Below are 52,835 nucleotides of genomic sequence, written 5' to 3' on the forward strand. Positions count from 1 at the left end.
GTTCGGACGGCAAGTACCGCGTCATCGACCACGTCCGGCAGGCGAACGCGCACGGCCTGGACTGGATGGTCATCACCGACCACGGCAGCGTCACCCACGCCAAGATCGGCGTGGAGAAGGTCAACCCGGACATCGTCGCCGCCCGCGACCAGATCGAGGACACGCTGGTCTTCCAGGGCCTGGAGTGGAACATCCCGGCCGCCGAGCACGGCACCGTCTTCGTCCACCCCGGCAAGAACGAGGTCGCGGTACTGAGGGAGTTCGAGAACTCCTTCGACGGCAGCGTCAAGGGCGCCACCGCCGGTACGGCCACGAACGAGGCGCTGGCCATCGCGGGCATCGACTTCCTCGCCGAGCAGGTGCAGCGGCGCAAGGTCAAGGACGCGCTGCTCCTGGCCAACCACCCGGCCCGCAAGGGCATCGACTCCCCGCACGAGATCCGCGGCTGGCGGGACGCGCAGCCCTCGATCGCGGTCGGCATGGAGGGCGCCCCCGGCCACCAGGCCGCCGGCATCGCCGCCCCCGACGGCCCCGGTTCCGGGCGCGGTTACTACGACAACAGCCCCAGCGCCGACTCGTTCGCGGCGTACCCGCTGGAGAGCTACCGCACCTGGGGCGGCTTCGACTGGATGACCGCCACCGTCGGCGGCCTGTGGGACAGCCTGCTCGCCGAGGGCAAGCCCTGGTGGATCACCGCCAACTCCGACTCCCACAGCGTCTACGCCGACACCTCCGTCCGCGGTCCGAACAGCGACTTCGCGGGCAACGGCCGTTACAACGACCCTGTCCACGGCGGCGGGCTCAACCTCGGCGACGGCGACTACTGGCCGGGCCAGTACTCCCGCACCCATGTCGGCGCCGCGTCCTTCTCCTACCAGGCGGTCATGGACGGCATCCGGGCCGGCCGCGTCTGGGTCGACCACGGCGGCCTGATCAGCGGCCTGAACGCGCAACTGCGCTCCGCCGGCCGGGCGGTGACCCTGGGCGGGATGCTCCAGGTGCGCCGCGGCAGCGAGGTCGAGCTGGTCGTCGAGATCAGTCTCGCGAACGGCCCCAACTGGGCGCAGTTCGTGCCCACGCTGGCCCGCGTCGACGTCATCCAGGGCGATGTCACCGGGCCGGTGTCGGACAAGGACACCTTCACCACGCCGAACACCAGGGTCGTGAAGTCCTTCGAGGTGAACAAGGCCACCGGCGCGGTCCGGCTGACGTACTCGCTCGGCCCCGTGGACAAGCCGGTGTACGTGCGGCTGCGCGGCACCGACGGCAACCGCACCGCCGTCGGCCTGGGCGGCTCCTCCGTCGACCCGGCCGGCCCCGCCATGGACGTCCTCGGCGACGCGGACCCGTGGAAGGACCTGTGGTTCTACTCCAACCCGATGTGGGTCCTGCCCGCATGACCGCACCCCGCACCGTGTCCGGCGTCCGCCCCGTCATCGGGGTGGACGCCGGGACGGCGAGTCTGCGCGAGGCCGACCACCTCGTCCACCACCTGGCGGACCGGCTCGGCCTCCCGGCCGGGACGATCGCCTGCACCCATCTGATCCGCACCGACGACCGGCGGGGCACCGCCGTCTCCCTCGCCCCGCCCGACGCCGGCGCGGCCGAGGCGGCATGGCGGCGACTGGCCGCCCTGGACGTGCCGGAACTGGGCGCGGCCCTCGGGGACCGTACGCACGGACCGCTCACGGCGGCCCGCACGGCCGCACTCGCCGCCGCGGAACACACCGCCCGGCGCGGCGGCCGGGCCGTGCTCTACCCCGGAGTCGATCACCTCACCGGTACCGTCACCGCGGCCGACCTGCTCACCCTGACCGCCGTCGACCGGCTCACGGTGGTCGGCGCGCCGGCCGACGGGCCGGGGCCCGACCCGGCCACCCGCGTGCACACCCGCGACCACGTACGGCCCGAATGGCGCGACGGGCGGCTGACCCTCGCCCTGGTCCCGGCCGCCGGCGGCACCCTCGCGCCCTTCGAGGTACCCGAGCCCACACCCTGCTGCGCCGACCACTCCTGACGGCCCGCTTCTCCCGGTGCCGCCGCGACGGCGCGAGCAGCTCAGTGTGCCGTCGGCCTCGGCCTCGTCTCGCCGCCGTGTGCCGGGAGCGGGGTTACGTGATCGCCGTCGGGTCCACGGCGGGTGTAATGTCGGGCCGGCGACAACGTTTCGCCGACGGAGACCGAAGGAGGTGAGTCGATGACTGTCATGGAGACCACCGCTGTGCGCGGTGCCCGGATCATCCTCACTTCCCGGGCCACGTCCTGACCTTCGGCCGCCTTCCTCCCCGGTGGGAGCGGTACCGGCGCGCCTGCCGTCCGGCGGGGCCCCCTTTCAAGGGTCTCCACGTTGTCTCGTCAACCCACTTCACCCGCATCCGCGCTCTCTTCTCCCGCGCGCGTCCCGAATCCGGCCGGCCACGGCCGGGACGCGGAACGTGAGCGCGCCCTCACCCCGTCGCGGTCCGGCGGACCGGTCCCGGGCCGCGTGGCGCGGGCCGAGCACGGTCTGTACGGCATCGCCGCCACCGGCGAGGGCACGGACGTCCTCGCTGCCGCCCCGTCCGGCACGGCCGTCCCGCTCGCGCCCTCGGCCGAGCCCGCCCGGGACGCCGCCTCCCGCACCGACGCGCTGCCGCGCGCCGAACGGCAGCGGCCCATGAAGGACACCGCGCGCCTGCGATGCGCGGTCAACCGCTCCCCCCACCGCAAGGCATGACGGAAAGGAACCTGGTCATGGACCTTCCCCGCATCTTCACCATCCGCGAGAGCGACCACCGGATCCACAACCCGCTGACCCCGGCCAAGCTCGCCGCCCTGGGCGAAGCGCTCCGCCTCGCCCCCGGGACCCGGATGCTCGACCTGGCCAGCGGCTCGGGCGAGATGCTCTGCACCTGGGCGCGCGACCACGGGATCACGGGCACCGGAGTGGACATCAGCACGGTCTTCACCGAGCGCGCCCGGGCCCGCGCCGTCGAACTCGGCGTCGCCGACCGGGTCGAGTTCGTCCACGGTGACGCCGCCGGCCATGTCGCGGACCAGCCGGTCGATCTGGCCGCCTGTGTCGGCGCCACATGGATCGGGAACGGCGTCCCCGGGACGACCGAGCTGCTCGACCGCAGCCTCCGTCCGGGAGGCCTGATGCTGATCGGCGAGCCGTACTGGCGGCGGACCCCTCCGGACGAGGAGACCGCCGAGGCCTGCCACGCCACCGGCATCGCCGACTTCGTGCGACTCCCGGACCTGATCGAGCAGTTCCAGGATCTCGGGTACGACGTCGTGGAGATGGTGCTGGCCGACCAGGACAGCTGGGACCGGTACGCCGCGGCCCAGTGGCTCAGCCTGCGCCGCTGGCTCGACCTGAACCCGGACGACGAACTGGCCCCCGAGGTACGGGAGGAACTCACCACCGAGCCCGCCCGCTACGCGCGCTCCACGCGTGAATACCTCGGCTGGGGAGTCTTCGCCCTCATGAAGCGCTGACACTCCCGTCCCGTGCGGGGTCCGGACGCCCCACCGCTCGGACCCCGCACCGGCCGCCGTCACCCCACCGCTCGGACCCCGCACCGGCCGCCGTCACCCCACCGCTCGGACCCCGCACCGGCCGCCACCACCGCCGCACCGGCCGCCGCACCCGCCGCCGCGGCGGCGGGGCCGCTTCGGCCGGCTCGCCGCGTCAGCCGAAGCGGCCCGCCACGTAGTCCGCGGTGCGGGTGTCCTGAGGACTGGCGAAGATACGGTCCGTGGGTCCGTGCTCGACGATGCCGCCCGGGGTGCCCTGTTCGGCGAGGAAGAACGCGCACTGGCTGGAGACGCGCGCGGCCTGCTGCATGTTGTGCGTGACGATCACGATGGTCACCTCGCCGGCGAGTTCGTGGATCGTCTCCTCCACCCGGCGGGTCGAGGTGGGGTCCAGCGCCGAGCACGGTTCGTCCATGAGCAGCACCCGGGGGCGTACCGCCAGCGCGCGGGCGATGCACAGCCGCTGCTGCTGGCCGCCGGAGAGCGCGCCGCCCGGCTGACGGAGACGGTCGCGGACCTCCTTCCACAGGCCGGCCCGGGTGAGCGACTCCTCCACCAGACCGTCCTTCTCGCGGCGGTGCGCGCGGGTGCCCGTCAGCTTCAGCCCCGCCACCACGTTGTCGTAGATCGACATCGCGGGGAACGGGTTCGGCTTCTGGAAGACCATGCCGATGCGGCGGCGGGCGTCGGTCAGGCGGCGGCCGGGGCCGTAGATGTCCTCCCCCTCGAAGAGCACCTCTCCGCCGAACCGCGCCGCCGGGATCAGCTCGTGCATGCGGTTGAGCGTGCGCAGGAACGTCGACTTGCCGCAGCCGGACGGGCCGATCAGCGCGGTGACCTGCCCGGCGGGCATCGTCAGGGACACCCGGCTCAGCACCTGGTGGCTGCCGAACCAGGCCGACACGGCACGGGCTTCGAGGGCGGCGGGGGCGACGGCCGGCCCGCCGGCCGCGGAAGGCAGCACGGCGGTGTCGGCCAGTGCGTCGGCCGGGGCACCGGCCAGGGCGTCGGTCGGGGTGCAGGTGGTGTCCGTCATCTCGATACCTCGGTTCACGGCGGGGCTGGGCGGGCGGGCGGTCACAGCAGGTTCGGCAGGAGTTCGGTCGCGCGCGTGGCCACCTCGAGGCCCAGCACGGCGACGACCGGGGCGAAGACGATCCAGGTCTGCTGCCTGCCCCAGCGGTGCCAGGCCCAGACGGCGGCCACGGCGGCGGCCAGCAGCGCCTGCAGCCACATCACCAGCGGCCACGGCACCCCGGCCGGGCGGGCCAGCGGCTGTTCGGACTCCGGCAGCGTGCCGGGGCGGATGACGGCGGCCGGGGTCTGGAAGGCCGCGGAGACCAGGTCGGCGTCGACGCGCAGCACGCCGCCCGGCATGAAGCGCGGACCGGTGGCCGTCACCAGCACCAGGCGGCCCTTGCCGGCCGCCGGTGCCGCGGGCGCCGGGTCGCCCGCCCGCCGCACGTCCAGCACCCGGTAGCGGGCCTTGCCCTGGCCGGTGACCACCGTGAGGGTGTCTCCGGCGGTGAGCCGCTCCAGGCGTCCGAACGGGCCGCCGTACGCCGCCGCGCGGCCCATCAGCACGCTGCTGCCGGCCTGTCCGGGCATCGGGGTGTCCCGGCGGTGTCCGGGGCCGCCGGTCAGGACGGTGGAGTCGGTGCCTTCGCGGACGACCTGCCGGACACCGATCGCGGGGATCTCGATCAGGGCGAGCGGGGTGCCGGGCGCCAGCAGCGCGCCCTGCTGGTCGGCCTGGGCCACCGGAGCGGTGCCCAGGGCGAGTTCGCCCCGCAACCGGTCGAACGCGGCGTGCTGCGCGGAGCGTTCCTGGATCCCGCTGATCAGCAGCAGTTGAACGGTGACGCCCAGCAGCAGGGCGGCGACGCTGAGCAGGGCGCCCCGGGCGAGATGGCGGACGGCGGTGGCGGCCCGTACCCGTGGCCGTGCGGGGGACGATGTGAGCGTGGTCTGCACGGCGACCGTCACGGCGGCCCGCCTCCTTCGCTGGTCATGGCGCTGTCGCCGGCTGCGGCGGTATCGCGCGTCGTGGGGTTCGGATGGGGTTCGGACGGGGTTCGGGTGGAGTCCGGCCGGCCCGGGGGACCGCGGTACGGCGGTCCCCCGGGCGGTGGTGTCAGGTGGACTTGACGGTGAAGTTCGCGCCGCTCTTGGCGGACACCGTCGAGGAGCCCGCGTAGAAGGCGTGCAGGGTGTGGGAGCCGCGGCTCAGCAGGGGCAGGGTGACGGTCACCTTGCCGCCGCTCAGGGTGCCGGTGGCGATCACCCGCGTGCCCTCGTAGATCCGCACCGTGCCGGTCGGCGTGGTGCCGGTCGCGGCGACCTTCACCGTGACCTTGGCGTGCGCGGTGTGGCTGACCGTGGTGGGCGCGGAGGTGGTGACGGTCGGCGTGGCCTTGGTGACCGTCAGGCGGACGCTCGTCTTCGAGGCGAGGAGCTTGCCGTTGCCGCCGTAGGAGACCGTCAGCGTGTGCGTGGCCACCTTGAGGTGGTTCGACAGGCTGACGGTCACCTTGCCGGAGCTGTTCAGGGTGCCGGTGCCCAGCGTGGTGGAGCCCTCCTTCACGGTCACCGTGCCGGTCGGGACCACCCCGTGCGTGCCCGTGACGGTGACGGCGACCTTCGGGGCCTTGCCGTACGCGGTCTTGGGCGCGCTCGCCGTCGTGGTGCTGCCGTACTTGACGGTGCCGGTCCAGGACGCGGCGGCGCCGGTGCCGTTGAGGTTGGCGGCCGAGACGGTGGCCGTGCAGCCGCCGAGGGCCAGGTCGCCGAAGGTGTACGACGTGGTGGTGGCCGGGACGTCCTTGACGGCCGCGACGCTGCCGTCCGAACGGGTCAGCGTGAGCCGGTAGTCGGTCACCGGCAGCCCGGTGGCGGCGGGCGCCGTCCAGGTCAGCTTGACGCTCGCGTCGCCGAGGGTGGCCTTCAGGCCGGGCGCGGCCGGCGTCGAGGTGTCGATGCCCGACTCCTCCAGGCCGCCCAGCTTGGCGTGCCTGGCCACGCTGGTGGAGCCGTTGTACGGCTCGTTCACGAAGCCGAAGGCGGCGATGACCTGCTCGGCGGCGTCGGAGGCCAGCTCGGCGGTGTGGCTGCCGCTGGTGACGAAGACGTCGTAGAGGTCCTTGTCGAAGAAGATGCTGGTCGGGTCGATCGCCCGGCTCGGGACGACGTTGTAGACGTCGCGGCCGAAGGTGGAGTTCTCGTAGTAGGCGGTGACCGGCGAGAGCTTGCCGTTCACCGTCGTCACCGGGGTGGTGGCGCCGCTGTCGCCGGGCAGCCGCACCGCCGCCAGGTGGCCGCCCGCGGCGGCCGCGTCCTTGGTGTAGTCCGGGGCGACGCCGTTGACCTGCGCGATCCAGCTGCCGACGGAGAAGGGCACCAGCGCGCCGTCCTCGGTCAGCGCGGCGTCGCCCTGGTTCTCCTGCACGGTCGGGACGTTCGGGGACAGCGTCGCGTCGGTCAGGCCGATCGCCGACAGGAAGAACTTGCGGGTACCCGAGCCGCTCTGCGGGATCTTCGGGTGCACGGTCTGGCCGCCGACCTGGGTGAGCGAGCCGGAGTAGATGTCGTGCAGCTGGTCCACCGTCAGGGTGTCCAGCGCCGAGCCCTTCACCGCGACGCCCACCGCGTCCCGGGCGAAGGGGATGTAGGTGAGGGCGGTGCCCGAGGTGCTCGGGGTGGCCGAGGAGCGGGCGAAGTCCACCTGGCCCTTGATGGAGGCGCCGGCGGAGTCGGGGTACTTGTCGCCGGTCAGCGACTCGCTCAGGGCGAGGCGGCCCTTGCCGGAGCCGTTCGGGCGCAGGAAGGACGGGCCGTCGGAGCGGGTCTTGATCGTCGAGGAGGTGGAGCCGGTGCCGGGCTCGATCGCGTCGTAGGAGGCGATTCCCGCGCCGTCCGCCGACTTCACGGCGGTGCCCGCGTAGCTCTTGCCGTTGACCGTGTCGCCGGCCAGCGCGTTCATCACGTCCTGCGTGGTGTCCGAGCCCACGCCGACGAGCTGACGGTAGGTCCCGGCGGGGGTGGGGTCGGCGTACGCCGGGCTGGTCAGAACCAGGCCGCCGGACACCACGGCCGCGGCGACGAGCACCGCAGTGGAGCGCGTTCTGCGCATCGAGAGTCTCCTGAGGGTAGTGCGGAGTGAGCAGGGTGATCTGGCAGGGTGGTACGGGCCGCCCGCCCCGACTCCCTTTCGGGGCGGACGGCCGTCTGTGGGGGGTGCGGGCCCCCGAAGGGCCCGGTTCTCACCCCCGGCCGGGCGGCAGCAGCCTCCGCAGCCGCTCCGGCAGGGTGAACTCCGGTACGAGCGTCACCGTGCGGCCGCCCGGCAGCGGCACCCGCAGCGGCAGCCGCGGCCGGCTGCCGCCGGCGAAGGGGGCGCCCACCCCGGCGGCCGCGCCGAGGGCGGCGCCGACGGGGACGGCGTAGCGCAGCGGGTTGGCCGGGTCCGCGGGCGTGTTGCCCGCGGCCGTGGTCTGCAGCGCCTTGCCGCCGTCGAACGACGCCCGCGTGGTCGGGGTGGCGCCGGCGCCGCCGCCCGGCGCGGACTCGGTGCCCGTGCCGGCGCCGGCCGCCGTGCCGCCGGTGCCGCTGCCGCCCGCGCCCGTGCCGAGCGTTCCGCTGCCGCCGCTCGCGGAGGGGGCGTCGCCGGTGGCCGTCGACCCGGAGTAGTGCAGGAGCGCGTCGGCCGCGTGGGCGGTGCGGGTGCGCAGGGCCCGCGGCAGGGGGGCGTACCCGGCCGGCAGGCGGCCCGGGTCGGCGCCGCTGACCTGGCCGCCGCCCGCCGCGTACGTCAGCAGCGCCGCGTAGTCCTTGCGGGCGTCCGCCTTCAGCGAGCCCGGCCGGACCGCCGCGTACACCAGCTGGGCCAGCGGGTAGGCGCCCTTCGCCTTCGCGTTCGCCGGGGTGATCTCGGCGACGCCGGTGCCGGAGGCGCCCTCGGCCGCCTCGGTCAGCGAGCCGGCCGACGGGGCGACGAACCGGCCCGCCGTGTTGCGCAGTCGGGCGGTCTGCAGGCCGTACCGGGCGGCGGAGGCCGCGTCGGTGACCGTGATCACGAACCGGGAGCCGACCGTCTGCGGGCCGGTGCTCTTGTACGCGGGCGGGTTGGCCAGCGCGTCCCAGCTGGACTTCCACAGCGTGTCGGCGCGCCGGGTGTGCAGGGCCCCGGAGTGCATGTCCGTCACGTACGGGTGGAAGTCGGTCATGCACTGCTTCTGGTCGGCGGGCGCGTCGGTGCCCGGCGGGACGGTGCACCACGGATCGCTCTTGGGGTAGTCGTCCGTGGCCGACGGGTCGAACGGGGCGCCGGTCGGGTTCAGGTCCGCGTTGGTGCTGTAGTACGGGTTGACCCGCATCCCGTGGTCGTCGGAGACGCCGTCGAGGAACTGCCGGGCCTCCTTGTCGGCCAGGATCCACCGCCACAGCGCCCGGGCGGTGTCGGTGTGGCCGAGCGAGGTGAGCAGGTCGGTGTCGGTGGCCGGGGTCTCGGCGACCGACAGGTACGCGAACTCCGGGTTCAGATCGACGAATTCCGGGTCGCTCGCCAGCCCCGCCGGGTTGTCCTTCGCCCAGCCGTAGCCCTTGGCCGTGGTGTCGCCGACCACCGCTCCCCAGGGCGAGTTGCGGTACGACTCGGTGAGCAGCTTGGCCACCAGCCGCGGGGTGAGCCTGATCAACTCGACCTTGGTGCCCGCCAGCCGGCGGATGTCGTCCGGTGCCCCGGCCTTGGGCCTGCGCTCGATCGTGAATCCGATGACGGCGCCGGAGAGGGCGACCGGAGCGTACGTCGTCGTCCCGGACGGCGCGGTCGTACCCGGGTCGGCGCCCAGCGCGCGGGTGGTGAGGGCGAGGCCGGCGCCGCCTTCGGCGGTGAGCCGGGCGCGGGTGTCCGGCTCACCGAGCTGCGTGTAGCCGTAGACCTTGCCGGCCGGGCACAGGGCGGCCTGCCAGCTGGTCATGGCGTCCGCGGCCAGCTCGCTGCCGAGGGTGGGCCGCTCCTTCGCGCCGAGCGCGCAGTTGGCGCCGACGGTGTTGAAGCCGAGCGGGATCGCGATGCGGTTCCTCCAGTTGGTGGAGGACACCGGGGAGCCCGCGTTGACCTGGCTGTGGTCGGCGTACGGCTTGCCGTCCAGGTCCAGGTGGCCCTGCGGGACGATCACCAGCCAGCAGGAGCGGGGCTTCGTGACGCCGTCGCGGGTGACCGGCATGCCGCAGCCCAGGTGCGGGGCCTCGTTGGCGGTCTGCACCTCGAAGTACTCCTGGCCGGTGCCGTCGGCCCCGGTGCGGGCGAAGTCGACCTCGTTGGTGGTGTTGCGGTTGAACAGCGCGTTGTTCTGTGTGCCGGTGGTGACGACCGTGCCGTCCACCGACTTGAACGGCACCTCGCCCGGCGCGCTGGGGTTGGCCGCGCCGTACCGGTCGTCCTGGCCGTAGTTGGTGGGGTCGGCGCTGTAGAAGACCTGGCGGGTGTCGTCCTGTCCGTTGCCGGGCCAGTTGCCGCGGTCGGTGGTCGGGGAGGCGCCGTACTGGCACTGGGTGCGCGGCGGGCCGGGGTTGGACGGCACGGTGCCGTCGTCGTCGCCCCAGCACTGCATGATCTGCACGAAGTCGGTGTCGAACAGGGTGCCGGCGAAGCTGGTCGGGGCGCCGCCCGTCCAGGAGACCTTGACGGCCTGGCTGGTGAGGTGGGTGGTCTGGCCGACCGTGAACCGCATGTCCGCGAACTCGCCGCGGCCGGAGACGGTGACGGCGGAGCCGGTGGCGGTGCCGCCCGCGCCGAGGGGGGCCGCGGGCGCCGCCTGGGCGACGGCGAGCCCCGCGAGGGCGCCGGCCGCGGCACCGGCGACCAGACGGACCAGGGCGTTGCGCAGGACCCGGGCGTTGCGCAGGGCGGGGACGTTTCGTCGGGCCGGGCGGGGGCGCGGCAGTCTCATCGCCGGCCCCCGTCCGTGGCGTCGCCGTGGGAGCGGGCGCCCGCGAGCAGCCGTGACACGACGGACGGCAGCAGCACCAGCCCCAGCACCAGGAACGAGGCCAGCAGCATCAGCGTCTGGGTGCTCGTCCAGCCGCTCCGGCCCTCCACGGAGACCGGCTGGGCGAGGGCCACGGTGCCGCCCGCGCCCCCGGCGGTGCCGGCGGCGGTGCCGTCGGCGGCTACCGTCTGGCCGGTGTCGGGGTCGACGGCCGTCCCGGAGCCGCCGGACGCCGCGCCCGCCGTGCCGCCGCCCGCCGTGCCGCCACCGCCCGTCGAGCCGCCGGCCCCGGATCCGGAGCCGCCCGAGGCGCCCCCGCCGGTCCCGGAGCCCCCGGACGCGCCGCCCGAGGTGCCGCCGCTGCCCGCCTTCGCTCCTCCGCTGCCGGTCGTGCAGGGCGCCGCGCCCTTCTTGTCGCACGCCGCGGGGTACGGCGCCTCCTCGGCGAGCTTGTTGCGGCCGGAAGCGGTGAAGGTGGGGTTGTTGCAGCCCTTGATGTTGATGTTCTGCGCCACCACGCCCGGGATCCGGCGGATCTGCTCGAAGCCCGCCTGCACCAGGTTGATCGGCAGCGGCGAGTAGCCGAGCTGCGGCGCCGCCTGCTGGCCCTGGCACATGAAGTAGTACGAGAACGCGCCCAGCGTCTTGCCCTTGGCCTTGGTGAAGGTGCCCTGCACCTTCAGCGGCAGGATCATGTACGAGTAGCTGGAGAGGGGGTAGTTGCGCCTGTCGGTGTCGTTGTAGACGCCGTTCAGCTTCTGGGTGAGGTAGTCCGGTGAGCCCTTGTCGGTGTTGATCTTCGCCTTGAGCAGCGAGACGGCGACGTTCTGCGGGGTCGGCTCGGTGTAGTAGCCGGAGTGGTTGAGCACCTTGGCGACCGGGAAGTGCGCGTTGAGGGCGTAGGAGTAGTTGACGTAGCCGATCGCGCCCTCGCCGTAGTTCTGGGCGACGTAGCCCGCCACGCCGAGGTCGCCGGACTGGGCGATCATGCCGGGCACGGTCGGGTAGTACGAGGTCTGCCCGCAGGCCCCGGACCGGCCCACGCGTCCGCAGTACGCCTGCCACAACTGCTTGTGCTGGTCGGCCATCCACGTCGTGAACTGGGCCGTGGAGCCGGAGCCGTCTGAGCGGACCACGGGCACGATGGCGCGGTGCGGCAGTTGCAGGCCGGGGTTGTCGGCCCGGATGGCCGCGTCGTCCCAGCTCTTGATCACGCCGGTGAAGATCTTGGTGACGACGTCGCCGGACAGCCGCAGGTTGGTGATCCGCTTGCCGCCGGCGGTGAGGTGGTACATGAAGACCGTGCCGCCGGCCACGATCGGCATGTAGGCGTACGACCCCGAGGCCGGCCGCTCGGCGGCCGAACCGTCCGTCGGGTTGGTCTGGAAGGGGATGTCGGAGACCGCGAAGTCCACGGTGCCGCTCAGGAACTGGCGGCGGCCGTCGGAGGAACCGGTGCCGGCGTAACTGATCCGCATGCCGTACTGGTTGACGGCCCGGCGCCACTCGTCGACGGCGTTCTCCGCCCAGGTGGAGCCCGCTCCGGCGATCGGTGTGTAACTCTCCGCCGCGGCCGGCGCCGCGGCGGGCCCGGCCAGCAGCCCGGCGATCACACCGAGCATCGCGGCGAGGGCCGCCGCCGCCCGCAGGCGGCGGAGACGGGGGATGAGGTGGCTGAGCATCAGTCGGTCTCTCCGGTGTTCTCGCCGGGCGTGTGTTCAGGGCGGTCTTCGGGGCGGTCTTCGGTGACAGGGGAATCGGCGGTGCGGGTGCCGGTACCGGCACCGTGCGGGCCGGTGCCGACGCCGGTGCGCACGGCGGGGCCGGGGTTCACGCCGGGGGCGTCCCCGGCGGGGGTGCTCGCGGCGGGGCCGTCGTCGAACAACGACAGCCGCGGGGCGTGCCGTTCGTCGAAGCGGGCGGCGGTGCGGCGCGAGGCGCGGGCGGTGCGGCGGGCCTGGCGGCGGCTCTGGTGGCCCGGCCCGCGGCCGCCGATGACCCGGGCGACGACGAACAGCACCAGCACCAGCACCATGAGCACCGCCGCCGCGCCGAAACCACGGGCGATCATCGTCGGCTCCGGCGACTTGATGAAGGTGAACACCGCGAGCGGCAGCGAGAGCATCGGCCCCTCGGTGGGGTCGGCGTTGAGCGCGGCCGTGAAGCCCGCGGTGAGCAGGACCGGCGAGGTCTCGCCGATGCCGCGCGCGGTGCCGAGGATGACCGCGGTGGCGAGCCCGGAGCGGGCCGTCGGCAGTACCACGTGCCACACGGTCCGCCAGCGCGGGGCGCCCAGCGCCTCGGCGGCCTCGGTCAGCGTGCCGGGTACCAGGCGCAGCACCACGTCCGCCGCCCGGATCACGATCGGCAGCATCATCACGCTGATCGCGAAGGCCGCCGCGAGACCGGACTTCTGCATGCCGAGGCCGAGGATCCAGGTGGCGTACACCATCAGGCCCGCCACGATCGACGGCAGCGCGGTCATCGCCTCGACGATGGTCCGGACGAACCGGGAGAACCGGCCGGGGATCTGGTTGAGGTAGACGGCGCAGGACAGGCCGAGCGGGACGGTGATCGCCAGGGCGATGGTGATCATGATGAGGGTGCCGAGCATCGCGTGGGCGATGCCGCCGCGGGTGAGCGGGTCCAGCGGGCCCGACGCCTGCATGTCCTGGGTGAAGAAGTTGGCGTGCGGCAGCGCGTCCCGGCCCCGCCAGGCGGTGAACCCGACGACGAGCACCAGCCCGGAACACAGCACCAGGGCCGCCGTCCACAGCACGACGGTCATCACCCGGTCCCGGACCGCCTGCACGTCCTCCTCCAGTCCGGTGAGCACGGCGTAGATCAGGAGGAAGCACAGATAGGCGGTGACAGCGAAGCCCAACGCACCCGAGAAGGGCGCGAGTTGCCCGAACAGCAGCACGGCGATGCACAGCCCGGAGGCGGCGGCGCCGCACAGCGACAGCACCCCGGACCGGGTGGGGCCGCCGATGCGGCGGGGCTCCTCGGGCGGGCCGGTGTCCGGGCCGACGGCCGCCGCGGCCGGCGCCGCGAGGGGGGCGGTGGCGGTCTCTTCCACGACGGTCATCTCATGCCTCGCTCTGCGCGCCGGACCGGGAGCGGGCCACGATGGACGAGGCGGTGAAGTTGACCGCCAGGGTGAGCAGGAACAGCGCCAGGCCCGCCGCCATGAGCGCCGACATGCCGAAGGTGGACGCGTCGCCGTAGTGCAGGGCGATCAGCGAGGACACCGAGTTGGAGCCGGTCTGGAGGATGTGCGGCTGGATCACGAAGACCGGCGAGATGATCAGGTACACCGCGATCGTCTCGCCGAGGGCCCGGCCGAGGCCCAGCATCGTGCCGCCGATGACGCCACCCTTGCCGTACGGCAGGACGACCGCGCGGATCATGCCCCAGCGGGTGGCGCCCAGCGCGTACGCCCCTTCCCGTTCGCCGGCCGGGGCCTGCGTGAACACCTCCCGCATCACCGAGCACTGGATCGGCGCGACCATCAGCGCGACGACGATCCCGGCGACGAAGGTGGAGGCGGTGTAGACGCTGTCGGAGGCGAGCGGATCGCCGGACCGGGTGCCGTCCACCGTGAACAGGGGGATCCACCCGAACCAGTCGGACAGCCAGCGCGACAGCCCGATCACGTGCTGCTGCAGGAAGAACAGCCCCCACAGCCCGTACACCACGGACGGCACGGCCGCCATCAGGTCGACCATGGTCACCAGCGTGCGGCGCAGCCGGCGCGGGGCCACCTCGGAGATGAACAACGCCGTGCCGAGGGCCAGCGGCACGGAGAGCGCCACGGCCACCGCCGCGATCAGCAGGGTTCCGGTGAGCACCGCCGCGATGCCGAACCGGTGGACGTCCGGCTGCCATTCGGCGGTGGTGAGGAACGCCCACCCCCTGACCCGCAGCGCCTGACCGGCCCTCAGCAGCAGGAAGAGCCCGACGGCCGCCATGACGGCGAGAACGGCGACGCCGGTGGCCGTCAACTGAATCCGGAGGATCCGGTCACCGACACCCCGGCCGGTGTACAGCCGCCGTGGCTCGAATCTGCCGGATCTGTCGGACTCTTCTTCCTCAGCGGACTCCATGAAACGCACGCCCCTACAGATGAAACGACTCTCCGCGCACGGAGCCGAGTGGCTGCCGCGCGAGGAGAGTCAATGGCCGAACCTTTTCGAACGCGCCTTTCACATGTGGCCGGACCGGGAACAGATCATGTCTTCTCTGTGCGCCTCGTGTGGGCATGGCGCTTGCCCGGCCGACGCGACGTGACGGTGCCGCACGCGGCGTGCGGCGGCGAAGCCGTGGGCCGGTGCCGGGCCCGGCCCGGCATGGGGCCGCGCCGAGACCGCCGAAGCGGCGGCAGGCGGGCGGTGCCGTGGGGGAGGATGACCGCCATGACGGACGAAGGCTCCAGCATCGACCCCACCACCCCCAGCATCGCCCGCGTCTACGACTATCTGCTGGGCGGCAAGGACAACTACGCCGTGGACCGGGAGATCGGCGACGTCTTCAAGCGTGACCTTCCGGGGTCGGTCGCCATCGCCTTCGCCAACCGGGCAGCCCTGATACGCGCGATCGCGCAGATTGCGACGACCACCGACGTGCGGCAGTTCGTCGACCTGGGCAGCGGCCTTCCCACCGCGGACAACGTCCACCAGGTCGCCCAGCGGCACGCCCCCGAGTCCCGGGTCGTCTACGTCGACACCGACCCGCAGGTCCTCGTCCACGGGCGGGCCCTGCTGGAGCAGAACGACAGGACCCGGGTCGTCATGGCGGACGTCCGCAATCCCGCGGACGTCCGTACCCACCCCGGCACCCTGGAACTGATCGACTTCGACCGCCCGGTCGCCGTCGTCCTCAGCGCCGTCCTGCACCACGTCAACGACGACGAGGACCCGGCGGGCATCGTCCGCCACTGGCGCGACCACGTGCCCTGCGGCAGCTACTTCTTCGTCAGCCACTTCCGCTCCGGCGACAACCCCGAGACGGAGGAGGCCGAGCGGACGCTGCAGCGGACCTTCGGCCGCGGCCGGTGGCGCACGGACGCCGAGATCGCCGCCCTGCTGGAGGGCCTGGACATCCTCGAACCCGGGATCGTGCCCGCACCCCTGTGGCGTCCCGACACCGCCGACAGCCTGTGGAGCGACGGCGGCGAACGCGAACTCACCGTCTGGGAACGGCTCATCGTCGCCGCGCTGGCCCGCAAGCCCTGAACGATGCCCCCGTCGCCCGGGCCTCGCCCCGCTGACCGCGTTCCTGTCGCAGGCAGGCAGGCAGGCCGGGCTCCGGGGCCGGCCACCGGCCTGCGGCCTGCGGCCTGCGGCCTGCGGGAGCGAGCGGGGACCGGCCGCCTGAATGGGCCGCCGGTCCCCGGAGGCCCGATGAATCACCAGGGCGTGGAGCCGTGGGGGAGCGTCAACGCCGAGTCGGTGTGGAGCGTGACGCGCACCGGTGTGAAGGTGGCGGCGTCCACCGGCGATTCCCCGGTGCCGGGGTTGCGGGCGTAGCGGGGGTGGGCGCCTGCGCTGATCTGCCAGCGGATGCGGTGGCCGACGGCGAAGCGGTGCGCGCCGGCGCTCATCGGCACGGTGATCTGCGCGGGCGCGTGTCCGGTCGTCCGGATCCGGCCCAGCCCGTCGCAGACGTTGATGGAGCGGCCTTGTGCGTCCACGTCGCACAGGCGGGTGAAGACGTCGGTGTGCCCGGTGTCCGTGGAGATGTTCAGCCGTGCGGAGACCGGGCCGAGGATGTCCAGCGGCTCGGTCAGGGGTGGACCGGTGAACGTCAGGACGTCGTCCCGGGCTTCCAGGGCGCGGTTGTCGCGTGGGCCGGAGGTGCGGGAGAGCAGCGGGCCGCCGAACGACGGGGTGGGGTCGGCCGGGTCGTAGCGGAACGATGTCAGGGGCGCGGAGTCCGTGCCGGGCTGGCGGGTGAGGTGCCCGCCGGCAGCGGGATACCAGGAGGAGGTGGCGGCGGGCTCCGACGGCCAGTCGTCGAGGTCCCGCCAGACGTTTTCGCCGCCGACGTACACGCGCACCGCGGTGGGACGCAGGCCGGAGGGCTCGGCGCACAGGTGGGCGCGCAGCCAGGCGAGGCTTTCGGCGAACACCTCGGGCCATCCCTGCCGCAGGGCCGAGGTGTGGGTCCAGGGGCCGACCAGCAGGGCGGTCTCACATCCGGCCTGACGCATCCGGTGGTACTGCTCGAAGGTCTGGTCGGCCAGGGCGTCGTGCCATCCGGTGATCAGAGCCGTGGGCACGCCGAGCCGCTCCGCCGACGCCGCCGTCGACGCGCCGCGCCAATAGGAGTCCTCGGCGTCCGGGTGTGTCATCACCTCGTCCAGCCAACCCACTTCGCCGCCGAGCGCGGACGTGTACGCCCCGCGCAGGGGCTGTGCGGTGGTGACGTCGTGCAGGCGGCGCCGCAGGCGCAGCGTCGCCTTCACGAACGGGGCCAGCCCCTGGTGCTGGTAGGTCATGCTCACGCCGACGGCGAGGGCGTTCTCCAGGCGCAGCGCGCCGTCCGCGTGGAACAGGGCCCAGGGATCGTGCAGCCCCACCTGCATCACCATCGCCTTGAGTTCCGGCGGCGGGTCCGGAGCGAGGGCCCATTGCACGTATCCCAGGTAGCTGGGGCCGACGGTGCCCAGCGTTCCGTTGAACCAGGGCTGCTCACGCAGCCAGGACACGGTGGCCCGGCCGTCGGCGGCCTCGTTGCGCCACAGGTCGAACGCGCCGCCCGAGCCACCGGTGCCGCGGCAGCTCTGCAGAACCACGTGGAAGCCCTGTTCGGCGAAGAGCAGGCCGTACATCGGAGACCACGGCAGGCCTCGGCCATAGGGCGAGCGGACCAGGAGGGTCGGGAAGTCGCCCTCCGCACGCGGGAAGTAATGGTCGGTGATCAATGGGCTGCCGTCGCCCGCCGGCACCACCAGCCCCGGCTCCCATCCGACCCCGTGCCGTCTGGCCGGCAGACCCCGCCAGGTCGCCTTCGTCATCCGTGAGGACAGCGGCGGCTTTCCGGCGGGCGGTACCCGGACTCGTCCGGCCGCGGCTTCGGGCTTGCTCGATGACATCGTTCCCTCCCTCTATTCCGTACGCTGTACGAGAATAGAGGATGCTTGGATGACCTTCACAGCGACCGCCTCCACGACCACAGGAAGGAGCGCGAGGCCGTGTCACACGACGTCGGGCCCGGCGCCGCGGGCGTCGACCCCGAACAGCTCTGGCTGCGCCCCGTGGCGCCCCGCAGGGGCCGCCGGCCCACCTTCAGCCGGGAGGCGATCGTCGTGGCGGCCGTCGCTCTGGCGGACGCGGAGGGGCTCGAAGCGGTCACCATGCGACGGGTGGCCGCCGAGGTCGGAGCCGGCGTCATGTCGCTCTACAGCTATGCCCCTGACAAGGAGACGCTGCTGGAACTCATGGTCGACCACGTCAGCGGCGAGCTGACGGTCACGGACCCGCCCAGCGGCGACTGGCGTGCCGATCTGAAGGCCGTTGCCCACCTGCAGCGCGCCCACATGCTGCGTCACCCCTGGCTGCCCGCCGCCCTGTCCGCCCGTCGGGTGCCGGGCCCCAACACGCTTGCGTTCCTGGAACACGCGCTCGCCGTCCTGAGGCCCACCGGGCTGGACGGTGCGGCGAAGCTGGAGGTCTTCGCCCAGCTCACCGCGTTCGTGGCCGGGCACGTCGCCCACGAGATCGCGCAGGCCGCGCTCTCACGCGTCCCGGACAGGGCGGCGGCGGAGGCCCGCTACCTGGCCGCTGTCGCCGCCGACGGCCGCCACCCGGAACTCGCCGAAGCCCTCTCCGCCCCCCGCCGCCCCCTCACTCCCGAAGCGACCTTCACCCGCTTCCTGGGCCGTCTGGTCGACGGCCTCGCCACCGACTGACGCCACCGGGCACGTGACCGTGTTGTCGCGGCAGGTGCGGCGTTCCTGCGGACACCCGAGACCGGGGCAACCAGGCATGCGCTCTTCCGGCGTCGCCGATGGACCGCCTCGCGGCTGTCCAGGGCAGATCTGTGGTCCCGTCAGGGAGCTTCCTCGGGATCGGTACGACGTGCCTCGATCCAGCGACGCAGGAGCGGCAGCAAGACGTTGGGAGCGGTGGACCGGACCACGCAATCCGAAGCTCCCGACTCGATCGCCGACTCCCGATTGCTCCTGGTCGCCGTGGCCGTCACCGCGATGATCGCCAATCCGGCGAACGCGGGCATGTCACGGATCGCCGTGATCGTCGCCAAGCCGTCCCTCTCCCGTGTCACGATGTCGATCAGGACGACCGCCACGTCGTCCTGCTGCTTCAGGATTTCGATGGCCTCGCGACCGTTCTCGGCGGACAGCACGTTCAATCCGTACTGTTCCAGGACGGCGGTGATCGAAAACAGATGACGGATGTCGGCGTCGACTATCAGCACTTTCTCACCGCCGACTGGGATGTCCGAGCCGGGCCCTGTTCCTGCGGGCTGCTTCGGACTGCCCCATCGGTCAGGGCCGGAGGCGTTGGAGCCGCGTGGCGCGAAGAGCGCGGGGACATCGTCGTGAGCCTGTGCGGGCGGGAAGGTGCGCGGTGGCAGTCCGCTCGGGCGCAGTGGCAGGTAGATGGTGAAGTTCGAGCCGCGTCCGGGCTCGCTCTGTGCATGGATCTCACCGCCGAGCAGTCGGACGACCTCCCGCGCGATGGACAAGCCCAGGCCCGTACCGCCGTATGATCGGCTGATCACGTCGCCCCCTTGCGTGAACGCCTCGAAGATCACCGGAAGTCTGTCAGCCGTGATCCCTATGCCGGTGTCGGTCACGGAGAATGCGACCAGTTCCCCGTCGGGACGTGAGAGAGAGCCGGCCTCCAGCAGATGTTCCCTTACGGCCAACGGGATATCCGGGCCGGCAGGCAGTATGGCCAGTTCCACCGATCCGGACTCGGTGAATTTCACCGCGTTGGACAGCAGCTCCCTTACCGCCCGCGACAGCCGCCGCTCATCGGTGAGAAACGTGTCGGGAAGGACGGATGCGACGCGCACGGTGAATTCGAGCTTCTTCTCTGCGGTGAGTGGCCGGAACCTGGCCTCGAGGTGGTGGGCGAGCTGCGTAAGCGATGCACTGGTGGCCGCTACGTCCATCTTTCCCGATTCGGCCATCGACAGGTCGAGGACGTCATTGGTCAGCTGAAGGACGTCTCTGCCGGTGGAGAGGATCTCCTGGGCAATTTCGAGCTGCTTCTGTGAGAGATGTGCCTCTGAATCTTCGGTGAGCAACTCGGCCAGGAACAAGAGGGAGTTGAGAGGGGTCCGTAATCTGTGTGACATATCGGATATGAAGTCGGATTTGAAACGCATGGAGACGGCTAAGCGCTCGGCGCGCTCTTCCAGGACCTGACGTGCCATCTCGATCTCGGTATACTTCATCTCGATGTCGCGGTTTCGCTGCGCCAGAATTTCGGCCTGTTCCTCCAATTTGGCGTTGGATTCATGTAGGTATCTCTGTCGCACTTCCAGTTCGGCCGACCGCTCACGGAGTTGCTCGGTCAGTTCCTGGGATTCGCTGAGCAGTTGCTGGGTCTTCTGCTGTTCGAGAATCACTACGCTGCTGAGTTCGATGAGATCGGCGACTTCGTGAGGGATGTCGGACCGGCGTTCACTCAGCCATTGCTGCGCTTCGGACAACCGGGTGGCGGACAACAGGTCCCCGTCTCGGGCGCGTTCCTCCATCATCGTCAGCCATTGCTGGAAGTCCGCGTCTTCTTCGACCCATGTCGACAGCCTGCGCCACTCGCGGATCAGCGCCTCGTGGGCGATCTCCGCCGTCTCGGGGCCATCGGATCCCAGGATGACCAGACGGCGGTCCGGGTCCGCGAGCAGTTGAGCGATGTACCAGTCATTTCCGAGGTAGGAACGGTCCGCCGTGACGCGGACGGCGCTGGAAGATCCGCCACGGGCCCGAATCATCGAAAGGAGTGCGCGTCGGATGCGTTGTTCGTCCAGACGGAGTTGGTGCCGTAGCCAGTGGTAGGCCTTCTCGGCGTGCTGGTTCAGTGCTCCGGATACGCCTCCGAGGCCGTAATAGCTGTCAAAGGTGATCTGGCGCTCGCGCTGCAGGGGCCACAGTTCGGTCAGGGTGAACTCCAGCAGCGGCAGGCTTCCCGCCGCCCTGCTCGCTTCAGAAGCGATCTGTTCGGCCAGCCCTGGGCTGAAGGCCACGCCGGCCAGCTGTGCAGGTTCCACGATCACGCGCGTCAACGCGGTCACGTCCAGCGGAGAGACGTTCAACTGCCGATCTTGCAGCCGGGGCCCGATATGGGGCATTTCAAGCAGATCGGGCAGAAAGTCGGCGCGCAGTGTGCAAACCAGACGGACATTCGCATCCTGCACCGTGTCCGGTGGTGGGAACAGATGCTGCAGGAATTCCAGCGCCTTCTCGGTGTCCGGACTCGCGCTCAGTACTTCCTCGAATTGATCCCCGATGAGAGCCAGGCGTTTGCCCGTCAGCAGTGCGACCCGCGAAGCCACCGGCCAGAATCCGTCTTCCCGCAGTATCCGGGCGCGGTGGTCCAACTGCTCAAGGGAATGGTTCGCTCCAGGATGCTCAAGATCCAGCAGGGCACGGGCAACCGACTCGTACGGGGTTACTCCCGGCCGAAAGGAGGCCACGCTCCATCCGTCGGCCGCGAGTGCGGGCTGCAGACCTGCCGCGACAAGGGAGGACTTGCCTACTCCGGACGGACCCGTGACCACGACGAGCGGCTGCCCCTTGACCATGTCCCGGAGCCGTTTGACCTCGCGCTCGCGCCCCAGGAACACGCCGGCCTGAGCGTCCGCGGCCGTGAACGCCTGAAGTCCTCGGTAAGGACAAGGGGGCAGCACCAGCCGGCCCAGAGCCTCGGGCCATACCGCCGCCACTTCCGACAGAGGTACGGCATAGGCGTCTTGTGCCGCGCCTGCCCTGCTGGCGATGGCGAGCATCCCCACCGCTGCATCGCCCCAGCGATCCGTCGCCACGACCGGCGAGCCGCTGTACCCGGGCTGAGCTCGCAAAGCTGCCTCGGCGCGGGCGTCGAGCTGGATCAAGCCACCGCCGACCGCTCCTCGAATCGAGCACGTGGCCCAAGCGCCCTTGTCTCTTCGGTCGGGGTGGCTCGGATAGCCGAACACCGAAACCTGAGCGTCGGGGGCCTGGCCCGTGCGCGCGTCGACCAACCGTGCCGGCCCTGCGCCAACCGGCAGTGTGTCTCCGCCGACAACCACCAAGCCGGCTACATCACGTCCGGAGGCGACTGATCCTTCAGGAGGATCCCATGCCGCCACCCGGCAGATGCGCAGCGGTGCGCCGTCGACGTCGCCGAGAAGCACGAACTCGACTTGAACGCGTGCGCCGTCGTCAGGGCGCTCATGGTGGTGCTTGTCGCGGCCGAGCGCCGCGTTGACGACATGTGCACAGGTGACGATGTACCGGTCCCCGACAACGAACCCGAGGCCGACAGGAGCCCCGGAGGCCGGCGGCCGGATCGCTACGATGAAACCCTCCCGCCGCGCGTGCACGTGGATCAGGAGTTCTTCCAGACCACCCGGACGGCGAAGTTCACCTCTGTCGTCCCCCTGGCGATGATCACGCCGCTTTCGCCGCCGATCTTCAACCCGAACTGGATTTCCATCTCATCCGGACTGAGTTCTCGAACGGTCGCGGAGACCTGGGACAGAGCCGGCTTCACCCGGTCCAGTGCTTCGCGGAGCGACGTCTGGGCACGTGCCATCAGTCCGTCGTCCGCTGCGAGCTCCAGGTCCGATCCGCCTGAGCCGGGCTCGACTTCGAAGACGGCGGTACCGTCGCCGTCACCGTCCACCGCCATCACGACGAGTTCCGCCACAGTGCCCCCCAGCGCCCAGCCGATCCCAGTCCTGGGGTCGGCAATGATTTTTATCATCTTGAGCTATAAAGCGGCGGCGTCGCAGGGAAATCCAGGTCCTCTTCGTACGGGCCGGGAGCCGGTGGAGCGCGTTCCGCCGGGCGCGGGGGAGTGGTGGCCGGCGGCGGCTCGGGGCCGCTCGCCGAATGGACCGTCGGGGAGGGCGGCTGCGCGAGTGAGGGGCGGGTGGGCGCTCAGCGGGCCCCGGCCGTCTCCGCCGGGACGTCGGCCGGGGCCCCGGCCGGGACGTCGGCCGGGGTGTCGCGCAGGCCGAGGCGCAGGTGCTCCACGTGGTAGAGGGCCTGCTCCAGCAGCTCGGCGACGTGGTTGTCGTACAGGGCGTAGATGACCGAGCGTCCCCGGCGCTCGCCGGTGACCAGGCCGAGGTTGCGCAGCAGGCGCAGTTGGTGGGAGCAGGCGGACTGCTCCATGCCGACGGCGTCGGCGAGCTCCGTCGCCGCACAGGGGCCTTCCTGGAGGCGGGACAGGATGCGCAGCCGGGACGGGGTGGCGAGGGCCTGGAGGGTGGCGGCCACGTCGGCGGCGCCCACGGTTTCCAGGCGCTCGCGCGCGGTGGCGGTGGTCTTGGCGTCAGCTCCGTGGCCCATGGCACTCATCCTACGGAGCGCGGACCCGTGGATACATGAAAGTCTCTTCATGTGATCCTGTACGGTGAGGGGAGCGGCGCCTCCACCGGGCCGACCGCTGCCTCGTCGTACCTTCTCGAAGGACCTCCGCTCCGATGACCTCCACCCTCGCCTCCGCCCCCGCCGACCGGGCGGCGTCCGCGCGCGACACGGGCACGCCCCGGCGCGGCACCCGCCTCCTCGCCCTGCCCGAGGCGCGCTGGGCCGCCTTCGCCGCGGTCTGCTTCCTGCTCGCGCTGCCGGCCCAGCTGACCGGCGCACCGGCCTGGGCCTGGGGGCCGCTGTACGCGCTGACGTACGCGGCCGGCGGCTGGGAGCCGGGACTGGCGGGCCTGCGGGCGCTGAAGGAGAAGACCCTCGACGTCGACCTGCTGATGGTCGTCGCCGCGCTCGGGGCGGCGGCGATCGGCCAGGTCATGGACGGCGCGCTGCTGATCGTCATCTTCGCCACGTCCGGCGCGCTGGAGGCGCTGGCCACGGCACGCACCGCCGACTCCGTGCGGGGGCTGCTGGATCTCGCGCCCGCCACGGCGACCCGCGTCGGCGCGGACGGCGCCGAGGAGACCGTCCCCGTCGAGGAACTGTCCGTCGGCGACACCATCCTCGTACGGCCCGGCGAACGCATCGGCGCCGACGGCCGCGTACTCGACGGAGCCGGCGAGGTCGATCAGGCGACCATCACCGGCGAGCCGTTGCCGGTCGCCAAGGAGAAGGGCGACGAGGTCTACGCCGGCACCCTCAACGGCACCGGCGCCCTCAGCGTCCGCGTCGAGCGCGACGCCTCCGACACGGTGATCGCACGGATCGTGCGCATGGTGCGGGAGGCGTCCGAGACCAAGGCGCCCACCCAGTTGTTCATCGAGAAGGTCGAACAGCGCTACTCGCTGGGCATGGTGGCCGTGACCCTCGCCGTGTTCCTGGTCCCGCTCGCCCTCGGCGCGAACCTCACCGACTCGCTGCTGCGGGCCATGACCTTCATGATCGTGGCCTCGCCCTGCGCGGTCGTGCTGGCGACCATGCCGCCCCTGCTGTCCGCGATCGCCAACGCCGGGCGGCATGGTGTTCTGGTCAAGTCGGCCGTCGTCATGGAGAGGCTCGGACAGATCGACGCGGTGGCGCTCGACAAGACCGGCACCCTCACCCAGGGCACCCCGAGGGTCACCGACATCCTGCCGCTGACCGGATCCGGCCTGGACGAGGACGGGCTGCTGGTCCTCGCGGCCGCCGCGGAGCACCCGAGCGAGCATCCGCTGGGGCACGCCGTCGTGGACGCCGCGCACCGGCGCGGGCTCGCCCCGCCGACGGCGGAGGACTTCGACTCCACGCCCGGTGTCGGCGTGACCGCCACCGTCGACGGACGCGTGGTCGCGGTCGGCGCCCCGGCCCGGCTGCTGAACGGCGCGACCGACGCGGACTCCGCGCGGGCGTCGGTCCTGGCCGGTGGACTGGAGGACGACGGGCGCACCGCGGTGGTGGTCACCGTGGCCGGTACGCCGGTCGGCGTGCTCGGCGTCGCGGACCGGCTGCGCCCCGACGCCGGTGCCACCGTCGCCTCCCTCACGCTCCTCGCCGGGACCGCGCCGATGTTGCTGACCGGCGACAATCCGCGCGCCGCCGCCCGCCTCGCCGCCGAGGTCGGCATCGGGGACGTGCGCGCCGGACTGCTGCCACAGCACAAGGTGGGCGCCGTGCGGGAGCTGGCGGACACGGGCCGCAAGGTGATGATGGTCGGCGACGGCGTCAACGACGCCCCGGCGCTGGCGGCCGCCCACACCGGCGTGGCCATGGGCCGGGCAGGCTCCGACCTCACCCTGGAGACCGCCGACGCCGTCATCGTCCGCGACGAACTCGCCGCCGTCCCCGCCGTGATCTCCCTGTCCCGCAGGGCCCGCAGACTCGTCGCGCAGAACCTGGTCGTCGCCGGTGTCTTCATCACGGGCCTGGCGGTCTGGGACCTCGTCGGCAACCTGCCGCTGCCGCTCGGTGTCGCGGGCCACGAGGGCTCCACCGTCATCGTCGGCCTCAACGGGCTGCGACTGCTGCGCGAGGCGGCCTGGAAGCGGGCCGCCGGATGAGCCGCCGCAAGGCCCCCGCCCAGGCGGCGGCGCCCCGGTGCACGGTCACCGTGTGCCGGGGCTGCTGCTGCGGCACGGCCAAGATTCCCGGCGTCGACCACGCCGCCCAACTGGCCGCGCTGAAAGCTCAGCTGGGGCCGGTCGCCCAGGTCAGGGCGGTGAACTGCCTGGACGCCTGCGAGCACGCCAACGTCATCGTGGTGCAGCCGTCCCCGGCCGGGCGGGCCGCGGGCGGGCGGCCGGTCTGGCTCGGGCTGGTCAACGACCCCGACGCGACGGCCGACATCGTGACGTGGGTCAGGGCCGGAGGTCCGGGCGTCGCCGATCCGCCGGTGATCCTCGACCTGTACGAGTTCGGTCCGTCCCGGCGCGTACGGCGCTCGGTGGAGGACTGAACCCCAGGGGCACGGCAGCCCGGTTCCCCAGTGCCCGGTTGCCCAGTGCCCGGTTCCACGGGGCCCGGTGCCCGGTTCCCCGGTTCCCCGGTCCCGCGTCCCGTCTCCCCGGCCTTCGAGACCGGGGAGACGGCCCCCGGGCCCTGGCCGCGCCAGATGCGGCATGACGTAGATCACTGCGCCCGAGGCCCGATCTTGGAATGTGCGGTCTGCCGTCACCGCTGCACCCTCAGAGGCCTTCCCTGCCCCGGGGTGGGCCGGGCAATGGTGCGCGGCGCGGCAGGCCACAGGATCCGGACGGTTCCGGTCCTTTCTGCCGTCCTGCTCCTGTACCGCGCTCTTCGAAAGGTTCTCCCGCACCATGCCCCTGGCTCTGCTGGCGCTGGCCGTCGTCGCCTTCGGTATCGGCACGACCGAGTTCGCCACGATGGGGCTGCTGCCCCAGATCGCCGACGGGGTCGGCGTGTCCGTGCCGCACGCCGGCAACCTCGTGTCGGCCTACGCGCTCGGTGTCGTCGTCGGTGCACCCGTGCTGACCGGCATCGGCGCCCGGGTGCCGCACAAACGGCTGTTGCTGCTGCTGTCCGGGCTCTTCGTGGTCGGCAACGTCGCATCCGCGCTGGCTCCCGACTTCGCCCTGCTGTTCGCCGCGCGTTTCCTGGCGGGCCTGCCGCACGGCGCTCTGTTCGGCGTGGGCGCCGTCGTCGCCTCCCGGCTCGTCGCCCCCGAACGGGCCGCGCGCGCCGTCTCGAAGATGTTCCTGGGACTGACCGTCGCCAACATCGTCGGAGTCCCCGCCGGCACCGCGCTCGGCCAGCAGTTCGGGTGGCGGTCCGCCTACGGCGCGGTCGCCGTCATCGGCCTCCTCGCGCTCGCCTCGATGGCCCGGTTCGTCCCGCACCAGCCGCGCGGCCGGCGGTCCGGCGTCCGGCACGAGCTGCGGGCCATGGGCAACCGGCAGGTCGTGATCGGCCTGGCCACGGCCGTGGTGGGCTTCGGCGGGTTCTTCGCCGTCTACAGCTATCTGGTGCCGATGCTGACCCGTGTGACGGGCATCTCCGACTCCTCGACCACCCTGGTCCTCGCGCTCTACGGCGTCGGCATGACGCTCGGCACCCTGATCGCCGGCCCGCTCACGGACCGCGCGCTGCGGCCGACCCTGTACGGGGGGCTTGCCGCGCTCGCCGCGGCGCTGGTGACGTTCTGCTTCACCGTGCACAGCACCGTGCCCGCCCTGGTGACGATCACCTTCATCGGCGCGATGGGCGCCTTCATCACCACGCCGGTCCAGATGCTGCTCATGGCCAGGGCGAAGCACGCCCCCACGATGGCGGCGGCCTCCAACCACTCCGCCTTCAATCTGGCCAACGCGGGCGGCGCCTGGCTGGGCGGCCTGGCCATCTCGGCGGGCTGGGGCTGGACCTCGCCCGCTCCGGTCGGCGCCGCGCTGGCCGTGGCGGGCCTCGGTCTCGCCGTCGTGGGAGGCGTCCTCGACCGCGGCGGCCCGGACTCCGAGGTGGTCGTCTCCTCCGGCGCCGAGGCCCCGGCCGACGCCGGACACGCCGCGACCGGGCAGCCCGTGAGCGAGGCGGCGGGTTCCTCCCGTACGTAGGCGGCAGGTCGGGGAGCGGGGACAGCCCGCACGCCCGCGCACGCCCCGGCATCCGTCGGGCCCCCGCGGTCGCCGGGCTACCGCGGATCGGTGGCGGACCTGGCCTCCTTCTCCGCCGCGGGCTTGATCGCCTGCAGCGCCGCGCGCATGACGATCCCGGCACCGGGCGACACGAGCGTCCAGTAACGGGCGAAGCGCCGGGTGGTGGCCTGGTCGGTGCAGGCCGTGCGCGCCTCGTAGGTCAGCAGGCAGCGGCGGGTGCCGTAGGGGTGGACGACCAGCGCGGCGGCGATCTTCGCCCAGCCCGGCTCCGCGAACTCCACGAAACCGCCGGGCTCGACCCGCCGCCACTGGATGGACGGCTGCCACACCTTCCCGACGGCGCCGAAGACCAGCTCCCGCCCCGGATCCTCGGCCAGCCCGACCCACGGCTGCTCCGGCTCGCGCGGGTCGGGCCGGTCGTGCCGCTCCTCCTCGTCCGTGGCCGTGTCGAAGAGATCGGCCAGCCGCAACGAGGGCGGGGGCGGGGCGGGGTCGCCGCGCAGCCGGTCGGGCACGCCGCGTGCCCGGGCGGCCAGTTCGAACAGCGGGGAGTGGACCGTCAGAAGGTCCAGCTCGCGCGCCGCCCGATAGGTCTGTGACGGTCCCGCGGCGACGGCCGTGCACTCCAGGCGGCTGAAGCGGAAATCCGGCAGGACGCTGTCCAGCAGCAGCGGTCGTGCACCGGTGTTCGTGTCCATCGCAACCTCCTCCGGCCGACGTTTCCAGTGTGGTCGGCGAGCGGCTCCCCGGCGCGACAGGCGGCCGGAGCGGGCCGGCGGCGGGGAACCGGCGCCCGGAGGGCGCCCGCGACGCGCGTACGGGCAACCTTCAGGGCCTTCATCGGCGTGGAGGTGGGTGAGGACGGCCTGAAGGGGGCGGCGCGCGTGCAGTTCATCGAGGTGACGGAGCTGGCCGGCGTGCGGTCGGCGGTGACCCGCTTCGAACGGCCGGGGACGGGGCTCGCCTTCCTGCTCTTTCCCATGATCCATCTGGCCGAGGAGACCTTCTACCGGGAGGTGACCGCCCGGCTGCGTGACCGCTGCGACCTCGTGATCGCCGAGGGCGTCGGTGAGGGCTCGGCGGGCGCCGACGCCCTGGTGGCGTCGTACCGACGGCTGGACGGTCACGAGCGGCTGGGGCTGGTGGTGCAGGACATCGACTTCGACGCGCTCGGGCTGCCGGTGGTGTGCCCGGACATGAGCGGCGACCGGTTCCAGGAGGGCTACCGGCGACTGCCGTGGAAGGAACGGGCGATGGTGGCCACGGTCGTCCCCGCCGTGACGGCGGGGATGCGGCTGCTGGGGACACGCCGGTGGCTCGCCCGGCACCTGGCGACGGAGGACCTGCTGAGCGAGGCCGAGGAGGCGGCGGCGGACCTCTGGCCGGGCCTGGACGACCTGGTGCTGCGTCGCCGTGACCGGCTGCTGGTCCGGTCCCTCACCGACTTCGACCGGGGCTACGCGGGCCGGAGCGGCCCTTTCACCGTGGCCGTGGTGTACGGCGCCGCCCACATGCGCGCCGCCTCCGAGGCCCTGACCGCACTGGGCTACCACGCCTCGGACGCCGAGTGGATCACCGTGTTCGCCTTGGAGGATGTCTGACGCATGCCCGCGGTGTCGCTCATTCGTCGGACACCCCCGGACCCGCCCGCCGTGCCCCGGCCTGGACGGCCGGGACACCGCCCCCGCCGCCGGGGGAGGAGGCAGCGGGCGGGTCCGCTGGGGGCGGGCTCAGCGGAAGGCGGCGATGCCGGTCAGGGCGTTGCCGATGACGAGGGTGTGGACCTCGCTCGTGCCTTCGTAGGTGAGGACGGACTCGAGGTTGTTGGCGTGACGGATCACCGGGTACTCCAGCGTGATGCCGTTGGCGCCGAGCACGGTGCGGCACTCGCGGGCGATCCGCAGGGCCTCGCGGACGTTGTTGAGCTTGCCGAGGCTGATGCGCTCGGGGGTGATCTGCCCGGAGTCCTTCAGGCGGCCGAGCTGGAGGGCGAGCAGCATGCCCTTGCCGAGTTCCAGGCTCATGTCGGCCAGCTTCTGCTGGGTGAGCTGGAAGCCCGCCAGGGGGCGGTTGAAGACCGTGCGGTCGGCGGCGTAGGCGATCGCGGTCTCCAGGCAGTCGCGCGCGGCTCCCAGGGCGCCGAAGACGATGCCGAAGCGGGCCTCGTTCAGGCAGCCGAGCGGGCCGGACAGGCCCCGCGCACCGGGGAGCATCGCGTCGGCGGGCAGGCGCACGTCCTCCAGCACGAGTTCGCTGGTCACGGACGCCCGCAGGGAGACCTTGTGCTTGATGTCGTTGCGGGTGAAGCCGGGGGTGCCGGCGGGGACGAGGAAACCGCGCACGCCGTCGTCGGTGCGGGCCCACACCACCGCGATGTCGGAGACGGAGCCGTTGGTGATCCACATCTTGGTGCCGTTGAGGACCCAGTCGGAGCCGTCGCGCTCGGCGCGGGTGCGCATGGCGCCCGGGTCGGAGCCGGCGTCCGGCTCGGTCAGTCCGAAACAGCCGATGAGCCGGCCGGCGGCCATGCCGGGCAGCCACTGCTGCTTCTGCTCCTCCGAGCCGTACGCCCAGATGGCGTACATCGCGAGCGAGCCCTGCACGGACACCAGGCTGCGCAGACCGGAGTCGACGGCCTCCAGCTCCAGGCAGGCCAGGCCGTAGGAGACGGCGCTCGTCCCGGCGCAGCCGTAGCCCTCCAGGTGCATGCCGAGAACGCCCAGCTCACCCAGGGAGGCCGCGAGTTCGCGCGCGGGGATGGCGCCCTGCTCGAACCACTCGGCGACGTGCGGCCGCAGTTCGCGTTCGCCCATGGCGCGAACGGTGTCGCGGATGTCCCGCTCCTCGTCGCTGAGCAGGGTGTCGATGGCGAACAGGTCGAAGGGGTGGACGGGGGAGGTCGTCATCGAGGTCTCTCCTGACGGCTGACAACAGCGGCTGACTGTGGATACGATCCCAACCGATCGATTCGGATATCGGATCTTGGATCCAATCGGCAGCGTAGCCTCAGACGGGGCCGCTGCCAAGACACGAGAGGAGAGCCACATGCCGTCCGACCGTCCGCAGCCCGAGCAGGCCCTGTCCGGTATTGTCGTCGCCGACTTCGGCCGCGTGCTCGCCGCCCCGTACGTGACGATGCTGCTCGCCGACCTCGGCGCCGAGGTCATCAAGATCGAACGCCCCGGCGCCGGCGACGACACCCGTGCCTGGGGCCCGCCCTACGCCGACGGCGAGGCGACCTACTTCCTCGGCGTGAACCGCAACAAGCGCTCGGTGGCGCTGGACCTCACCGACGCGGACGGCAGGCGGGCCGCCCAGGAGATCGCCGCCCGCGCGGACGTGCTGGTGGAGAACTTCCGCCCCGGCACGATGGACCGCCTGGGCCTCGGCTACGACACCCTGCGCCCGCTCAACCCGAAGCTCGTCTACTGCTCGGTGACCGGATTCGGCGCCGGCCGGGGCGCGGCGCTGCCCGGCTACGACCTGCTGGTGCAGGCGATGGGCGGCCTGATGAGCGTGACCGGCGAACCGGACGGCCACCCCACCAAGGCCGGCGTCGCGCTCGTCGACGTCATCACCGGACTCCACGCCGGCATGGGCATCCTCGCCGCACTGCGCCACCGCGAGCGCACCGGCCAGGGCCAGCGGGTGGAGGTCTCCCTGCTCACCTCGCTGCTGTCGGCACTCACCAACCAGGCCTCCGCCTACGTGGCCGGCGGCGTCGTGCCGCGGGCCATGGGCAACCGCCACCCGTCGATCGCGCCCTACGAGGTCGTCGAAGCCCAGGACCGCCCCCTGGTGCTGGCCGTGGGCAACGACCGCCAGTTCACCGCCCTGTGCGCGGAGCTGGGCGTGCCCGAACTGGCCCGCGACCCCCGCTTCGCCACCAACCCGGCACGGGTGGCCCACCGCACGGAACTGCTCGCCGCGCTCGACGGCCCGCTGCGCAGCCGCCCCGCCGACGCGTGGTTCGAGGCCCTCACCGCCGCGGGCGTCCCCTGCGGTCCGATCAACGACCTCGCGGCGGCGTTCGCCCTCGCCGACGGCCTGGGCCTGCAGGCCCGCGTCCGCATCGACGACCCGCACCGCGACCTTCCGGTGGAGCAGGTCGCCAACCCCATCCGGCTGGATGTCACCCCCGCCGCCTACCGCAGCGCACCGCCACGCCTCGGCGAGCACACCCAGGAGGTCCTGAGCGAACTGGGCCTCGCCGACCCGCAGGACGCCACCGCCTAGGATGAACGTCCGCAGCCGACCGGCCCCTTCGCGCACTGGAGACACCCCGCCATGACCAGCCCCACGCACCGGCGGCGCCCGCCGACCGCCCAGCAGTTCGTGCTGGCGGAGGTGCGCCGGGCCATCACCAGCGGGCAGCTGGAGCCCGGCGCCCCCATCCGGCAGGAGGCCCTCGCCGAACAATTCGGCGTCAGCCGCCTGCCGTTGCGGGAGGCGCTGAAGAGTCTGGAAGCCGAGGGCCTGGTCGTCCACGAGGCGCACCGGGGCTACTTCGTCGCCGAGTTGTCCCTCGCGGACCTGCGCGAGGTCTACCGCATCCGGCAACTCCTGGAGGCCGAAGCCGTCCGCCAGGCGTCCGAGCACCTGGACGGGCCGGCCCTCGCGGCCCTCGAAGCGGCCCAGCACGAGGTCGAACAGGCAGCCGCGGCGGGCGACGTGTCCGCCATGACCGCGGCCAACCGCCGCTTCCACTTCGCCCTCTACGCAACCGCCGGCATGCCACGACTGGCCAGGCTCATCACCACCCTCTGGGACGCCACGGACGCCTACCGCTCCCTCTACTACGGCGAGCCCGCCAACCGCGAACACGTCGTACAGGAGCACCGCACGATCCTGGACGCCCTGCGCGGCGGGGATCCCGAGCGAGCGGTGCGACTCCTCGACGAGCACCGCTCCCACGCCGTCGCGGCCCTGGAGAGCGTGCTCCACCAGGACTGACCGCCCCACGCCGGCTCGGACGTCCGCGCGCCTCTCCTCCGACGCCCGCGGACTCCCCGCTCCGAACATTCGCGGACTCCCGACGTCCGCGTACCTCCTCCTCCGACGGCCGGGGAAAAGCCCGTGATCGCCGGCGGACTCCGTCGTACGCTGACGCGCGACCTGTGACACGGGAGGACGGACGCATGGGGACCCGAAGCCTGACCCGCACCGAAGCCGAGCGCCGGGCGGCGCTGCTGACGGTCGAGCGGTACGACCTGGACATCGACCTCACCGCCCTGCCCGACGGACCCGAGGTCCGGTGCGTGTCCACCGTGACGTTCAGCTGCCGCGAGCCGGGCGCGGAGACGTTCGTGGACTGCGCGGCCGACGTGCTGAGCGCCACGCTGAACGGCGCCGCACTCATCCCCACCGGGGACGGCCGCATCCGGCTGCCCGGCCTCGCCGTGCACAACGTACTGCGCGTGGAGAGCGTGCAGGCCGACACGGCCACGGGCGAGGGCGTGCACCGGGCGGTCGACCCCGCGGACGGCGAGGTCTACGTGTGGACGAGCTTCGAACCGGACGAGGCCCGCTTCGTCTGGGCCTGTTTCGACCAGCCCGATCTGAAGGCCCCGCACGCCTTCACCGTCACGGCCCCGCCCACCTGGACCGTCACCAGCAACTCCGCGGTGGCGCGCGTCGATGAACTGCCGTCGGCCCGCCGCTGGAGCTTCGCCGACACCCCGCCCCTGTCCGTCTACAACACGGTCGTGAACGCGGGCCCCTTCCACGAGATCCGCCGCCGGACCGACGGCCACGACCTCGGCCTGTACGCCCGCCGTTCGCTCGCCGAGGTCCTCGACCGCGACGCGGAGGAGATCTTCACCCTCACCCGTCAGGGACTCGCCTTCTACGGCGAGGCGTTCGCGATGCCCTTCCCGCAGCGGAAGTACGACCAGGTGTTCATGCCCGAGTTCGGCGGGGCGATGGAGAACTACGGCTGCGTGACCTGGTCCGACGCGTTCCTGCGGCGGGCGGAGCCGACGCCCGCCGAACGGGAGCTGTTGGCCAAGGTGCTGCTGCACGAGATGGCGCACATGTGGTTCGGCAACATCGTCACCATGCGCTGGTGGGACGACCTCTGGCTGAACGAGGCGTTCGCGGAGTTCGCCTGCCACTGGGCCGCCGAGCGCGCCACCCGGTACACCGACGCGTGGGCCGGCCACCTGGTGGGCGACAAGCTCGAGGCGTACCTCGCCGACCAGGGCCCCGTCTCCCACCCCATCCACCAGCCCATCCACGACGTCGCCCAGGCCGCGTCGATCTTCGACAACATCACCTACCCCAAGGGCGCCTCCGTCCTCCATCAGCTCATGACCTACGTCGGCGAGGAACGCTTCACCGCCGGCATGGCCGCCTACTTCGCCCGCCACGCCTGGGGCAACACCACCCTCCAGGACCTCGTCGACGCGCTCGCGAAGGCCGGCGGGCGCGACCTGGACGCCTGGCGCACGGCCTGGCTCGCGACGGCCGGCACCGACCGCTTCCGCCTGGAACGGGACGGCGAGCACGTCACGCTGGTGGCCGCTGGCACGCCGCGCCCGCAGGTCGTCGCGGTGGGCGCGTACGGCCGCGACGGCGGGGATCTCGAACGCACGGCGCTGGTACGGGTCGAGGTGACGCAGCCGCGTACCCCGATCACCGGCCTGCCGCCCGCAGCGGAATTCCTGCTGGCCAACGACGACCACCTCACCTTCGCCACCACCCGGCCCGACCCGGCGAGCAGGGACGCGCTCTTCCGTACGGCGGCACAGCTGCCCTCGGCCATCTCCCGGGGCGTCGCCGCCGCGACCGTCTGGGACATGCTGACCAACGGCGAGGCCACCGCGGCGGAAGCCGGGCGGTGCCTCACCGCGGTGCTGACCGCCGAGACGTCCGACGCCGTGATCGAGCCGTATCTGACCCTCGCCGCGGACATCGCCGAACTGTGGGCGCCGCCCGCCGAACGCGCCGCACTGACCGCCCAGGTGGCCGCGGCCTGCCGGCGTCTGGCCGAGGACCCGGGCCGCCGCCAGGTCGCGCTGCGCGGTCTGGCCCGCACCGCCGCCGACGGGGACGACCTGGCCTGGCTGCGCACGCACGCGGGCGACGACGTGGACCTGCTGTGGCGCGCGCTGGTCCGCGAGGCGGAACTGGGCGGCCGGGTGGCGTCCGCGTCCGCCGCCCTGCTGGAGCGCGACCCCGACCCCGACGCCTGGGTGCGCGCGCTCACGGTACGGGCGGCCCTGCCCGACCCCGCCGCCAAGGCCGAGGTCTGGCAGCGGCTCGCCGTGGACCGCGCCGTTCCGGTCAGCTCCGTCGGCCAGGTGGCGACCGCCTTCTGGCGCCCGGCCCAGGACGAGCTGCTGGCCCCCTACACCCAGCGCTACCTCGACCTGCTTCCCCAGCTGCACCAGGGCGGGATGATCCCGGCGATGGTCTTCACCGGCCGCCTCTTCCCCCCGTACGCCATCGACGCCGCCTACGTCGAGGAGGCCCGGCGGACCGTTCGTGACGCGGCCCCGGTGGTCCGCAACACGCTCCTGGAGCGTTCGGACGCCGTGGCCCGGATGCTGCGCGCCCGCGCCGCGGCTTCGCGGAGCACCGGATCGTAGGCCGCCGGCGCCCACTTCGACGCGTGGCGGGCGCGGTACAACGATCGGGCCGGTTCGGTGGTCGTACGGGGTGACACACCGGTCTGCGGCGTTCGCCGCCGGTCGCTGCTGCTCGTGAGGTGCGGCAGCAGGGCCCGTTGTTCCTGGGGAGGATTCATGAGCCGCTTCGTCGCACCATCGGGCGACAGACAAGGCACGGCGAGCCGTGGGGTCGTGGTGGGGGTCGTCGCCGTGCTGCTGGCGGGGGCCGGCGCGTCGGCCGAGGCCGCGTCCGGAACCACGCCCGGCGACCCGGTGCTCAGCGGCGCGACCGTCAACTCCGGGCACGACGTGATCGTGGGGATCACGCACGATGTCGTCTTCCCGGTGACGGTCACCGGATCGGACGACTCCGGCCTGGCCTTCGTCGACGTCGATCTGAAGGGCCCGCACGGCGGTTTCTACACGACCGACGCGTTCTGCGAGACCGCGACGGCCTGCACGACCGTGTTCACCGTCAACGCCCACCCGGCTCCGGGCAGCGACGATCCGGTGGACCTGGCCAACGCCGACGCGGGAACGTGGTCGGTCGACGCGTTGGCCGACGCCGGCGACGGCGGCAGCGTCTTCGCCCCCGGCATCGGGTCGTTCGGCCTCAAGCGTGCCGCGCGGCTCACCGTCGACGCCGCCCCGGAACCGGTGGCCAAGGGCGCCCGCATCACCGTCACCGGCAAGCTGGTGCGGGCCAACTGGGACACCTACCGTTACGCGGGATACGCGGGCCGAGCCGTCAAGCTGCAGTTCCGCCCGAAGGGCAGCAGCACGTACACCACCGTGGCCACCGTCAACACCAGCAGCACCGGCACCCTGCGCACCACGGTCAAGGCGGTCAAGGACGGCTACTGGCGCTGGAACTTCACCGGCAGCGCCACCACCGGGCCGGCCAAGGCCACCGGCGACTACGTCGACGTACGCTCCTAGCCGACCGCTGCGAGGGCGGACGGGCGCCTCGACGGCTTCGTCGCGATCGTGGGCGAGGTGTTCGCGCGAACCGACTTCGGCCCCGCCCGCGACCTCGTCGGCGGCCGGGGGCTGGTGCGGCACGGGGGCTGCACCGGCCGGCTGACCGGGGAGCGGACGACGCAGGGGGCGGTCGCTCCCGGGGCCGGACCGCTGACCCCGGCGACGGCCACCACCCTCCGTCTCCCTGAAAAACAGGGAGTGATTTCCCGCCCGCACCGCCGAGAGCCGCGCCCGCGGTAAGCGAGGGAAATCGACCGATGGGGAGTGGAATGTCATTGCCGCACCGGAGGGCGGCAAATGGGTTTCGGCCGGATCACCGCGCGGAATCGTTTCGCCTGCGGAGCGGGTGGTCCGGAAGCCGCCGTACGACCCCGGCGGTGCAGCTGGAGCGGGGTGTTCAACTGTTCGCGGCATCGATATTCCGGCGGCTTTGCCGTGCGTTTCTCCCGGTCACGCCCAGCGTGCGACTGGCTTGAAACCGTTGGCTCGCCGCCGTCGCACGCGACTGCGAGCAGGGCGGATTCAGGGCGAGTCGGCATCCCGTGGCGTGACTCGTCAGTCTGAGGGCCAACAACCGGTCCCGGCGGAACGCCGGAAGAAAACGTCCTGCGGGGCGCCTGCTTGGCTCGAAATCGCGTCCTGTCGGGCCAATGCGGCCGGCAGGTACGGTGTTGATATGCCACGCGCCCTGTCTTTTACTCAAGACGGCAGGACATCGCTTCCGAGCGGACAGCAGGGAAACGGGGGAGACGCGTGGACATCGGCATACTGGGCCCACTCGCCGTACGGATGAACAGCGTATCCGTCACACCTACCGCGCCCAAGCCTCGCCGGGTGCTGGCGCTGCTGGTCCTCAACGCCGACAGAACCGTGCCGGTCGACACCCTGGTCGAGGAACTGTGGGGGCACCGGCCACCGCGCAGCGCGCGCCCCACGCTGCAGACGTACATCCTGCAGATCCGCGAGATGATCACGGCCGCGCTGGCGCACGACCCGGACGGATCATCGCCGCGGACCGCCAAGGACGTCCTGCTGACCGTGCCCGGCGGCTACCTCCTCAACAGCGGTGGAGGCGTCCACGATGTCAGGGAGTTCGAGCGGCTGAGCGGCATGGGCTACCGGGCCATGGACGCCGAGGACCACGCCGCCGCGGCGGAATTGCTGCGCGAGGCGCTGCGGCTGTGGAACGGCCCGCCGCTGGCCGACGTCACCCCCGGACCGCACCTGAGCACCCAGGCCAAGCGGCTGGAGGAGAGCCGGCTGTGCGCCCTCGACCAGCGCATCGAGGCCGACCTGCGGCTGGGCCGGCACCGGGAACTGCTCGCCGAACTGACCGTGCTGGTCAGCCGGTACCCCGGCCACGAGAGCCTGTGCGGCCAGTACATGCTGGCGCTGTGCCGGGCGGGACGCAGGGGGGAGGCACTGGAAGCCTACCGGCGGCTGCGCACCACACTCGTACGCACCCTGGGCCTCGAACCCTCCCCGCCGCTCGCGAAGTTGCAGCGGTCCATCCTGTGCGCCGGCCCCGAACACGCGGTGCCTGCCGCCGCCCCGCGGGTGGCGGCACCCCGCTCCGACCGGCTGACCCAGGCCCGCCTCGAGCAGCGGTCCAGCGGGGCGGCGCACCCTTGATCCCCGTCGGAGAAGGGGCGAGCACGGGCGGAGCGCGGAGGGTCGCCCGAGCGGGACCGGGCAACACCCGACGGCCGCGGCAGGCGTGGGCTCGGGCTGCTCGCGGTACCCCGGCCCGGTCGGGGCGGACGTCGAACGGGCGGAGCGGGCGGTCCTCCTCGGCCTGCCCGCCGGGCGGGCCGAGACGCCGGCCGGGGCCGCGGTCCCGGCAGGTCCGCCCGAGCGGGAACTCCGGGCCCGGCCGATGCGGCGGTGGACGCTGAAGCAGACGTACGGCCAGGCGTTCGGCCACGGTCCGCGCCGCGGGTTCTCCGCGCCCGTGCCACCCGGAGGACGCGGGGGTCTCCCGGCTCACCGCGGTGCCGCACGCCGCCGGGTGGGGCTGCGCTGTCCCCCTCGTGGCGGGCCTGGCCCGGTGGACGAGGCTCACCGCGGCGCGTCCGGCGAAGCCCACCGCCGCACCGGCGCCGCACCGGCCGTCCGGTGGCATTCCGATGCCCTCCCGTCGGAGGGGCCGGGGGAGGGAAGGTGCCGCGCCCGCGATCGGGACCGGGTGCGGCCACCGGTGGATGAGGAGAGGCGGAGGCGGCAGGGGCGGGGCTGCCGCGCCGAGACAGGGGACCGGAAGCACAGCGAGACGGACAGGGGAGAGGGGGAAGGGGAGCCGCGTCCCCGCCGCCGCGGTGGACCAGGGCGCCCCTGGACATCGGATGAACACCCATCACGCGGTGCCGGGCACCGTCGTGTGCGTGGTCCACGAACCGGGCGGGTCGGCCGCAGGCCGCACGCAGGTGTTCGGCCTGCACGGACTGCCCGCCCGTGGCCAGGCCGAACGGCTCGCGGCCCGGATCGTCGAACGCCACGGCACCTTCTCGGTGATGCTCGACAGCCAGGGCTCCGGCCGGCACACGCTCACCCTCGTCAGGCACGGCCCCGACGGCGGCACGGGCCAGCTGCCCGCGGAGCTCCTCGCCGACCTGATGGTGCTGCCCGCCGACGCCGAGACGGTGCCGCTGGGCGGGGCCCAGCGCGGCCTGGTGCGCGAGGCCGTGCAGAGCGACGCGGACCGCAGCCGCCATGTCGAGCAGCTGACCTGGAGGTGGACCGGCCCGCTCGACACGGCGAGGTTCGTCGCCGCCTGGCAGTCCGTGGTGGAACGCGAATCGGTGCTGCGCGCCTCGGTCGACTGGGTGGCCGCTCCACGCCTGGTGCTGCACGAGCGGGCCGCCGTCGACGTCGTACGTCACTCGCGGACCGCCCTGCCCTGGCGTGACCTGCTCGCCCGCGACCGGTCGCAGGGGTTCGAGCTGCACCGGGCCGGACTGCTGCGGCTGACCCTGCTGGACGACACACCGGCCGTCGGCGCCGGGGCCGGGCCGTCCACCCGGGTCCTGCTGACGTACCACCGTGCCCTGTTCGACGAGCGGGCGGTGAGTGTGCTGCTGCGCGAGTTCTACCGCGCGTATCTGGCGGGCGGGCCGCTGCCCGGCGGCGAGCGGCGGCCCGACGTACGGGACCACGCCCGGTGGCTGGCCGGGCAGAACACCGATGCCGCCCGCGCGTTCTGGACGCGTGCCGCACCGCCGCGGGACGCGGCGCTCAGCCCCGGGCGGCCCGGTGCGCCGACCGGGCGGAGCGGGCCCGCGCAGCTGCGGCGCCGGCTCGGACCGGCCCGGGCCCGGCGGCTGAGGGAGTGGGCGGCGGGCTGGGGCGCGGGGGAGAGCAGCGCGCTGCACCTGGTGTGGGCGCTGCTGCTGTACCGGGCCACCGGCGCGCGGCAGCCGGTCCGGGTGGCGTTCGGGGTGTACCTGTCCGCGCGGGACATCGCCCTGCCGGGAGCGGCGCACGCGCCCGGACTGCCGGGCGGCTCCCTGCCGTTGACCGTCACCGTCGACCCCGCGGCGCCGGTGGGCCCGCTGGTCCGGCGGGTCCGGGACGCGGTGCTCGACATGTCGGCCTACCCGTGGGTCTCCGACGAGCTGATACGGGAGTGGACCGGGCGCGGCGAGGACGCGGACACCATGCACACCACCCTCTTCTTCGACAGCCTTCCCCATCTGTCCCCGGCCGTGCGCGGTGAGCTGGCCGCCCAGGGCATCCGGGTCGGCGTACCGCACCTGGTGGGCGGCGACACCAGCCTGGCCGTGACGCTCGTCGCCCGGCGCGACCCCGACGGCGGCCTCTGCCTCACCGCGCTGTACGACCGGCAGGTGCTGCGCGACGCGGACGCGGCGCAGACGCTCGCGCAGTGCGTGCGGCTGCTGGGCGCTCTCGCGGAATTCACCGACCCGCACGCCACCGTCGGGCAGGTACTGGGCGCGCTGGACGGCACGCACGTGCCGCGGGCGGCGCCGCGCCCGCCGCGCACCGGCGTCACCGGCCTGACCGTGCTGCGCCGCGGGGAGCCCGGCGCGGACGTCATCTGCCTGGTGACGGGGGCGGGCGTGGTGCCCGGCGCGTACGACCGTTTCGTACGGCGGCACGACGGCCCCGAGCGGATCGTGCAACTGCGCTGTCGCGGAGTGCCGCCCGTGCTGCCCGCCGCGCTGGCCGACGCGCTGACCGGCGGGGGCCGGCTGCTGCTGTGCGGCTGCGGGCCGGGCGCGCTCACCGCGTACGGGCTCGCGCACACCCTGCCCGCCGTGGTGGACCCGGTCGTCGTGATGACGGGCGTGGGCGGTGCCGAGGAGAGCGCGCAGGCGTTGTCGGCGGGGCTGCGGTCGGTGACGGCGCGGCCGGGGACGACGAGGGCGGGGACCGGCAGGGCGGGGACCACGAGGACGGAGCCCATGAAGACGGGTCCATGAGGCGGGGGCGGGGGCGGGGGCAGGGCGGGAATTGGGCCGGCGGCGAGGGCCGTCGGCCGCTCGGCGCTTCGGCGCACTGGCGCGGCCCGACCGGTTCTCGAGCGGTGTCACCGACCGTGGCGGGAGTGGGAGGAGACCGTCATGGGCAACGCCGCCGCACTCGACCCGCGCGAGCACCGAACCGGCCGCGGCCACCGTGCGTGTCGGGATACAGGTGTGAGCGTGAGCACGGAAGGCGAGGCAGCGTGGACATCGACCTACTAGGAGCGCTGGACGTGCGCGAGAACGGGGTCTCCGTCGCCCCCACCGCGCCCAAACCCCGCCAGGTGCTCGCCCTGCTGGCCCTGCACGCGGACCAGGTCGTGCCGCTGTCCGTGTTCCTGGAGGAGCTGTGGGCGGGCGCGCCGCCGCGCAGCGCCCGCACCACCCTGCAGACGTACGTGCTCCAGCTGCGCGAGCTCATCGGCGCCGCGCTGCTCGAGGACGCCCCGGACACCCCGCCGCGCACCGCGAAGGACGTCCTGGTCACCGCACCCGGCGGCTACACCCTCGTCAGCGGCGACGGCGTCAGCGACGTCCGGGAGTTCGAACGGCTCGCCGGAGCCGGCTACCGGGCGATGGACACCGGGGATTTCGCCGGAGCCTCCCGTGTGCTGCGCGAGGCGCTCGACCTGTGGACCGGCACGGCCTTCGCCGGGGTGCAGCCCGGCCCGCGGCTGGCCACCGAGGCCAAGCGGCTGGAGGAGAGCCGGCTGTGCGCCCTCGACCAGCGCATAGAGGCGGATCTGCGGCTGGGCCGCCATCGCGAACTGCTGGCCGAACTGACCGTGGTGTCCAGCCGGTACCGCACCCACGAGGACCTGCACGCCCAGTTCATGATCGCCCTTCATCGCTCGGGCCGCCGCGGCGAGGCCATGGACGTCTACCGCCGTCTGCGCACCACGCTCGTGCAGGAGCTGGGCCTGGAACCCTCCCCGCGGCTGACCCGGCTCCACCAGCACCTGCTGGCCTCCCCCGGCGACGGCCCGGCCCCCTACCCCGGCCCGGAAGGAGACCTGCCCCCGGCCGAGGAGCGCATGGCGGCGGCGGGCCGGCCCGGGGCCGGTCATCGGGCTCATTCCTCGTACTGAGGGCGGCGGGCGCGCCTCCCTCCCGGAACCCGGGACCGCTCCAGGTGGCGATGAACAGTGCGACCCGCGCGCGAGAGCCGGCAGCCCCGGCGGCCGCCGCCGAGCCCGGGGCGCGGCCGGACCCCGCGATGGGCGCCGGACCGTACGACTCCACGGACGCGGACAGGACACCGGCGCGCACCGGTGACGGCCGCACGGCCCCCGATCCCGATCCCGGTGCCGGTGCCGGTGCCGGAACGGATCGGCCGGTGCGGCTGTGGCTGTGCGCCGACGACGACCTGCCCCCGCAGACCGCCGGGGCGCTCGCCGAGCGCTGGCTGGACCGGCGGGAGAAACAGACCGCGCGCGAGTTCGTTTCCGAGCGCGACCGGCGGCGGTACCTGCTGGCCCACACCCTCGTACGGCGGGTACTGGCGCGGGAGACCGGGCTCACCGAACCCGAGCTGGTGATCCGGCGCTCCCCGCGCGGTAGGCCCTTCCTGCGCTGTCCAGCGGGCGGACCGCCGGGCGGCGGGGACCGACTGGACTTCAACCTCTCCCACAGCGGCGGATACAGCCTGCTCGGAGTGGCGCGGCACCGGCGCATCGGCGTCGACCTCGAACTGCTCGAGCGGCTCGACCGGGTCGGCCGGCCGCCGGATGCCATCACCGGCACCTTCGCGCCCGAGGAGCGGGCGTGGATCGCGCGCGCGGGGACGGACCCGCTGCGGGGGCGGCGCGTGCTGCGCCTGTGGACGCTGAAGGAGGCCTACGCCAAGGCGCGCGGCCTCGGTCTCGGCCTGCCGTTCGACTCCTTCGCCTTCACCCTCGCCGCCGACCGCGGCGTCCTCGCCTTCCGGCTGCCCGGGGACGATCCGACCGGCCGGTGGAGCTTCCTGGAGCTGGAGCCCGTGCCCGGCGTCCTCGTCGCCGTAGCCGTCCAGGCCGACGAGGGCCCGCCGCCCCCGCTCCAGCTGCACCACGGCTTTCCCCGGGCGGGCCGGGGAGAGCCGGACACCGTCACGCTGCCCGAACCGCTGGGGCGGCCGGGGGCGTGACGGACGGCCGACCGCCCGACAGGGAACCGGCGATCCGGCGGAATTGAAAATTCCGGCAAAGACGGAGCACTTGCATGGAACTCCGCTACAGAGCCGCTTGAGAAAAGCGCTCAGGGCGGAAGGGCCCGGCTAGCTTGCCTTTCGGCACGGGTGCGGGACCGGGCACGGTGCCGTCGAGCGTGAGCAGCGGGGAGGATCGTGTGAGGATTCAGCTTCTTGGTCCGTTGAATGCCGAGGTCAAGGGCGGATCGATTGTTCCGACCGCCGGCAAGCCGCGGCAGATCTTAGCGCTGCTCGCGCTGTATCCCGGTCGAGTCGTGCCCGTCTCGACGCTCATGGAGGAACTGTGGGCGTCGACGCCTCCGCAGAGCGCGCTCACCACGTTGCAGACGTACATTCTTCAATTGCGCCGACGGATCGGCACCGCGATGGGGGCCGGCTCCTCGCACGCCGTGAAGGACGTGCTCGCCACCCGGCACGGCGGATATCTGCTGCAGATCCCGGGGGAACGCGTCGACGTGCACGAGTACGAGAAGCTGGTGCGCGAGGGGCAGGAGGCCTTCGGGGCCGGGGCCAACCAGGTGTCGGCCGACCGTTTCCGGGCCGCGCTGGACCTGTGGCGGGGCCAGACGCTGGTGGACATCAAACTCGGGCCCGTGCTGGAGATCGAGGCGATGCGCCTGGAGGAGAGCCGCCTGGTGACCGTGGAGCGGCGCATCGACGCCGACCTCCGGCTCGGCCGGCACACCGAAGTCATCGCCGAACTGAGAGAACTGACGGCACGTCATCCGCGGCACGAGGGCCTGCACTCGCAGGTGATGGTGGCGCTGTACCGTTCCGGACGGCAGAGCGCGGCGCTGGACGTCTACCGCGGGCTGCGCGCCCGGCTCATCGAGGAACTGGGCGTCGAGCCGTCTCCGCAGCTCCAGCGGCTGCACCAGGCGATGCTGTCGGTCGATCCGATGCTGAACGTGCTGGCGGGGCCGCGGCGGACGTCCACGTTCGACCTGTTCGCGGCCTGAGCGTGCGGAGAAGACCATCCCTCCAGTACGGCTTGAGCGGGGTTGCGCATCCTGGCCGTGGACGACCGACAGGGGAGACGCCCCCCGAGCCGTACGCCGTTGCCGGGTCGCGTGCCGGACAGCGTCCGCAGACGACCGCACAGCGTCTGGAGCACACCAGGACGACGACCGCGAGGAGACCCCTATGCTGACGACGACCCCGTCCCCGAACGCCCTGCTGCTCGGCGCGCCGTACCGGCCGGACGAGCGCGAGATCGCCGTGCACGTCGACGACCACACCGAGACCTTCAAAATGCGGGTGGAGAACCGTTACGACCACTTCGAGCCGACCGACGAGTTCGTCCGCCGCGGCGAAAGCGAACTGCGGGTGTTCCGCTACATCCGCTACACCCGGGTCGCGGAATAGCCCGTCCCCGCATCCCCTTGACGCGTCGGCGGGACGCTTCCCGCCTGCTGTGGTGACGTGCCGCGGCCGCGACGTCGGGCATCCGGTGCGACGGAGAGGGCGAGGGCGGGGGCCACGGAGAGGGCGAGGGAGGGGGACAGCGTGGAGACACCGGCGCGGCAGGAGGCCGACGGTGAGGCCGTGGCCGCGTTCGTCGAGCGGTTCGCCGCGGATCTGACCGAGGCGGGCATCCCGCGGATGTCGTCCCGGATCTTCGCCTGCCTGCTCGCGGAGGCGGACGGGGCGCTCACCGCCGCCCAACTGGCCGAGCGGCTGAGCGCCAGCCCGGCCGCGGTGTCGGGTGCGGTGCGCTACCTGGCGCAGCAGCACATGCTCGGCCGCGAGCGCGAACCCGGTTCGCGGCGCGAACGCTACCGGCTCCACGCCGACATCTGGCACGAGGTGGTGGCCGGCCGCGACAAGGTGTTCGCGCGCTGGAGCGCGACCATGCGGGCGGGTGTGAAGGCCGTGGGGGAGGACACCGCCGCGGGACGGCGCCTGGCGGAGGCCGCCGAGTTCTTCGACTTCACGAAGGCCGAACTCGCCGCCATGGTCGACCGCTGGCACCGGAGCCGGGCCCTGACGCAGGAGAACCAGGTCTGACCGAGCCGTTCCCCGGCCCGGCGCCCTCCGGACCGGGCCGGGTGACGGCGGGACCGGGCCGGGTGACGGCGCGTACGCACGGCGGCCCGGCGGGCGGTGTCCCTCGACGCCGCCCGCCGGGCCGCTGCCCGTGCTCTCAGTGCGCCCGGAAGCCGCGCCCCGACTTGCGGCCCAGGTAGCCGGCCGCCACCAGGTGCCGCAGATGCCGGGCCGGTTCCAGCGTGGGCTCCTGGAAGGCCCGGTGGAGCGTCTCCTGGATCTGCAGTGAGACGTCCAGGCCGATCACGTCCAGCAGGGCGAGTGGGCCCAGCGGATAGGCGCAGCCCGCCGTCATGACCGTGTCGATGTCCTCGGCGCTCGCGCGGTGCTGCTCCAGCAGCCGCACCGCTCCGTTGAGATACGGGAACAGCAGCGCGTTGACGATGAACCCGGCGCGGTCGCCGCACGACACCGGATGCTTGCCGAGATCCGCGCAGACCGCGCGGACCGTGCCCAGCGCCTCCTCGGAGGTCAGCACCGTGCCCACCACCTCCACCAGGCGCATCACCGGCGCCGGGTTGAAGAAGTGCATCCCGAGGACCGACTCGGGCCGGGAGGTGACGACGGCGCACTCCACCACCGGCAGGCTCGACGTCGACGTGGTCAGCACCGCGCCCGGCCGGCACACGCGGTCCAGTCGGCGGAACACCGCCCGCTTGACGGCCAGTTCCTCCGCGACGGCCTCCACCACCAGGTCGCACTCGGCGACCGCGGCCATGTCCTGGGTGCCCGTCAGCCGTTCCACGGCGGCGTCGCGGTCCGCGGTGCCGATCTTGCCGCGGTGGACGCCCCGGTCCAGGGAACGGGCCACACCGTCCAGGGCCTCCTTCGCCCGGACCTCCGTCCGGGCCACCAGTACCGTCCGGCGGCCGGAACGGGCGAACACCTCGGCGATGCCCTTGGCCATCGTGCCGGAGCCGATCACGCCGACCGAGCGCACCGGCCGTGCGACGGCCGGCGCCGCGGCCGCGAGCCGGGCGGGGGCCTCCTGCGGATACCGGTAGAAGCCGCGGCCCGACTTCACACCCAGCAGCCCCGCCGTCACCATGTGGCCGAGCAGCGGCGGCGCCAGATAGCGGGACTCCCCGGTGAGTTCGTACAGACCGCGCAGGCCGTCACGGATCGTGTCCAGGCCGATCAGGTCCGCGTGGGCCAGCGGACCCAGCGGCAGGCCGCAGCCCAGCCTCATCGCCGCGTCGATGTCGTCGCGCGAGGCGTAGCGGCGCTCGAACATCGCGATCGCGCCGTTCAGGTACGCCAGCAGCAGGCCGCCGCCGACGAACCCCGGCTGGTCGCTCACCGCGACCGGGGTGCGCCCCGTACGCCGGACCAGATCCTCGACGGCCGTGCGCACGGCCGGATCCGTGACCGGCGTGTGCACCACCTCCACGCAGCCCCCCTCGGGGGCGTGCCCCACCGGATGCAGGCCGACGGTGCGCGGCAGCCGTCCGCAGGCGGCCGCGATCCGGGTGACCGGCAGCGACGTCGTCGTCGCGAACACGGTGTCCGCGCCGCACAGGTCGGCGGCCCGGCGCAGCAGGTCCGCCTTGAGCGCGAAGTCCTCCGGCACCGCCTCGATCACCAGCCCGCTGTCCGCGACCGCCTCCAGCCGGGTGGTGTACGTGACCGGAGCCGCGGACGCCCGGTCGCCGGCGACCCGCGCGGTGCGCTCGGCACCGCGCGCGAGTGACGCCTCGTCCGTCTCGACGGCCACCACCGGCACCCCGGCCCGGGCCAGCGCTCCGGCAAGGGCGGAGCCCACGGTGCCCAGGCCGAGCACCGCGACCCGCGCGAAACCGGGTGAAGCTGCTGTCGTGGTCATGCCGCTGATTCCTTTCGTCGGGGCCGAGGCCCTGGACGAGTGAGAAGGCTTGGTCCAGGCCGCCGCCGTCCCGCCCCAGCGCACCAGGACGGTGCCCAGCGACATGCCGCCGCCGAATCCGGCCAGCAGCAGCAGGTCGCCCTCGTGCAGCAGACCGCTTCTGCGGGCGTCGTCGAGGGCGAGGGGAATGGAGGCCGCACTGGTGTTGCCGTGCCGGGCGACGGTCAGATGGGTGCGGGCGCGGCCCAGCCCGAGCCGCTGCACCGCTTCGGCGAGCATGACCCCGTTGGCCTGGTGCGGAATGAAATGGTCCACGTCAGCCAGGTCGAGGCCGTGCTCCGCCACCACCCGCCGTACCGCACGCGGCAGTTCGGCCATGACGAACTCGCGCACGCCGCGCCCGTCCATGCGGAAGCGGTGCAGCCCTTCGGCCAGCGTCTTCTCCGACGCGGGCAACCGGCTGCCGCCCGCCGCCACATGGATCAGATCGTGCCGGTCGCCGCGGCTGGCCAGGTGGGCGCCGAGCACCCCGGACCCGTCGGCGGCCGGTCCGAGCACCACCGCGCCGGCGCCGTCCCCGAAGAGGATCGCGGTGCGCCGGTCGGTCCGGTCGATGATCCGCGAGTAGATGTCCGCGCCGATCACCAGGGCGTACCCGGCGGACCGTCCACCGGGCGCGGCCGGCAGCAGCCGGGCCGCCGCCACCAGCGCGAACACGAAACCGCTGCACACGGCGTTGAGGTCGAAGGCAGCCGCGTCCGGCGCGCCCAGCCGGTCCTGCACCAGGCAGGCGGTGGCCGGCTGCGGACAGTCCGGGGTGGACGTCGCCACGACGATCCAGGACAGCTCCGCCGCCGTGATCCCGGCCGAGTCCAGGGCCGCGCGGGCCGCTTCGACCGCCAGGTCGGAGGTGGCCTCCGAGTCGGAGGCGTAGCGCCGTTCGAGAATGCCGGTCTTGCGCTCGATCCACTCGGCGGAGACGCCGGCCCGGGCCGCGCAGACGCTGTTGGAGACCGTGTCGGCAGGCAGATACGAGCCGGTGCCCAGGATCCCGACTCCCGCTCCGGGAGCACCCTGACCACCGCGACCACCCTGACTGCCGGGACCACCCCGACCGCCCGGAACACCGGGACCACCCGGAGCACCCAGATCATCGGGACTGCCTGATTTCCCTGTCATGACGGCTCCTGACCGTTCCGCGCCGAGCGCCGGTACAGGAACGTCGTTCGCCGGCCGCCGGCGCTCGGAGGGACTTTCCGCAAGGTTCTCGGGCGGCGGCCGGGCCGGTAACCCTTGTCTGCCCCCCTAGGCGCCCCTACGAGCCGCGTCCGGCCGTGACCAGGACACCGGCTTGGCCGCACCTTTGAACCGCGCGTCAGCGTCCGGCCGTCGCTGCACGGAATGCCCGGATCCGGTCCACCCGCGCCGACGGAGCCCTGGCAGACGCGCCAGGAAATCAGCGAAGGGGGAGCTCGTGGCCGAGCCAGCGAATTCGGCGGGACAGACGACGGCACCGGAGGCCACCGAGGCGTCCCGGCCGGCCGGGACGGCCGGCCGGACCACCGCACCCGTCGCCGTCGTCGGCCTGTCGTGCCGCTTCCCGCAGGCCGACGGTCCCAACGCCTACTGGCGGCTGCTGCGCACCGGCACCGACGCGATCACCCGCGCGCCCGAACACCGCCGCGACACCGTCGCACCTGACGCGCCCGAGACCGCCTGGGGCGGCTTCCTCGACCGCGTCGACACCTTCGACGCCCGTTTCTTCGGCATCTCGCCGCGCGAGGCCGCCGCCATGGACCCGCAGCAGCGGCTCGTCCTGGAACTGGCCTGGGAGGCCCTGGAGGAGGCTGGCATCCTCCCCGGCACGCTGAAGAACACCGCCACCGGCGTGTTCATCGGCGCCATCTGGGACGACTACGCCCCTCTCGTGCACACCGACCGGGCCGCCACCGCGCACGCCTTCACCGGGCTCAACCGCGGTGTCATCGCCAACCGCGTCTCCTACACCCTCGGCCTGACCGGCCCCAGCCTCACCGTCGACACCGCCCAGTCCTCCTCCCTCGTCGCCGTCCACCTCGCCTGCCAGGCCCTGCACAGCGGCGAGGCCGACCTGGTCCTCGCCGGCGGCGTCAACCTGCGCCTCGGCGCCACCAGCGCACAGCGCACCGCCGGATTCGGCGCGCTGTCCCCCGACGGCCGCTGCCACACCTTCGACGCCCGCGCCAACGGGTTCGTCCGCGGCGAGGGCGGCGGCATCGTCGTACTCAAACCCCTCGACCGCGCCCTCGCCGACGGCGACCGCGTCCACGCCGTGCTGCTCGGCAGCGCCGTCAACCACGACGGCGCCACCGACGGGCTCACCGTGCCCAGCGCCGCCGCCCAGGCCGCCGTCGTCCGCCGCGCCCTGCGGCAGGCCGGCACCGACCCGCACGACGTCCAGTACGTCGAACTCCACGGCACCGGCACCCCCGTCGGCGACCCGGTCGAGGCCACCGCGCTCGGCGAGGCCGTCGGCCGCGGCCGCGACGCCGACGACCCGCTGCCCGTAGGCTCCGCCAAGACCAACGTCGGACACCTCGAAGCCGCCGCGGGCATCGCCGGCCTGATCAAGACCGTGCTGGCCGTCCGCCACCGCGAACTGCCGCCCAGCCTGCACCACGAGACCCCCCATCCGGCCATCGACCTGGAGGGCCTGCGGCTGCGCGTGCAGACCTCCACCGGTCCCTGGCCGCACCCGGAGCGGCCCCTGATCGCCGGGGTCAGCTCCTTCGGCCTCGGCGGCGCGAACTGCCACCTGGTGGTCGGACAGCCCCCCACCCGGCCGGCCGACGACAGCGCCACCGAGCCCGCGGCGCCGGGCCGCACCCTGCTCTTCCCGCTGTCCGCCCGCGGTCCCCGGGCCCTGCGCGCCCAGGCCGACCGGCTGCGCCGCCACCTCGACGCGCACCCCGCCGCCGACCCCGCACGCCTGGCACAGGCCCTGGCCACCACCCGCACCGCGCACGAGGACCGCGCGGTCGTCCTCGCCGAGGACCTCGGCCGGCTCGCCGAGCACCTCGACGCGCTCGCCGCCGGCACCGGCACCGCCCGCCTCGTCCAGGACCGCGTCCGCACCGGCGCCACCGCGTTCCTGTTCTCCGGGCAGGGCAGCCAGCGACCCGGCATGGGACGCGAACTGCACGCCGCGCAGCCGGTGTTCGCCGCCGCGTTCGACGAGGTGTGCGCCGCCCTCGACCCGCACCTGGACCGGCCCCTGCGCGACATCGTCTTCGCCGTCCCCGGCAGCGCGGACGCCGCCCTGCTCGACCGCACCGCCTGGACCCAGCCCGCCCTGTTCGCCTATGAGACCGCCCTGTACCGGCTGCTCGACCACCTGGGCGTGCGCCCCGACTTCCTCGTCGGCCACTCCATCGGCGAACTCGCCGCCGCCCACGCCGCCGGCGTCCTCGGCCTCGACGACGCCGCCGCCCTGGTCGCCGCGCGGGGCCGCCTCATGGACGCCCTGCCCGAAGGCGGCGCCATGGCGGCCGTCCAGGCCACCGAGGAGGAAACGCACCCGCTGCTCACCGACCGGGTGCGCCTCGCCGCGATCAACGGGCCGCGCTCCGTCGTGGTCTCCGGCGACGCCGACGAGGTCGCCCGCATCGCCGAGCACTGGCGCGCCCGGGGCCGCAGGACCAAGCGGCTGAAGGTCAGCCACGCCTTCCACTCCCCGCACATGGACGGCATGCTCGACGCGTTCCGCACCGTCGCGGCCGGCCTCGCCTACCGGCCCGCCCGACTGCCCGTCGTCTCCAACCTCACCGGCCGCGTCGCCGCCCCGGAGGAACTGGCCGACCCCGACTACTGGGTGCGCCACGTCCGCGACGCCGTACGGTTCGCCGACGGCATACGCACCCTGCTGGACGCCGGCGTCACCACCTGCGCCGAACTCGGCCCCGACGGCGCCCTCGCCTCCGCCGGCCGCGAAACCGCCGGTGATCAGGCCGCGTTCGTCCCGCTCACCGGCGGCGGCCGCCACCCGGAAGCGGAGGCGTTCACCACCGCCCTGGCCCGCCTCCACACGCTCGGCGCCGCTGACGGCCTCGACTGGGACGCCGTCCTCGGCACCCCCCGCACCCCCCGCTCGGCTCTGCCGGCCCTGCCCGGCTACGCCTTCCAGCGCAGGCGCCACTGGATCACCCCGGACCCGAGCGCGGGCACGCAGGGCACGGCGACCGCGCGCGACGCCGCAGGCGCGGCCTCCGCATCCGCATCGGGCGTCGCACCTGCCGCCACGGCCGATGCGGTGACCGATGCGGTGGTCGATGCGGTGGTCGACGCCGACGTCGAATCCCGCGCCGGGATCGATGCCGTGGCCGACGGTGCCGACGCCCCCGCGGCGGGCCGTCTGCGCGCGCTCCTCGAACCCCTGCCCACCGAGGCGCGCGAGCAGGCCGTCCTGGACCTGCTGCGCGGCGACATCGCCGTCGTCCTGGGCCACGACGACCCCGCCGACATCGACCTGCGCGACACCTTCCACGGCCTCGGCTTCGACTCGTGGAGCGCCGTCGAACTGCGCGACCGGCTCAGCCGCGGCACCGGCCTCGACCTGCCCAGCAGCCTGCTGTTCGACCATCCCACCCCCATCGCCCTGGCCCGTCACCTGCGCGACCGCGCCCTCGGCGCCGGCCGCGGCACCACCGTCCCCGTCGCCGCCCAGCGCGCCGACGCCGGCGACGGCGGCGACGGCGGCGACGAGCCCGTCGCGATCGTCGCCATGGGCTGCCGCTTCCCCGGCGGCACCGACTCGCCCGAGGCGCTGTGGCAGGTCCTCGCCGAGGAACGCGAGGTGATCGGTCCCTTCCCCACCGACCGCGGCTGGGACCTCGACGGCCTCTACGACCCCGAGGGCCGACCCGGCAGGCACTATGTGCGCGAAGGCGGATTCCTCGACGGAGCCCCCCTCTTCGACCCGCAGTTCTTCGGCATCTCGCCGCGCGAGGCCGCCGCCATGGACCCGCAGCAGCGGCTCCTGCTGGAGACCTCCTGGGAGACGCTGGAGCGTGCCGGCATCGACCCGCACTCCCTGCGGGGCTCCGCCACCGGCGTGTTCGTCGGCGCCACCTTCCAGGACTACGGACCCCGCCTGCACGAAGGCACCGAGTCCACCGAGGGCTACCTGATGACCGGCAGCACGCCCAGCGTCGCCTCCGGCCGCATCTCCTACACCCTCGGCCTCGAAGGCCCCGCCGTCACCGTCGACACCGCCTGCTCGGCCTCCCTGGTCGCCCTCCACCTGGCCGCCCGGTCCCTGCGCTCCGGCGAGTGCTCCCTGGCCCTCGCCGGAGGCGTCACCGTCATGCCCACCCCCGGCATCTTCGTCGAACTCACCCGCCAGCGCGCCCTGTCCGCGGACGGCCGCTGCAAGTCCTTCTCCGCCTCCGCCGACGGCACCGGCTGGTCCGAGGGCGTCGGTCTGGTCCTGCTGGAGAAACTGTCCGACGCCCGCCGCAACGGCCACCGCGTCCTCGCCGTCGTCCGCGGTACGGCGGTCAACCAGGACGGCGCCTCCAACGGCCTGACCGCCCCCAACGGAATCTCCCAGCAGCGAGTCATCCGCCAGGCCCTCGCCAACGCCGGTGTCGCCGCCGACTCCGTCGACGCGGTCGAGGCGCACGGCACCGGCACCCGCCTCGGCGACCCGATCGAGGCCCATGCCCTGCTCGCCACCTACGGACAGGACCGGCCCGAGAACCGGCCCCTCTGGCTCGGCTCCGTCAAGTCGAACATCGGCCACACCCAGGCCGCCGCCGGCGTCGCGGGCGTCATCAAGATGGTCATGGCGATGCGGCACGGAGTGCTGCCGCGCAGCCTCCACTGCGAGGAACGCTCCCCCCACATCGACTGGGACAGCGGCGCCGTCGCCGTCCTCACCGAACACCGCGACTGGCCCGTCACGGACCGCCCGCGCCGTGCGGGCGTCTCCTCCTTCGGCATCAGCGGCACCAACGCCCACCTGATCCTCGAAGAAGCCCCCGAGGCCCCCGAGGCTGCTGAGGCCCTCGACGCCCCCGAGGTGCCGGTTGCCGACGGCAGTGCCACCGGCCCCGTCGCCTGGCTCCTGAGCGCCCGCAACGACGACGCCCTCACCGCACAGGCCGCCCGCCTCCGCGCCTACGCCGACTCACACCCCGACACCCCGCTCGACGCGGTGGCCTCCGCCCTGGCGGCGCATCGTGCGGTGTTCGATCACCGTGCGGTGGTGGTGGGTGGTTCGCGGGGGGAGTTGGTGGCGGGGCTGGAGCGTCCGTCGGTGCGGGGGGTGGCGGATGCCGGGGGGAGGGTGGTGTTCGTGTTTCCGGGTCAGGGGTCGCAGTGGGTGGGGATGGGGGTGGGGTTGTTGGATGCGTCGCCGGTGTTCGCGGCGGGGTTCGCGGAGGCGGCGGCCGCGGTGGAGGGGTGTGTGGGGTGGTCGGTGGAGGGTGTGCTGCGGGGTGAGGTGGGGGCGCCGTCGTTGGAGCGGAT

Annotated in this window: 36 protein-coding genes and 1 pseudogene (1 of these 37 only partly in view); 22 read left to right on the forward strand and 15 right to left on the reverse strand. The window is 73.2% G+C overall.

What is annotated here, in order from left to right; translation table 11 throughout:
* The 4 genes from VKA29_RS26365 to VKA29_RS26380 all read left to right on the forward strand — a co-directional run.
* On the forward strand, nucleotides 1-1,400 hold the 3' portion of the coding sequence (locus VKA29_RS26365; protein WP_324788476.1) for a PHP domain-containing protein. 301 nt of this gene lie to the left of the window's left edge; only the last 1,400 of its 1,701 coding nucleotides appear in the window; the start codon falls outside the window, past its left edge; the stop codon is at nucleotides 1,398-1,400.
* Complete coding sequence (locus tag VKA29_RS26370) at nucleotides 1,397-2,017, forward strand: hypothetical protein (protein WP_324788477.1); 621 nt, start codon at nucleotides 1,397-1,399, stop codon at nucleotides 2,015-2,017. The genes VKA29_RS26365 and VKA29_RS26370 overlap by 4 nt, the downstream gene beginning before the upstream one ends.
* A gap of 468 nt (nucleotides 2,018-2,485) precedes the next feature.
* On the forward strand, nucleotides 2,486-2,716 hold the full coding sequence (locus tag VKA29_RS26375) for a hypothetical protein (RefSeq protein WP_324788478.1): 231 nt from the start codon (nucleotides 2,486-2,488) through the stop codon (nucleotides 2,714-2,716).
* Between the two features lie 17 nt (nucleotides 2,717-2,733).
* Entirely contained in the window at nucleotides 2,734-3,480 is a 747-nt protein-coding gene (locus tag VKA29_RS26380; protein WP_324788479.1) for a class I SAM-dependent methyltransferase, read from the forward strand.
* Nucleotides 3,481-3,673: 193 nt separating this feature from the next.
* Here the strand turns inward: VKA29_RS26380 and pstB are convergent, their stop codons facing one another.
* The 7 genes from pstB to pstC all read right to left on the reverse strand — a co-directional run bounded on the left by pstB (nucleotide 3,674) and on the right by pstC (nucleotide 14,614).
* Nucleotides 3,674-4,555 carry a phosphate ABC transporter ATP-binding protein PstB gene (gene pstB, locus VKA29_RS26385; protein ID WP_324788480.1) on the reverse strand — a complete coding sequence of 294 codons (882 nt, stop codon included), beginning with the start codon at nucleotides 4,553-4,555 and terminating at the stop codon, nucleotides 3,674-3,676.
* A gap of 41 nt (nucleotides 4,556-4,596) precedes the next feature.
* The gene (locus VKA29_RS26390) at nucleotides 4,597-5,505 is read right to left on the reverse strand and encodes a sortase (protein WP_324788481.1); all 909 of its coding nucleotides are present in this window, start codon (nucleotides 5,503-5,505) and stop codon (nucleotides 4,597-4,599) included.
* 148 nt (nucleotides 5,506-5,653) lie between these two features.
* Nucleotides 5,654-7,648 (reverse strand): Ig-like domain repeat protein, encoded by a 1,995-nt coding sequence (locus VKA29_RS26395; RefSeq protein ID WP_324788482.1) that lies wholly within the window; start codon nucleotides 7,646-7,648, stop codon nucleotides 5,654-5,656.
* 130 nt (nucleotides 7,649-7,778) lie between these two features.
* Entirely contained in the window at nucleotides 7,779-10,469 is a 2,691-nt protein-coding gene (locus VKA29_RS26400) for a hypothetical protein (RefSeq protein ID WP_324788483.1), read from the reverse strand.
* Nucleotides 10,466-12,190 (reverse strand): phosphate ABC transporter substrate-binding protein PstS, encoded by a 1,725-nt coding sequence (locus VKA29_RS26405; protein WP_324788484.1) that lies wholly within the window; start codon nucleotides 12,188-12,190, stop codon nucleotides 10,466-10,468. Before VKA29_RS26405 ends, VKA29_RS26400 begins: the two co-directional genes overlap by 4 nt.
* Nucleotides 12,190-13,596, reverse strand: coding sequence for a phosphate ABC transporter permease PstA (gene pstA / locus VKA29_RS26410; protein ID WP_324788485.1), 1,407 nt, complete (start codon nucleotides 13,594-13,596; stop codon nucleotides 12,190-12,192). Before pstA ends, VKA29_RS26405 begins: the two co-directional genes overlap by 1 nt.
* A 1-nt stretch (nucleotide 13,597) precedes the next feature.
* Complete coding sequence (gene pstC / locus VKA29_RS26415) at nucleotides 13,598-14,614, reverse strand: phosphate ABC transporter permease subunit PstC (protein WP_324788486.1); 1,017 nt, start codon at nucleotides 14,612-14,614, stop codon at nucleotides 13,598-13,600.
* A gap of 309 nt (nucleotides 14,615-14,923) precedes the next feature.
* Here pstC and VKA29_RS26420 point away from each other — a divergent pair, with 309 nt between their 5' ends.
* A complete protein-coding gene (locus tag VKA29_RS26420) occupies nucleotides 14,924-15,742 on the forward strand; it encodes an SAM-dependent methyltransferase (protein WP_324788487.1) in 819 nt (272 codons plus the stop codon).
* 173 nt (nucleotides 15,743-15,915) lie between these two features.
* Here the strand turns inward: VKA29_RS26420 and VKA29_RS26425 are convergent, their stop codons facing one another.
* A complete protein-coding gene (locus VKA29_RS26425; protein ID WP_324788514.1) occupies nucleotides 15,916-17,526 on the reverse strand; it encodes a CocE/NonD family hydrolase in 1,611 nt (536 codons plus the stop codon).
* Between the two features lie 177 nt (nucleotides 17,527-17,703).
* On the opposite strand from VKA29_RS26425, the gene VKA29_RS26430 reads away from it, so the two are divergent.
* Nucleotides 17,704-18,420 (forward strand): TetR/AcrR family transcriptional regulator, encoded by a 717-nt coding sequence (locus VKA29_RS26430; protein WP_324788488.1) that lies wholly within the window; start codon nucleotides 17,704-17,706, stop codon nucleotides 18,418-18,420.
* A gap of 140 nt (nucleotides 18,421-18,560) precedes the next feature.
* Here the strand turns inward: VKA29_RS26430 and VKA29_RS26435 are convergent, their stop codons facing one another.
* The 3 genes from VKA29_RS26435 to VKA29_RS26445 all read right to left on the reverse strand — a co-directional run bounded on the left by VKA29_RS26435 (nucleotide 18,561) and on the right by VKA29_RS26445 (nucleotide 23,037).
* Nucleotides 18,561-22,064 (reverse strand): ATP-binding protein, encoded by a 3,504-nt coding sequence (locus tag VKA29_RS26435; RefSeq protein WP_324788489.1) that lies wholly within the window; start codon nucleotides 22,062-22,064, stop codon nucleotides 18,561-18,563.
* A 5-nt stretch (nucleotides 22,065-22,069) separates the two neighbouring features.
* Nucleotides 22,070-22,390 carry a CU044_2847 family protein gene (locus VKA29_RS26440; RefSeq protein WP_324788490.1) on the reverse strand — a complete coding sequence of 107 codons (321 nt, stop codon included), beginning with the start codon at nucleotides 22,388-22,390 and terminating at the stop codon, nucleotides 22,070-22,072.
* 233 nt (nucleotides 22,391-22,623) lie between these two features.
* Entirely contained in the window at nucleotides 22,624-23,037 is a 414-nt protein-coding gene (locus VKA29_RS26445; protein WP_324788491.1) for a metalloregulator ArsR/SmtB family transcription factor, read from the reverse strand.
* A 134-nt stretch (nucleotides 23,038-23,171) separates the two neighbouring features.
* On the opposite strand from VKA29_RS26445, the gene VKA29_RS26450 reads away from it, so the two are divergent.
* The 3 genes from VKA29_RS26450 (at nucleotide 23,172) to VKA29_RS26460 (ending at nucleotide 27,158) form a co-directional block, all read left to right on the forward strand.
* Nucleotides 23,172-25,151: a heavy metal translocating P-type ATPase gene (locus tag VKA29_RS26450; RefSeq protein ID WP_324788492.1), complete on the forward strand. Its 1,980-nt coding sequence runs from the start codon at nucleotides 23,172-23,174 to the stop codon at nucleotides 25,149-25,151.
* Nucleotides 25,148-25,546 (forward strand): (2Fe-2S) ferredoxin domain-containing protein, encoded by a 399-nt coding sequence (locus VKA29_RS26455; protein ID WP_324788493.1) that lies wholly within the window; start codon nucleotides 25,148-25,150, stop codon nucleotides 25,544-25,546. Before VKA29_RS26450 ends, VKA29_RS26455 begins: the two co-directional genes overlap by 4 nt.
* 361 nt (nucleotides 25,547-25,907) lie before the next feature.
* Nucleotides 25,908-27,158, forward strand: coding sequence for an MFS transporter (locus VKA29_RS26460; RefSeq protein ID WP_324788494.1), 1,251 nt, complete (start codon nucleotides 25,908-25,910; stop codon nucleotides 27,156-27,158).
* Between the two features lie 77 nt (nucleotides 27,159-27,235).
* Here VKA29_RS26460 and VKA29_RS26465 read toward each other — a convergent pair whose 3' ends face one another.
* Entirely contained in the window at nucleotides 27,236-27,898 is a 663-nt protein-coding gene (locus VKA29_RS26465; RefSeq protein WP_324788495.1) for a hypothetical protein, read from the reverse strand.
* A 186-nt stretch (nucleotides 27,899-28,084) separates the two neighbouring features.
* Here VKA29_RS26465 and VKA29_RS26470 point away from each other — a divergent pair, with 186 nt between their 5' ends.
* Nucleotides 28,085-28,801: a hypothetical protein gene (locus VKA29_RS26470; RefSeq protein ID WP_324788496.1), complete on the forward strand. Its 717-nt coding sequence runs from the start codon at nucleotides 28,085-28,087 to the stop codon at nucleotides 28,799-28,801.
* Nucleotides 28,802-28,930: 129 nt separating this feature from the next.
* Here the strand turns inward: VKA29_RS26470 and VKA29_RS26475 are convergent, their stop codons facing one another.
* On the reverse strand, nucleotides 28,931-30,106 hold the full coding sequence (locus tag VKA29_RS26475; protein WP_324788497.1) for an acyl-CoA dehydrogenase family protein: 1,176 nt from the start codon (nucleotides 30,104-30,106) through the stop codon (nucleotides 28,931-28,933).
* Nucleotides 30,107-30,245: 139 nt separating this feature from the next.
* Between VKA29_RS26475 and VKA29_RS26480 the strand changes: the two genes are divergently transcribed.
* The 11 genes from VKA29_RS26480 (at nucleotide 30,246) to VKA29_RS26530 (ending at nucleotide 44,467) form a co-directional block, all read left to right on the forward strand.
* Nucleotides 30,246-31,436 carry a CoA transferase gene (locus VKA29_RS26480; RefSeq protein WP_324788498.1) on the forward strand — a complete coding sequence of 397 codons (1,191 nt, stop codon included), beginning with the start codon at nucleotides 30,246-30,248 and terminating at the stop codon, nucleotides 31,434-31,436.
* A gap of 51 nt (nucleotides 31,437-31,487) precedes the next feature.
* The gene (locus tag VKA29_RS26485; RefSeq protein ID WP_324788499.1) at nucleotides 31,488-32,153 is read left to right on the forward strand and encodes a GntR family transcriptional regulator; all 666 of its coding nucleotides are present in this window, start codon (nucleotides 31,488-31,490) and stop codon (nucleotides 32,151-32,153) included.
* 185 nt (nucleotides 32,154-32,338) lie between these two features.
* Nucleotides 32,339-34,789, forward strand: coding sequence for an aminopeptidase N (pepN, locus tag VKA29_RS26490; RefSeq protein WP_324788500.1), 2,451 nt, complete (start codon nucleotides 32,339-32,341; stop codon nucleotides 34,787-34,789).
* Between the two features lie 156 nt (nucleotides 34,790-34,945).
* The gene (locus tag VKA29_RS26495) at nucleotides 34,946-35,749 is read left to right on the forward strand and encodes a calcium-binding protein (RefSeq protein ID WP_324788501.1); all 804 of its coding nucleotides are present in this window, start codon (nucleotides 34,946-34,948) and stop codon (nucleotides 35,747-35,749) included.
* Nucleotides 35,750-36,544: 795 nt separating this feature from the next.
* A complete protein-coding gene (locus VKA29_RS26500) occupies nucleotides 36,545-37,423 on the forward strand; it encodes an AfsR/SARP family transcriptional regulator (protein WP_324788502.1) in 879 nt (292 codons plus the stop codon).
* Between the two features lie 710 nt (nucleotides 37,424-38,133).
* Entirely contained in the window at nucleotides 38,134-40,230 is a 2,097-nt protein-coding gene (locus tag VKA29_RS26505) for a condensation domain-containing protein (protein WP_324788503.1), read from the forward strand.
* Nucleotides 40,231-40,475: 245 nt separating this feature from the next.
* Nucleotides 40,476-41,360 carry an AfsR/SARP family transcriptional regulator gene (locus VKA29_RS26510; protein ID WP_324788504.1) on the forward strand — a complete coding sequence of 295 codons (885 nt, stop codon included), beginning with the start codon at nucleotides 40,476-40,478 and terminating at the stop codon, nucleotides 41,358-41,360.
* Between the two features lie 50 nt (nucleotides 41,361-41,410).
* Nucleotides 41,411-42,397, forward strand: a complete 987-nt coding sequence (locus VKA29_RS26515) for a 4'-phosphopantetheinyl transferase family protein (RefSeq protein WP_324788505.1) — start codon at nucleotides 41,411-41,413, stop codon at nucleotides 42,395-42,397.
* A 200-nt stretch (nucleotides 42,398-42,597) separates the two neighbouring features.
* On the forward strand, nucleotides 42,598-43,419 hold the full coding sequence (locus tag VKA29_RS26520) for an AfsR/SARP family transcriptional regulator (RefSeq protein ID WP_324788506.1): 822 nt from the start codon (nucleotides 42,598-42,600) through the stop codon (nucleotides 43,417-43,419).
* A gap of 184 nt (nucleotides 43,420-43,603) precedes the next feature.
* Entirely contained in the window at nucleotides 43,604-43,825 is a 222-nt protein-coding gene (locus tag VKA29_RS26525; RefSeq protein ID WP_324788507.1) for a DUF5988 family protein, read from the forward strand.
* 141 nt (nucleotides 43,826-43,966) lie between these two features.
* A complete protein-coding gene (locus tag VKA29_RS26530) occupies nucleotides 43,967-44,467 on the forward strand; it encodes a GbsR/MarR family transcriptional regulator (protein WP_324788508.1) in 501 nt (166 codons plus the stop codon).
* A 136-nt stretch (nucleotides 44,468-44,603) separates the two neighbouring features.
* On the opposite strand, the gene VKA29_RS37065 is transcribed toward VKA29_RS26530, so the two are convergent.
* Both VKA29_RS37065 and VKA29_RS37070 read right to left on the reverse strand, forming a co-directional pair.
* Nucleotides 44,604-46,328, reverse strand: a complete 1,725-nt coding sequence (locus VKA29_RS37065; protein ID WP_420718571.1) for a 3-hydroxyacyl-CoA dehydrogenase family protein — start codon at nucleotides 46,326-46,328, stop codon at nucleotides 44,604-44,606.
* A gap of 87 nt (nucleotides 46,329-46,415) precedes the next feature.
* Nucleotides 46,416-47,507: pseudogene (locus VKA29_RS37070) on the reverse strand (3-oxoacyl-ACP synthase III family protein); the annotation flags it as partial.
* Nucleotides 47,508-47,802: 295 nt separating this feature from the next.
* Between VKA29_RS37070 and VKA29_RS26540 the strand changes: the two are divergent.
* Nucleotides 47,803-52,835, forward strand: a 5,033-nt coding sequence (locus VKA29_RS26540) for a polyketide synthase (protein ID WP_324788510.1), incomplete at its 3' end; no start/stop codon positions are given.

Source organism: Streptomyces sp. H51 (genome assembly GCF_035656535.1).
Classification (GTDB): Bacteria; Actinomycetota; Actinomycetes; order Streptomycetales; family Streptomycetaceae; genus Streptomyces.

Excerpts from the sequence above, each read along its gene's own strand:
- VKA29_RS26370 (WP_324788477.1), top strand. The coding sequence starts at position 1,397 with ATGACCGCACCCCGCACCGTGTCCGGCGTCCGCCCCGTCATCGGGGTG.
- VKA29_RS26380 (WP_324788479.1), top strand. The coding sequence starts at position 2,734 with ATGGACCTTCCCCGCATCTTCACCATCCGCGAGAGCGACCACCGGATC.
- pstB (WP_324788480.1), bottom strand. The coding sequence starts at position 4,555 with ATGACGGACACCACCTGCACCCCGACCGACGCCCTGGCCGGTGCCCCG.
- VKA29_RS26395 (WP_324788482.1), bottom strand. The coding sequence starts at position 7,648 with ATGCGCAGAACGCGCTCCACTGCGGTGCTCGTCGCCGCGGCCGTGGTG.
- VKA29_RS26400 (WP_324788483.1), bottom strand. The coding sequence starts at position 10,469 with ATGAGACTGCCGCGCCCCCGCCCGGCCCGACGAAACGTCCCCGCCCTG.
- VKA29_RS26405 (WP_324788484.1), bottom strand. The coding sequence starts at position 12,190 with ATGCTCAGCCACCTCATCCCCCGTCTCCGCCGCCTGCGGGCGGCGGCG.
- pstA (WP_324788485.1), bottom strand. The coding sequence starts at position 13,596 with ATGACCGTCGTGGAAGAGACCGCCACCGCCCCCCTCGCGGCGCCGGCC.
- pstC (WP_324788486.1), bottom strand. The coding sequence starts at position 14,614 with ATGGAGTCCGCTGAGGAAGAAGAGTCCGACAGATCCGGCAGATTCGAG.
- VKA29_RS26420 (WP_324788487.1), top strand. The coding sequence starts at position 14,924 with ATGACGGACGAAGGCTCCAGCATCGACCCCACCACCCCCAGCATCGCC.
- VKA29_RS26425 (WP_324788514.1), bottom strand. The coding sequence starts at position 17,526 with ATGACGAAGGCGACCTGGCGGGGTCTGCCGGCCAGACGGCACGGGGTC.
- VKA29_RS26445 (WP_324788491.1), bottom strand. The coding sequence starts at position 23,037 with ATGGGCCACGGAGCTGACGCCAAGACCACCGCCACCGCGCGCGAGCGC.
- VKA29_RS26450 (WP_324788492.1), top strand. The coding sequence starts at position 23,172 with ATGACCTCCACCCTCGCCTCCGCCCCCGCCGACCGGGCGGCGTCCGCG.
- VKA29_RS26455 (WP_324788493.1), top strand. The coding sequence starts at position 25,148 with ATGAGCCGCCGCAAGGCCCCCGCCCAGGCGGCGGCGCCCCGGTGCACG.
- VKA29_RS26460 (WP_324788494.1), top strand. The coding sequence starts at position 25,908 with ATGCCCCTGGCTCTGCTGGCGCTGGCCGTCGTCGCCTTCGGTATCGGC.
- VKA29_RS26465 (WP_324788495.1), bottom strand. The coding sequence starts at position 27,898 with ATGGACACGAACACCGGTGCACGACCGCTGCTGCTGGACAGCGTCCTG.
- VKA29_RS26475 (WP_324788497.1), bottom strand. The coding sequence starts at position 30,106 with ATGACGACCTCCCCCGTCCACCCCTTCGACCTGTTCGCCATCGACACC.
- VKA29_RS26480 (WP_324788498.1), top strand. The coding sequence starts at position 30,246 with ATGCCGTCCGACCGTCCGCAGCCCGAGCAGGCCCTGTCCGGTATTGTC.
- VKA29_RS26485 (WP_324788499.1), top strand. The coding sequence starts at position 31,488 with ATGACCAGCCCCACGCACCGGCGGCGCCCGCCGACCGCCCAGCAGTTC.
- pepN (WP_324788500.1), top strand. The coding sequence starts at position 32,339 with ATGGGGACCCGAAGCCTGACCCGCACCGAAGCCGAGCGCCGGGCGGCG.
- VKA29_RS26495 (WP_324788501.1), top strand. The coding sequence starts at position 34,946 with ATGAGCCGCTTCGTCGCACCATCGGGCGACAGACAAGGCACGGCGAGC.
- VKA29_RS26505 (WP_324788503.1), top strand. The coding sequence starts at position 38,134 with ATGAACACCCATCACGCGGTGCCGGGCACCGTCGTGTGCGTGGTCCAC.
- VKA29_RS26515 (WP_324788505.1), top strand. The coding sequence starts at position 41,411 with ATGAACAGTGCGACCCGCGCGCGAGAGCCGGCAGCCCCGGCGGCCGCC.
- VKA29_RS26525 (WP_324788507.1), top strand. The coding sequence starts at position 43,604 with ATGCTGACGACGACCCCGTCCCCGAACGCCCTGCTGCTCGGCGCGCCG.
- VKA29_RS37065 (WP_420718571.1), bottom strand. The coding sequence starts at position 46,328 with ATGACCACGACAGCAGCTTCACCCGGTTTCGCGCGGGTCGCGGTGCTC.